Here is a 57,671-nt window from a genome sequence, read left to right on the forward strand (position 1 = left end):
TTCTCGACCAATTCAACCACCATGTCTTCGTCTGCTCCGGTCTTGGTTGTCCTCGGAATGATGAGATAAGACGAGCCCTTGAGCGAGCTGTACAAACGCAACACCTGCAGGACGCCGTCCTCATCCGCAAGGTTGGTTGCATGGGGTTGTGTTCTGCCGGCCCGCTTGTTCTGATCCAGCCTCAGGAACTGATGTACCAGGGTGTGCAGCCGGAAGACGCAGAAGAAATCATTGCCTCTCTTGGTAAAAGTCCGATACAGCGGCTGCTGCTGCCGGCAGACCTGGCTTTTTTTACCCGGCAGCATAAGAATGTCCTCCGCCTTTCCGGCCGTATTGATCCTGAAAGCCTGCCCGATTATCTGGTTGCCGGCGGCTATCAGGCACTGCTGAAAACCCTTGCCACGCTGCAGCCGCCGGATATTCTTCGCTCTATCCAGGACAGCGGACTGCGCGGCCGCGGTGGTGCCGGCTATCCCACCGGTCTGAAATGGGCCACTGTTGCCAAGGCACAGGGTTCGCCGAAGTACCTGATCTGTAACGCCGATGAGGGTGACCCCGGCGCGTTCATGGATCGTTCACTTCTGGAGAGTACACCGCATGCCATCCTGGAAGGGATGATCATGGCAGCCTATGCTGTTGGTGCCAGCCAGGGATTTATCTATATCCGGGCCGAATATCCGCTGGCTGTCCAACGGTTGAAACGGGTCATCCGTGATGCCGAGCAAAACAACCTCCTGGGGCATTCCATCTGCGGTTCAAACCTCAACTTCCACATACAGATCCGTCTTGGAGCAGGTGCCTTTGTCTGTGGTGAGGAAACCGCTCTGATCCGGTCGATTGAAGGGAAACGCGGCCTGCCCCGGCCCCGGCCGCCCTACCCTGCTGAAAAAGGGCTATGGGGGTGTCCGACCCTGATCAACAATGTGGAAACCTATGCCAACATACCACCGCTTATCACCCATGGACCTGAATGGTGCGCCAACCTCGGTACCGACAAAAGCAGGGGAACCAAAGTGTTTGCCCTCACCGGCAGAGTCCGGCACACCGGTCTTATTGAAGTGCCGATGGGTATGCGGTTGCGGGAGATTGTCGACGATATCGGTGGCGGTCTGACGGAAGGTCACACCTTGAAAGCCGTGCAGACCGGTGGACCGTCGGGCGGCTGTATCCCCGCCGCATTACTCGACACACCGGTCAGCTATGAGAGCTTAAACGAGCTGGGATCGATCATGGGTTCCGGCGGCATGATCGTTATTGACGAAACATCCAGCATGGTTGATATCGTCACCTACTTCATGGCCTTCTGCCGGGATGAATCCTGCGGCAAATGTACGCCGTGCCGCGTGGGTACGGCCCAAATCCACAACCTGCTCATCAAATTTCAAAACCACCGGGCCACCATGGCGGATCTGGAGATGTTGGAATGGTTGTGCGATCTGCTCAAGAATACCAGTCTCTGCGGCCTTGGTCAGTCAGCTCCAAACCCGGTGCTCAGCGCCCTGCGCTTTTTCCGCCGGGAGTTTCTCGATTGCATCGCAACCGAACAGGCCCATGAAGAGGTGAAACCATGACCACGCCGATTCTTACCCTGACCATCGACGGAAAAGAGGTCAGCGGCCTTGCCACCGAAACCATCCTGCAGGTCGCCCGGGAAAATGGTTTTTCCATCCCGACCCTCTGCTGGCTGGAGGGACTGACCAGTGTCGGTTCCTGTCGTCTCTGCATGGTTGAGCTCCGTGGCAGCACAGCATTGCACCCGGCCTGTATCACACTGATCCAGGAGGGTATGACGGTGACCACCTCTTCGGAACGGTTGCTGCGGTATCGCCGTGCCATTATCGAGCTGCTTTTCTCCGAGCGCAACCATGCCTGCGCCGTCTGTGTGGTCAACGGCCACTGCGAACTGCAGAGTCTGGCTCAACAGCTGGGGCTTGATCATATCAGCTTTCCCGGTCTGTATCCCGCGCTTCCCGTCGACGCATCACACAGCCGGTTTGTCATGGACCACAACCGTTGCATCCTGTGCACGCGCTGTGTCCGTGTTTGCAGCGAAATTGAAGGTGCCCATACCTGGGATGTAAAAGATCGAGGTATTCGCAGTCGAATCGTTGCCGACCTTGATACTCCCTGGGGTGACTCAACCACATGCACCGGCTGTGGCAAGTGTGTACATGTGTGCCCCACCGGCGCCCTGTTTGAAAAGGGGAAATCAGTGGCGGAAATGTTCAAAAAACCACCTGCCCTCCCCTATCTCAAGGCAACCCGAGCCCAGGAGGTGTGATGAAAAAACTGCGACTTGCCACCCTCTGGCTTGATGGCTGTTCAGGCTGTCACATGTCACTGCTGGATGCGGATGAACGACTGCTTGAACTGACTGCTTTTTTTGATATCGTGTACAGTCCGCTTGTTGATGTAAAGCAGTTTCCCGAAAAGGTGGACATCACCTGTATTGAGGGGCCCATCAGCTCACCGGAGGATGAACGTTTGCTTGCCGAGGTGCGAAAACGTACCCGCCTGTTGGTTGCCATGGGTGACTGTGCGGTCACCGGGAACATCCCGGCCATGCGCAACATCGAGGGCGCACCTGCCATGCTGCAAAACATCTACACCGGCCAAGAGCTCCTGCAGCCGCAGGTTCCGGGGACCGATATACCAATCTTAAACGACAAGGCATTACCGATCCATCACTTTGTTCCGGTTGACCTGTTTATCCCCGGCTGCCCGCCGAGTGCCGACACGCTGTTCACCACTCTGACAGCTCTGGTAAAAGGGGAAACCGATCAGATCCCTCTGCCGGCCTGTTTTGGTGCGTAGGAGGCGCCATGCAACAGATTACCATTGCTCCGGTCACCCGCATTGAAGGTCATGCATGCATCCGTCTGTTTGTAGATGACAACGGTGGTGTGTGTGATGCCCGGTTTCAGGTGACCCAGATCCGGGGCTTTGAACGATTTATCACGGGCCGTCCTTTTTTTGAAATGCCTTCGCTTACAGCCCGTATCTGCGGCATCTGCCCGGTCAGTCATCAACTGGCATCAGCCAAGGCCTGTGACCAACTGCTGGCTGTAACCATCCCGGCCACCGCTGCCCGGTTACGTGCCATTCTCAACTTTGGACAACTGATACAGTCCCATGCCCTCAGTTTCTTTTACCTCTCTGCACCGGACCTGCTTTTAGGCATGGACCACCCGGTTGCCACCCGTAACTTCTTTGGTGTAGCGGAAAAAGATCCGCAATTCGCCCGCGATGGTATCGAATTGCGCAAGTTCGGCCAACAGGTGATTGAACGTCTGGCCGGTCGACGCATCCATCCGACCTGGGCTGTTCCCGGCGGAGTACGTTCCCCACTGGAACATTCAGCCCGCGACGCCATACTCAGCGATCTGCCGGCCATGCAGACGCTCGTTCGCAACCACCTGCAACGCTTCCGGGATTCACTGAGCCGCTATCAGGAGTATGCCGACAACTTCGGTAGTTTCCCCAGCCTTTTTCTCAGCCTGGTGGGTGATCAGGATCAGCTGGAACATTACCACGGCAACCTGCGCTTCATTGATGCCCACGGCACAACGATTATCAACGACCTTTCCCCGGCAAACTATCAGGAGTATATCGGCGAAGCGGTCGAACCCTGGACGTACCTCAAGTTCCCCTACTACCTCCCCCAGGGATATCCTGACGGCATGTACCGGGTCGGCCCCCTGGCCCGTTTAAATGTCAGCCGGTGCTGCGGCACCCGGCATGCCGACTCTGAACTCAACCTGTTTAAACAGCTGGCCGCAGGCAAACCCGTGCTGAACTCCTTCCATGCCCACTATGCCCGACTGATCGAAGTGCTCTACGCCCTTGAGATGATGGAGCAGCTGCTGGCCGATTCTTCAATCCTCGACCCCCATGTCCGGGCCGTTGCCGGTGTCAACCAGTTTGAGGGCATTGGTGCAATTGAGGCCCCCCGCGGCACCTTAATCCACCACTACAGGGTTGATGCAGATGGCCTCATTGTCCGGGCCAACCTGATCATTGCCACAGGGCATAACAACCTGGCCATGAATAAGGCGATTCTTCAGGCAGCACGCCGATATATTGTCAGCAATCGTCTTGAAGAGGGAATGCTCAACCGGGTTGAAGCAGTGATCCGCACCTTTGATCCCTGCCTGTCCTGCTCTACCCATGCAGTGGGGAGCATGCCTTTTGTGATTGAACTCATTGCCCCTGACGGGCAGTGTATTGATCGGATCCGGCGCTGATCAGAGAAAAGACCACCTGCTGCAAGAGGTTCTCGCCGATTTTTCTTTACAGTGATGTGTTTGTTTTCGTCCAGGCAGGGCAACCGTCCGGCGGCAGCGATTTTCTGAAGGCCATGGCAAAATCGTCAACCACCGGCCTTTCTTCAGGTCTTCCCCTGATCAATGGTCACTGTAAAATCCTCCAGCTGCACTAAACCGTCCTTTCCCTCACCAACGAGGAAAAAGGACACGGATTGTCGCTGTTTCGGATTATAGAAGGAAAACTCCACACGCCCCTCCTCACCGGTATGGAGCACGGGAAAGTTGTCAAAGGGAAAGGCCTGACTATCCTCATTCCATTCCTTGACAAGCAGGTTCAGGGTAACTCCCCTGGTCGGTGCCTTGACGGCCTTCACCCGCACCGAAACGTGTACCGTTGATTTGGCCGGAAAATCAAGGTACTGGGCCCCAACCAGATTTTCATACCACTCATTGGCCATCTTTTCCGGAAGTTTGAGCACTTCACCTCTGGCAAACCGAAGGACCCGCGGCCCTGCCTGTGTTTGCAGTTTGTTATCAAGGAGGCGGGCAATGGCAAGGATCTTTGCTCCCTGACCGCTGGTATCCCGCTGAAACTCCGCAGGCGGATCACCAAGAATGCTCGTTGCCTTTCCCACCCGGCAACTCCCGCTGCCGGTGGTGCACTCATAACGCAGATTGTCCTCGGTCAACCAGCGCAGCTTGGAGGCCGTGTACGACACCATGTCGCGCGGCCGCTCATAGTCACGAAAAAAACTGCGTCCTATAAGAGAGGACGGCACAGGCAGCTGCAGATAATCCAGCACAGAGACAGTGATATCAACCAAACCATAGCCACCGGTTTTGATGCGCGGCAGCTGCTTTTGTTCGGGGGCCAACACAATACCCAGGCCCCAGCTGCTGATCCAGTCCGCCACTGCTGAACCATGAGATTCATCGGACGTGAACACGACCAGCGTATCTTTAAACACCCCATCCTGGCGCAGCTCTCTGATGAACCGCCCCACTGCCCGGTCAAGGGCGACAACACTGGCCATCCGCCGCGAGCCGTACCGCTCTGCCGCCTCATCGGTCACCCCATAGGGCTGGTGGGTGCCCACTGTCAGCAGGGTCAGCATCCAGGGAGCCTTCTTGTTGCGTAGTTCACGGATATAGGTACGGGCACCACGGAAAAACACGTCATCAATCGGGCCCCATTCAAAGGCAAAGGGATTGGGCTCGGTGAACCACTCACTGCCATGGACCTGCTGAAACCCGATCACCTCCATAACCTTGTCCTTTGCCATGAACTGCAGTCCGGCAGCCTGGAGATAATGGGTTGACCACCCATTGTCTGCCAGCTGGGCAGGCAGACATTCACCTGCCCGGGCAGGGTCGAGCAACAGTTCAAAGGCCTTTGGGGTATCAAAGGAGAGCTTACTGTAATCGCCGCACAGGATCGAATAAAGACCGCGGATTGTCTGGTGACTGTGCACCGAAAAGTCGGGGATAAGCATGGCCTGGGTCGTATTTTTCGCCAGGTTTTCCATGGTTAACGTATCAGACTCCACTGCCATGGCATGGCGTAATTCGGGATAATAGTAGTTAGAAACCCCTTCAAGCACCACAATGAGCACATTTTTGGCCTGCCCCTTTTCACTGAGCAAAGCCGTACCCATCAGATCAGATCGCTGCAATGTTTCAGGTAAGGTTGCCTCTTCCGAACCTTGGGTCAAATAAAATATCATCGAAGATACAGCATCTTCAGCAAACCACTGCAACCCGTTATACCGGTCGGCCACCGGCTGTTCATCATATCGACCGCCTGCCACGCCCTGGGCAAGAAACAGGCATAAGGCTGCAGCACCGACCAGGATCCCCCCCTTGAGGCGGGAACGCGGCGCAGGCCGTACAGCAACCAAAATCGGTAAAACGACCAGCGCCCCCACAACCCAGGGAGCAGAGAGCTTGAAACCGGCAACACTGGCGCCGACAAAGTCAGCATCTGTCAGATAATGCAGGTCCTGCCAGGTGGGCAACCGCTGCAGCGCTGCAAACAACTCGATGCTTGTCGCCTGAAACACACCCCACAAGATGACCAGCGGGACCCGCAACCAGGCAGGACTGCAGCGGGCAATCGCATACAGCAAAACCCCGACAGCGATGTCGGAAAGCAGACCAATGGGCCGGCTCAGACCGCTTGTTGAAAGACGGAAGAGCGCCGGTAACATACACACCGCTGTCAGAGCGACCGGTGAAAGAAATCGTACGGCTTTTTTTAACGCATTCATCATAGAAAAAGTTGATCATAAAAAAGAGGAAAACATTGAAAAGACAACAGAATAAAACCGTTGCACGAAAGACACAGGTACCATCCGGAGGTGGTTATCGTATCTCACCAATATACTGTATAATTGTAAAATAATATAGATACGGGGAGCAATAAAGCCAGACAAAAGCGAAGAACCATTGTTGTGTCAGGAGACGTTCTCACACATCAGGATATTTTTTTGCAAACGCTTTTTCAGAAAAGATTGTGCCGATCATCAGCAGTTCATCCTCAGCAGAGAGTATCATGCCGGGGTCGGGATTGATATGTAACTCGCCATCATGAAAAACAGCGATCACACTGCAACCCGTGCTCTCACGGATACCGCTGTTCAGAATACTTTTACCGACCAGCTGCGGATGGACCGGACACCGAAAGATATTCAACCCTTCAGTCACCATCAGTACTTTACCGGGTGTCAGGATATTGATGATGGTGTTGACAACGATGGAGGCATGCGACATGACCAGATCAGCGCCGGCAGCATGCAGCCCGGTGATGTTGCGGTCCGGTGTTGCCCGGCTGATGATCTGAATATCCGGCCGCAGATGTCGACAGTAGATGGTGAGATAGATGTTGACATCATCGTTGTGAGTGGTGATGAAGACGGACGGTGCGGATTCAATACCTGCCTTGATCAGGGTCTGATAATCAGCAGCACTGCCGACAATGCAGTTCTCCATATCCTCACAGATACGGGGATTCTTCTCAACCACCCGATGGGCCACCCCCTGTTCCCGCAATGTATCGGCAGCGGCCCGTCCCACCCTGCCCCCGCCGAGAATAAGAATAGGCGCTGAATTCGGGGGTTGCGACTCACCGACAAACGCACCGTAGGCGTCCAGCTGTTCGGTGGTACCAACCAGCACCAGGACTGTACTCGATTCAATTTTGGTCTCAGGATGGGGCAGAGAAAAATATCCCCGACTCCACAACCCGACAATGTTCAGACCAGTGGCCTGCCGCAGGCCGATCTCACGGATAGTGCGACCAACCAGGTGAGTGCGCATGGCCAGGGCCTCGGCAATGACCAGTTCTTCAAAACGACCGATGATGTTGGAATGGGTGCGGGCTCCCAGCGTACGACGGGCCAGTGAATGGCCGAGCATATTCATAAACTGAAAGACATGACTGCATCCGGCCAGTCGGAGAATGGCGACGGAATCGTCCATGTCGGCATTGGCAATAATCGGAACGTGCGGCGAGATCTCCCGGACCGTGTACACGATGCTGGTGTTCTTCATATCATCGTTGAGCACCACCACCATGGCGGCCCGATCGACACGGGCACGGAGATAGGTATCAGCATCATCAAGCTCGCCCACCAGCACACGATATCCCTGATCAACAAGATCAATGGCCTGCTGCACCTCTGTAACGAGAAACACATAACTGTGCCCATACTGTTTCAGGCGTTGTACAAGCGCGATGCCGATGGGATCGAAACAGGTGATGATAACGTGTTTCGTGATCTCCGCAGGTAACTGTCGGGGTATCCGCGATTTCCTCTGCGCCTCAAGCCAGGGGGCATAGAAGTACTTGATAAAGGTAAAAGGCAGCACTATCAAAAACAGGATAATGCCGGACAGCAGCACAACGATCGAAAAACATTTGCCCAAATCACTGTTAAACGTGATATCGCCGAACCCCAGGGTCGACATCACGGTCAGGGCCCAGTAAAGACCGGTAATCGCTGAGTAGTCACGCCCCTCGTGGAGCATGATGACATGAAACAGGTAGCTGTAGATGGACACCAAAACAATCAGGAAAACGGTGAACTTCACCAGCGAGAGGGCGTTGCGGCGGACCACATGGTTCCGGACGAAAAAAAACATAAGCGAAGGGAGAAATTTCATGGCAAAATCATTAGACTAAAAAGAGATTCGCAGAACAGTACATCATGGTTTCCCTGACAACAAGACCTCTCTGCCAATGAATCTCCCGACTCAGAAACAGGTACTCTTCCAAAAATCCTGGTATAGACGTGGTTGCAACAAAAACAGCCGCAGCGAATATCCTGTGCGCAAAACGTTCATCAACCCATCTGAAATCGGACCGGCAACTCTTGCTTTTTACAAAGAGAACTGTATGTTGGCAACAGCTGTTCAACTGTATCGTGACAATGCGCACCGAAACACATCACAGGGATGAACATGCACACTGCTCTCTGCCTGTCACTCCTTTGACATGCACAGCCATGACACGGCAAGATCAATGAAAAACACGCTCCCCAGTCAGGCGGAAAGAGGAGTATTCCTTTCTGTGCTGCAACCGGGTCTGTACAGCATTCGTCTGAAAAATCAGCCGGCACTCCATCAAACCACCCACCCTGGAGGAACATGATCTCCGTCAACACCATTATCTTAATGACCGGCATTCTCCTGCTGCTCGGCATCGGTTCAAGTAAGTTCTCAACCCGAATCGGTATGCCGATGCTCGTTCTCTTCCTGGGCGTCGGTATGCTGGCAGGGTCAGAGGGTATTGGTCGGATTGCCTTTGAAGACTATCATTTTGCCAACATCATCGGCAGTATAGCCCTGGCGGTGATCCTCTTTGATGGTGGTCTGCATACCACACTCCAGGCGGTACAGACATCGTGGCGAGCCGCTCTTCCCCTTGCCACCGTGGGTGTACTGCTGACCTCGGTACTCACCGGTGCTGCTGCAGCCTGGATCCTCGGCATCCCTCTTCTGCACGGTATGCTGCTTGGTTCCATCGTCGGTTCCACAGATGCGGCCGCTGTTTTTTCAACGCTGCGCACCAGCGGACTGCGGCTTTCGCCACGCGTTACCGCGATCCTTGAGGTGGAGAGCGGCTCCAACGACCCCATGGCTATTTTTCTCACTGTTGCTCTTATCAGCCTGATCATGGGCACGGCCAACTCGTTCTCGGAAATGATCCTCTTTTTCATCCTCCAGTTCGGTGTCGGCAGCATAGTGGGTATTGGCGGCGGTTTCGCGGCTGTCTGGCTGGCCAATCGAATCAATCTTGACTATCCCGGTCTTTATCCGATTCTGGTGCTTGCCTGCGGCCTGCTTATCTTTGGAGTGGCTGCTGTTTTTGAGGGCAGCAGCTTTCTTGCCGTTTACCTTGCCGGGATTGTCCTGGCCAACAAGTCCCTGGTGTACCGCAACGGAATCCTTCAGTTTCACGATGCTGCAGCCTGGCTCAGCCAGATCGTGCTGTTTGTTATGCTTGGCCTGCTCAGCTTCCCCAGCCGCCTGACAACGGTTGCCCTGGATGGGCTGATCGTGGCCCTGGTGCTCATCTTCATCGCCAGACCGGTGGCAGTGTGGCTTTCTATTTTTCCCCTGCGTCTCAATCTCCGGGAACTCACCTTTCTCTCCTGGGTCGGTCTTAAAGGCGCTGTCCCGGTCACCCTGGCCACCTTTCCCCTCCTCGCGGGGGTACCGCACAGCCAGCTGATCTTCAACGTTGTGTTTTTTGTAGTGTTGATCTCCGCCATTACCCAGGGATGGTCGCTGGCTCCGGTTGCCCGCTGGCTCCGTCTGGGCATACCAGCGGACACCACCCCGCCGATCACTATGGAAATCAACGCGCTGCGCCATGTGGACGGTGAAATTGTCGAGTACCGGGTTGCGGCCAATTCACTGGTTGCCGACAAAACTCTCCGTGACCTCGCCCTTCCCTACGACATGACCGTCACCCTGGTGGTTCGGGATGATGAGGTGATCATGCCGCGGGGCAGCACAGTGCTTAAACCGGGTGATAAGGTGTTCGTGGCCATGCGTAAAAAAATCAAACCGCTCCTGGATTGCCTGTTTGATACCTGTGCAGAACCGTTGATCCTGCATCCCGGCGAACGTATCATCTTTCGTGCCGACCACACTGTCCGTCAACTCTGCACCCTCTTCTCCCTCGGCTGTCAGCAGGAAGTGCAGGATACCCTGGGTTCGCTGATCAAAGACACGCAGCTCAGTGCTCCGTACCGGCTCGGCCCCTTTCTCGTCACCCCCGGAACAGATGCCAAACTCGTCACCCTGGTGTATTCTCCACTTGAAATCAGCACGTTAAACATCAGTAATCAACCGATACCTCAAATCACGCCGGAAACTGATCAGGCGCACAATCTATCATGAGGCAGGTCTACAGCCGAAATTTACCCGGCAACCGGCCCCTTGTCGGCTTGATTTGACAGGAGCATGTCATGCGTAATTTTCAGAATATCCTCTATGTCAGCACCGGCCTGAGCGATGAAACCGAAGGTCTTAAGCATGCCCTGGCCCTGGCCCATACCAACGATCTTCCACTGACCTTTTTCCTGACGTTCCCGAGACTGGGCACAGCTGAGCAGGCGTATCAGGAAAAATTTCAGGCGTTTCTCGTCCAGCAGGCAGAGACCGCCCTTGAAAATGCCCGGGCAGCTCTCCAGCTGGCCGACAATGTCCCTCTTGTTCGCCTGGTTGTTGAAGACGATCAAAAATCACCGATCAGCAGCATTGTCCGTCGTGTGCAGCAGCATGAGCATGACCTGCTGATTAAAGAGGCCGAGCCACAGGAAGAGCCCGGCTTCAAGACCATGGACATGACACTGCTGCGACAGTGTCCCTGCTCTATCTGGCTGGCTCATCCGATCACCCGGTCTCACCGGGATATCCGGGTGGCAGCGGCGGTCAATCCGGAAAACCGCGATCAGCTCCACCGCGATCTGTCACTGTGGATACTGGAGATCAGCCGGACCCTGGCCGGTTACTGCAACGGCCGGCTGGATATCTGTTCCTGCTGGGATTTTGAATTTGAACGATACCTGCGGGGCAGCAGCCTGGCCGACATGCCGGATCGCAACATCCTCGGCGCTGTTGACTATGCAGAGGCTGCACATTTTGCCGAACTCAACGACCTCATCCATGAGGCAGGTATTGATGAGCCCTTTCATGTTCACCGATTAAAAGGCCGGCCGGAAGACCGGATCCCCGCCTTTGTCCGCGGCAGAGGCATTGATATCCTGGTCATGGGCTCCATGTCCAGAACCGGTATTGCCGGATTTTTCATAGGCAATACGGCTGAAGACATCATCAACCAGCTCAACTGCACCCTGGTGGCCCTCAAGCCGGTCACACTCATCGAGTCGGCCGGTATTTAAGCCACAGGTACACCGGCTCTGTGCCCTGAACCACGGCCATGGACAGTCTTCCTGTCCATGGCCATCGGTTGCAGCGCAGCGGTTCAATCAGCGAATAAAATTCATCGCTATCTTGTTTTCACGTTCCGGCGGGGGGACAGCTCCCTTACCGTGTTCAATCAGGCGTAACAGCCAGGCCATATTCTTGGCAAGGACCCGCATAATCTGCCGACCTTCCTCATCTTTCATCACCTCGCCCGGCCGCGTCCCGTGAACAACGTTCCAGTAGTTGGACGTCGGTATCAGCATCTCGGCATAACAGAGAAAATTGTTCAGCTGATTAAAGGCGGGTAAGCCGCCGGAACGGCGAACAGCCACCACCGATGCACCCACCTTATGCCGCAGCATACTGTCATTGGCACCGGTTACATAAAACGCCCGGTCAAGAAAGGACTTCATGGTCCCGGCCACAGCCGAATAGTGCACCGGTGTTCCCAGCAGGATACCGTCCGCCCCCTTCATCAGCTGAATCCACTCATTAACCGGATCGTCGGTCTGGATACACTGTTCATTCTTCATCTTAAAGCACTGGCCGCAGGCAAGGCAGCCCCGAACCGGCTTGTTGCCGACATGAACGATCTCTGTGGCAATGTTCTGCTTTTCCAGCTCCTCTGTGACCATGGACAACGCATGCCAAGTGTTGCCCTTTGCATTCGGGCTACCGTTGAAGGCGACAATTTTCATGTGGACTCTCCTTGACTAATCATGATGCATTTCTTTTCTTTTCCCAGTAAAGTGACTACCTTGTACCATACTTTACTCCACGTGAACAATGTACTTTTCCAAACAGGGGGTAACTTGGCATGGCAGCATCACCTCAATCAGCATCAGCGCAATCCGCTTTTAACGGTTTAACCCCGGAGCGCATCCTACAGACGGTTGAAACCAGTCTCAACACCACCTGTACCAACCTCTGTCGCCCATACAACAGTTATATCAACCGCGTGTATGAGATAGAAACCAGTGATGGCGTCGGCCTGGTGGTCAAATTTTATCGTCCCGGCCGATGGTCGCAGCAGGCAGTCCAGGAGGAGCATGATTTTCTGTTGGAACTGGCAGCCGAAGAGATCCCTGTGATCGCACCGTGTGCCTTGCGTCAGGGCGGCACCCTCGGTGTTGATGACAACCTCCTGTATGCCGTGTTTCCACGCAAAGGCGGCAGAGGTGTTGACGAGCTCAATGAGGAACAGTGGTTAGCCATTGGTCGTCTGCTCGGTCGTGTCCATATGGTGGGAGCACGGTCGACGGCCCAGCATCGCAACCGGATGCACCCTGCCGTGACCACCGCGGCCCAGGTGGACTATATCCTCGCCAGCGGGCTCATTCCCAAGGATCTTAAGCAGGCCTATCAACACATAAGTCAGCAGATCATCGCTGTGATTGAGCCGCTTTTTGCCGATCAGGCCTATAGCCGCATCCATGGTGACTGCCACCGTGGCAACCTGATTGATCGCCCCGGGGAATCGCTCTATCTGATAGATTTCGACGACATGGTCCTCGGTCCACCGGTGCAGGATATCTGGATGCTGCTCCCCGGCCCTCTTGAGGAAGGTACCGTTGAAATCGACCTGTTCATTGAAGGATACGAGACCTTCCGCCCCTTTGATCGCTCCAGCCTTCGTCTGATAGAACCGTTACGAGCCATGCGATTTATCCATTATACCGCCTGGTGTGCCCTGCAGGTGGTTGAGGATGGGAAGACCTGCGTGTATCCTGACTTTGGATCCCGTCAATACTGGGAGGATGAAATTGCAGACCTGCACGATCAGTGGGAGCGCATCAGGTCTGCCATACACGCCCCTGACAACCGGCTTGAGCATGCCTGGTGAAGCAGTGCATCCGCTTTCCGGCGTGATGGAACTGCTCAAATAAGAATCAGGCTCGTTTTGTCGCCCACAGGGTACAGGCTAAAAAATACTTCCACAGATCCCCGATTCCCTGTATAGTTGCCGGCGGATGGAAGCATTTCAAAGTCCAACCTGGCGGGTTGTGCAGAAGTACAGCTGTACGATTGTCACTTGCCAAGGAACACAAAAGTATTTTCGGAGGTTTTTCATGAAACGGATATGCAGGCTTGCAGTTTTCGCAATCGCCGCCCTTGCTCTGGCCGGATGCGGTGCTGCCACTATTGCCCCAAACTATCACTCCACTGATCCTGAGCTCATGCGCGTCGGTGGTGATATGCCTGGTCAGAAAGAACCAGAAATCATCAACATGGGTTCCTACTGTCTCAAAGTGGTTGATACGTGGAAAAGTGAAGGCCAAACACCGGACGGACAACCGATCTGGACAAAAGACAGCTTTCGTAACGTTGTCCCCTGCCGTTAACCATCTCATCTGTCCGGCGTCCGAATCTTCGGGCGCCGGAACACTGCCATACCTCCTCTCTCCCTCTCCCACCCCACACAACGCGTCTTCCCGGCACACAGTATCTGCTGAGGGTACAGCCGCCTTCCGACAACCTGTACGCTGCACACTGTATTGCGATTGGTGCCCGACCATACATTGATACAAGCAGATGGCCCGGTGTTGTCAATAAAAGGTATTTTGTAGCCGTTATGACGGAAAATACGTAGAAAAAGGGATTTTTTTAAGTATGATATGTATAAACCCTTTTCCTTTACCGTGCCGTGGCTGCCGATCCTACTTCAGAACTCATCCAGCACCTTCGTCGCCCCGACTTAAGCATACTGGGCAATGCCATCCGTTCTCTGCCGCCTGCTCAATGGCAAACCCGTATGTTTTTTATGGGAGTGGCGGACAAAGAACTCAAACACCACACCAACGAATCCTTTCCCAGAACACTGCGTAAAACGCAGAACACCCATCCGGTGTTTGTCCTCCGGCAGGGCACCACCGGCCACCAGCTCTGCCCCTGTTCTTCAAAAGGAAATCTGCGAAAACACCGTTACATCACCAAAGGTTGTCAGCTCGACATGACCTCGCAGGTTATGGACAGGAACTCCTTTTTGATCGAACAGTACGTGTTCATCCTTCCTCTGGATCACTGCTTCCAAAAACGTCCCTTCTTTTTTGGACGCGTTCCAGACTGCTGTATCCGTGATCAGCGGGATATGTGGACATGACGCAATCGACATCATCCCTGCTCGACAGCTTTCATCAGTGGCTGGCCTCATTACAGACAACCACTTCAATCATAAGGTTTGTCACAGCTGAATATCGCAAACCGAGCAACAGCAATCTATTCAGCGGGTATGAGGTGGAAGATCTCCATCAGGAGTTTCTCCTCTTCATCCTCGACACCTTTCTGACACCCGCAAAGCTGACCGCCGAAACAGTTCCTCTGCTTCGTACAGCCCAGTATCCACGCATCATTCAACTGGCCTGGAACAAGTTCCTCTGGCAGTGTCGGGAAACCGCCCGCAGTAAACGACATAACCCGCGCGGTTACCTGTATCGGCGGCTGCGGGAGACCATCCAACAGGCTAAAAAACGTTTTACTGTTTCCCGTTCTCAACAGGGCTACCCGCTCTACATCCCTGCGGGACACGCTGTTCAACAGGCACATCCCTTTTGTCTCCCTGACAACGAACAGATCAACGGGTATGGACTCTGGCCTGCACCTCCGCCGGCAGAAGGGAAGATTCCGGAAAAGTATCTGTTTGAGCGTGACTGGCTCCTGGATACTGCCGACTTTTTCTGGCTGCTGGTCGTACAGCGTACAGCCGGCCCCCTCACCGTTCCCATCCGGGAACTCAGCCGCTATATCGCTGACCATCACCCCTGGCTGAACATACCGCAGCGCTATGAAAAAGAGGGTTCAGACATTACACAACACCTCCGCGCACAAGAACGGTCACCGGAAAAACAGCTGCTGTACAACAGTGCCCTGCACTCTGTCGCCCAGCTGGCAAAACAACTCGTTGCCACCTGGCCCATTGAGCAGCAACAGGTTTTTGCACTGCGGTTTGCCGACCCGCCGGTAACGGGGAAAGCCATTACCCGCAATCTCGGCTTTACCAGTCAGAGCCGGGCCTATGGACTGGAACAAAAGGCTAAAGAGTCGATCACACAGTTTACACGCAGCTGGCCGGGTATTCCACTTTCTGAGCTGCCCGAGGAGGTGGCAGTGATCTTTATCGAAGAAATAAAACGACTGTGCAAAAAAAGCCTCTCCTGACCGTAATAACAGGTACAAACCTTTTTTATATTCTGTCTACACACCATGGAAATATACTCTTCCGACCTCATCGATCATCCAGCCTGGCAACAGGCATGGCGGCTTCGGTGCTGCCCGCCTGACCACCTGCTGACCCAGCCGCCCAATGCCCTGCTCACCGAACATCTCAACATCTGTCCCTGGTGTCAGGAAAACCTGACCATGCCCCCCTGGCCAACACCTGCACCTGAGGAACTGATCATTAAAAGGGCCAAACCATCTCCCGGGCAACTCTATACCCTTGATCCTCAGCTGGCCGGCTGGGGACCCAAGGCACGCTACTACAACCCGCCGGTGGTACTTATCCTGGCCTGCCCGGATGAGCACTCGGTCCTTGTCAGTCAGACCTATGGCGACCCGGCCATGGCCGGGCCCGGGGATATTGAACTGGGATCCACATTCACCGGTTTTGCTCAACCCTGGAACTGCTACACCCTGCAGCAGACGGACCTGGATCTCTGCCTCGGCACTGTTGACAAACAGGTTGCCCCCCATGTGCAGCACCAACACAAAGCCCCCTGGTTTGATCCCAAGCCGGGATCTCTTCTGTGGTTTTTTCGCCATATGGAGGTCGAAACCGGCTATTTTTTCAGTAGCCGGGCAGTCAGCGAATTGATCACTGCACATGACAACAGGCTGCTTACAGGTATAACCAGCATAAATAAAAAACGTATGCTCGAAGATTTACACGGCCTGCCGGTTCGGCTTCCATCTTCTGCTACTGCCACAACCTCCCCGCTTGAGCTGCTTTTCCGGGCAGAGTCGGACCTGCAACAGCTCCCCTTGGCTGCAGCAGACACAAAAACCCAACCCGCTCTTATCTTTACTGTTAAGAACAATCAGCTCACCACAGCACACACCGCAGACATTGTGCTATCAGGAACTGACTATGCTAACGGCCTGCTGACCATCACCGGCACAATTGCCTCCCTGCCGCCCGGCAACCATGCCTGGCTCTTTCGCTGGCATGTTGATGGTCAACTCATCGAACCCGCGGCTGAACATACCGGATACGATAACCAGCTGTTCTGGGTCACCTTCATGCTTACACCGGCACAGACCCGGCCTCCGGCCCGTCTGGTTGTTCGTCTCCTTTGCGAGCCGTCCGGATGAACGGTTCAACACACCATTGGTCCGAACTCGTAGTCCTTCTGCGCAGCAGCAGTCTTGTCAGTAGCCGACGTCTGTATCGCCCCTGCCCGATACCTCTGCCACCAGAATCCATGCTTAACAGTCTGTACGAGCTGGCCGAGCACCAGGGGCTTCTTCCTCTTTTTAAACGCCATCTGCTCACCAGTCTGGTCCTGCCGGCCACGTCACCGTCACACAACAATCAGCTGGCCTCTATCCTTGCCGACACCTTTCCCGATTATCCAATGGATAGTCTTTTGCAGGCAAACTGGTGCTGTGTCCCCATCCTCACCTGTCAACAGACGAGCGGCTCGGTTGTCTGGTTGCTCCTGGGTCGCCTTCCCGGTACGGCAACAGTCACCTTTCATGGCCATCCACAACCTGCAATCAGCAGCAGTGAAGCTGCATCTGCGGCACGGTCGGCTGTTCAACGGTTTGTACACTCAGCACAGTACGAGTTTCTCGGCCTTTTTCTCCAGCATCCGGATGACCCGCCGATCACCGGTGGTTCACTCGGCCTGCCCCTGGCTCTGGGCATGCTGCTTCTTGACCGGCACAAACAGTGGCCACCAGGTGTTTTTGCCAGTGGCGGTATCACCGCAGATGGCAGTATACAGCCTGTTACCGGTGAAGAATGCAAGTACGAGGCCGTGGTCACAGACCTCAACCTGTTGCTCTACCCGGAGACCGGCTTGCCGGCAGCTTTCCCGGAGGATACCAGGGTGGTGCGCTGCAGAACCCTGGCCGATGCAATCCTTGCCCTTGATCTTCTTGCAGTTGACACTGACCCCCAACAGATTGCCCACTACCGTACCTGTCTGTCACGTCCTGAACTCTTTTTAAAGGAGTTTGCCACCCTGCCAATCACGTTACTTGCTCTTCCAGAAGGTCGTCGGCTCCTTACCCGCATACAAAACAAACGAAAACACCTCTTCCCAGAGCTGACCAGCTGCCTGAACGCCTGCCAGAACGCCCCGGAACGGGCAAAAACAATCGCCCGACTTCTGAGCCCGGATGATGTGGCCCTGCTGAGCCAACAGGGAGACGATGCAGCGGTTACTGCCCTTGACTGGTGTATTGCCTGCATTGCCATAACCAACCGCCGCGGCCTGGTAACTGAAAGTACCGGTTGGATCAACCTGGCCCGCAATATAGGTAGACAGCTTTCCACCAAAAAGAAGGCTGACTACACCAACCACCTGTTTGTCACCACCCGGTTCAACTGTTATTGGTTTGCTCCCGACCCACCGGCAGAATTTTCCCGTTATCTGCAGACGGAAGAGCAGATCTATCAGCTCGATCAGTGCGACAACCGTCGCCTTGGCGCTATGTACGGCACCCTGGCACAGAACTACGGATTCTGCGGACCACAGTACAGAAAAGAGTTTATCGACTGTATCTCCAAGACGGAACAAACCTTTGGCCGATCGTATCACCACCAGAAAATGCGGCTTTTTGCCTATCAGATCTACAGCCTTTTAGACTGTTCCCAACTCCAGGAGGCAACAACACTGCTCCACCACTACCTGCAACTGCCCGAAAAGAGCACACCTGGGCAATGGATAGATCGGGCAGTCACACTCAACAACACCCCCACAGAACACACTGCCTTTCAGATCGCGGTTGTCTGTCGTCTACTGGTAGAACTCGCCAACACTGACCAGCTGTTGATCCAGCCTTCTCGGGTCGATCAACTGGCCGCTCTTCTGCCCGCACACCTTATTCACCCCTGGCAGCTGATCGCCTATAATCTTGGCCGACTTGCCCTGATAACCAAACAGCAACAGCGGGCAACTTTCCTGTTTCAGCGTTCTGTCATGGCCTGCACAACAGCAAAGGGCACCATGCTGCCCATGGCTCTGCTGCCTCTGGCCCAGCTCAGCACCATGAACAACTGCAAAGAACAGGCTCTGTCAACCTGCATCAACGTTCTTCAGGATATACGGAACAACGAGCATTTTCATGCCCAGCACTTTGCGCCGCTTATCACAGCAACATCCCCTGCTCAGGCACTGAAAAAGGTGCTGGCCGAACCGGGACGGTTTTTTCCTTTCAGTTATCGATAAAAAAAATGCAGGGTGCAGCAAAAAATACGATCTGTGCCCGTACAATAGGAGCAGAGACAACAACCGTTAACACTGTTTGCAATGAACCAGATCAGGACAAACCACCATGCATCAACTCTTTTTGATATTCAACCACAGTTTCACCCCGGACCAGGAGACCAGTGCCCGCACCGAACTCGGAGTTGCCGCGATCGTTGAGATGCCGCCGGAGCTGCAAGAGCTGTGGGCCAATGTACCGCCGGAGTTGCCAGGCCTTGATACCTGGCTGCAGCCCTTTTACCAGTGGATCACCAAGCACTGTCAACCAGGGGACTACATCCTCATCCAGGGCGACTTTGGTGCCTCATACCTGTTGGTTGGTTTTGCAACTGGCCGGCAGCTCATTCCTGTGTACGCCACCACCAGGCGTCAGGCTCGGGAAGAACACTTAAACAACGGCCGCATCCGCATGGAGCACACCTTCAAGCATGTACGATTTCGCCGATATGGTCAGTAAGAAGATATACAGACAACAAGAAAGTATCCGTACCCTGGAAAGCAGCACAACATGTAAAGGAACAGAACATGAGTGAAAACAAGCGCAACATCTTTATCGGTTTTCTTGGTACAAACCAGTATGTGCCCTGTAATTACCGTTTTAACAGTGCAGACACACCAATACCAAATATCCGCTTTATCCAGGAGGCCTGTATCAGACACTGGTGCACAGACTGGACAGCCTAAGCAGAAAAATCTGCACACTTATATAAAAAACATGAAACATCGTGTGGCAGAGATCACCCACCCTCAACAATCTGAAAAATGAGTGCCTCAATGACCATCTCCATCCACCAACTCACCTTTCACTGCCGCTGGCTGAGCGAGGCGCGTTTACCCGGCTACCTGGGCTCAACGCTCCGCGGTGCCTTTGGCTGGGCACTGAAAAGAAGCTGCTGTGCTCTAAAAACACAAGAGTGCGCAAACTGTATGCTGCGTCAACGGTGCGGTTATGCCTGGATCTTTGAAACCGAGCGCTTCACAGAACCAGACGGACAGCGGGTGAACGCCCGCCCCCACCCCTTTGTGTTACAGCCCGGACAAAACAGTGCTGGAGAGAGAAAGGCCGGGGAAACATGGGATTTCTCACTGCTGCTCATCGGTCGCGCCATCGACTACCTGCCCCACATTGTCTACAGCATTCAGCAGATGGGGCGTTCGGGTATCGGGGCTGCTGTCCGACATGGGTTTGGCCGATTCGAGCTTGAAACCATTAAAAGCAAAGACACTGTTCTCTACGAGAACACGGCCAAAGAGCTCCACAACACGCCGGTTGCCACCGAACTGCGCCCCGACTGCAGCACAGTGTCTCCGGTACACAGCCTGCTCTGCACTCTGGAAACCCCGCTACGCCTGAAACACAACAACACATTATTCAGGGAGTTGCCCTTTCATGTACTTATTCGTGTAGCACTCCGCCGGATAACAGCCCTGGAATCAGCCTATGGCCAGGGTGAGCCCGCCTTAGACTACAGCGACCTGGTTCATCAGGCCACACAGATTAAAGCCGTCAACTCCACCCTGTGCTGGCAGGAAACACTACGCTACAGTAATCGACAACAACAGAAGGTGTCTTTAAGTGGCCTGGTCGGTTCAGCAGAGTACCAGGGCAACCTTACGCCCTTTGTTCCCCTGCTCGAATACGGCAGCCGGGTTCACCTGGGCAAACAGACTGTCTTTGGTCTGGGTAAGATAGCCCTGCAATGGGACCCTCCCAACACCTGACTGAAAAATTTCACCATCAGTAAAGGAGTAATGTATGGCAAAAATATTTGTAAGTTTTCTGGGCATAGGCAACTACAGTAAAAAACCAGGTTACGAAACTGCCACCTACTTCTGGCCAGAAAAAGGAAACACAGAAATAACCGTTCGATTTGTGCAAACTGCAATTCTTACAGTTCTTGAACAGGAGAGTCCTGTTGATACGTTCCTTCTCCTGTGCACCGAAGATTCAAAAGAGAAGCATCTGCATCTGCTGCAAAAAGAGCTTCAGGAACATCTGCCCACCGGCCCCATGCCCACTGTTCCACAACAGCTGGTCCCCACGGATATGCAACCAGCCAACCAGTGGAAATGGTTTGAGCAGTTGCTTGAACGTATTCAGCCCGGTGACCGCCTGACCATTGACTTTACCCATGGCATGCGGGCGATACCGATTGTCTTTTCCAGTGCCATCGGCTTTCTGCAACGGGCTAAAGGGGTGCAGTTGGAGCATGCACTCTACGGGTGGTACGATCCGGCCAAAAAAGACGAACCACATCCCATCGTTGATATGCGTGACTTCTATATAATCAACGACTGGACCGAAGCCGTGGCCAGGCTTGCCGACGATGCCGATGCCAGGAAGCTGGGCGAACTGGCAAAGACCACCCGGATCGACACCCTGCGACCGCTGGCCGATCCTTCCCTGATCAGTGCGTTTACAGAGATGACCGACTGTATCCGTAATGTGGATGTGAACAACATCAGCAACAAGGTGGGTGGCGCCCTGAACAAGGTCGAACAGGCAAGAAAAGGGGCCACAGGTTCTGCACAGGTGATGCTCGACCTGGTGCGTGATAAGTTCACAGGCCTGGCCTCAAATCATCCGGCCAGCGGCAGATACGACCTCCCCTATTTCCAGACGCAGCTGGAAATCATCAGCCTGTTGCTCGAACACCGCCTGTTCATGCAGGCCTTCACAGCCATGCGTGAGTTTGTGGGATCAATCGGTATGGCTGGGTTGACAGGAAAATATGCCAACAAAAAGATGTCAAGTTCCGACGGGAGAAGATACAGAAGAAGGTTTGCCGAGGTCTTTGTCAACATGATGCAGGTACCTCAAGAAAAATGGAAATTTTTCAATAAAAACGAAACAGATAAAGAAACCCTCATGCCCTGGTACGAAAAACTGCAAAATACCGGTGTGGAACAGCAGCTCAGGAGTTTTGTCAAAGACTTAGTGGACACACGAAACGGTTTTGACCACGCTTGGACATCCAAGGCAGAAGCATATGGTACAGTTGAACAGGATGGGCGGCGCTATTTTGAAAAGTTAAAAAACATTCTTGAACAATTAAAAGAGAAAGGATGGATATAATGGCTTTCCCCAGATGAAGGGCCACCGAAGAAGAGGAGACATATATGGATAAAGAGTTACTTCAGGCAATTTCCTTAGCCGGAATGTTGCATGATATCGGTAAATTCGCCGAACGTGCTGACGCTGTCGAATCCGGCGACCAAGACATGATTCGACAAGAATATCGGTATAGTCACGCTTTTCATACCGAACAGGCGTTAAAACTGCTTTTCCCTGAAGAGCAGTTGAACAAGAGCTTTGGTGATCTGACCGAATGTACGGTAATGAATCTGGCCGCCCGTCACCATAAGCCCCGCAACGTCTTTGAGCTGATGATTACCGAATCAGACCGCATTGCAGCCGGACATGAACGTGCAAAAGGTGACGCAGATTCCGACTATGATACCGGCGGTCGAGAACGCAAAAGTAAAACTCCCATGCTCAGCATCATGGCCAGAATTCGTCTGAAAAAACACGCTGACGAGCAAGGAAGTTCCGATGACTGGCGCTACCGGATAAATAACGAGGGCCTGGCATACTCATCTGATGAGTACCACCGTCTTTTTCCGGTATCATCACAAACGTATAAAGCCGAGCAGGTCCGCCGCGACTATCAGGCTCATTGGCAGGCATTTCGTCGAACTATCGCTGACAACAGCATCGGGCTTGATCTCTTTGGCCATGCCGATACCATTATTGACGTCTGCCGAGCGCATCTCTGGTGTCTTCCTGCATCAACGAGAAAGGAAGAGATGCCCGATGTCTCACTGTACGACCATCAGAAAGCCACCGCCGCCCTGGCTGCATCGATGTACTGGTATCACGCCGAACACTCGACCTTGCAGGAATCGGCAATCACGAATCGTCAACAAACCAAATTTCTCCTTTTTTGTGGAGATATCAGCGGTATTCAACAGTTTATCTATAAACTCTCTTCAAAAGGTGCATACAAGACCCTGAAAGGACGATCTTTCTTTGTTCAATTCCTCTCAGAACTGCTGGCTGACAGGTTCATTCAAACACTGGGATTAACCAAGGCGAATATCCTCTATTCAAGCGGCGGTAAGTTTTATCTTCTCCTGCCAAACACAGAAGGAGTCCAGACACTGCTTTCCGACCTGCAGGAAGAAGTAAACACCGAGCTGTTGAAAAAATTTTCAGGGGATCTTTATGTACGTTTCAGTCGTATTTCTCTTTCCGGTGACGATCTCACCCGGCAAAGCGGCAGAACACTCTGCCAGATATGGGATGAGTTGACAAGACGTCTGGTTGCCGAAGACACCCAACGATACGCTGCAACGGTTTCTAAAGATTACGCTATCCTTTTTGGCACCGGCAGCGGCGATCAACAGAGCTGTGTTGTCTGCCATCGGTCAACAACAAAAGACAACGACACCTGCCCCACCTGCCGTGATATGAAAACACTAGGCACCTCGTTGCCACGTTCGACCTGCATAGTTGTTACCACTGAACCACTGGCAACAGTTTCCCGCCCCAATTTTAAACTCTTCAACCGCTTCGTCTATCTCTCAGAAAAAATACCTGCTGACCTACGCTCAGGAAAGGCTCGGCTGTATGCCCTCAACAATGCAGATTTTTCAACCCTGGCACTTGACTGTGCCACACGAGGAGAACTCATCGACTGCACGCCTTTTCTGGCAGGCTCCATGCATACCTTTGCAGACACCTTTGATGAAATAGCCGATCAGGCTCAGGGGGTAAAACGTCTTGGTATCCTGCGCATGGATGTTGATTCCCTCGGCAAAATTTTCAGTGAAGGACTCCAGAACTACAGTCACGAAACAATTCACGATAAACGGTTTCACTCCCTTGGCAGAATCACAACTTTGAGCTGGCAACTCACGCTGTTTTTCAGCGGTATACTCCCACAGCTCATTGCCGAAAATGCTGAGTGGCGCGATCGGGTAACTGTGGTGTACTCCGGTGGTGACGACCTTTTCCTCATCGGTGCATGGGATGCACTCCCAGAAATTGCCCTTACAATTCAGCAACGTTTTGCTGCATTTACCTGTAACAATCCGTCCTGTACGCTGTCCGGTGGACTGGTAATTACTCCCGGTAAATTTCCAATCTACAAAAGCGCTGATATGGCTGGCGAGGCTGAACATCGGGCCAAAAAACACGAAACTACTTTTAAAAATGGTCGCCTGACAGATAAGGCATCGATAACATTTCTGGAAACTCCCATGCACTGGCAAGAGTTTGAAATACTCAGCCGGCTGTATACCAAAGTGCTGATCATAGCACAAAATCCGCAACACGCTTCATTGGTACGACGTCTACGCGATATCGCCGCCTCTTGGCGGGAAAGCTGCGCCTATCTGCAGCAGCAAGACCGTCTTTCCATAGACGCAATCAAAAATCAGTTACAGGCAGAAAAGTGGCGTTGGCGCATGGTATACACCCTGGCTCGTTACGCTGCAGGAAAACCATCCTTATCGCAGACTATTCAGGAACTACAGCAGTTTATCACATCAGAAGTGGGCACAACAGATCGTCAGGGTATCGAACTCCTTGGCGTGCTGGCACGATGGTGTGAGTTAAGACTTCGTAATGAAAAAATAAAGGAGACAGTATGAACCAACAAAACGTAAGGCAATGGGTGAACCATGGGCCTGACCTCGGACTACTGAAGATGACCGAACAACTCGGTAGCGAATTAGCTAAAGGATCAGGTGGTAAACTGACCACATCGCAGATACGGCAAGTCTTTACAAAACTAAAAGCTATAGAGGCAAAGGGATTTGACCTGTCTGAGCAGCGGCTGGCATTTATGATGCTCAAGCCTTTTCTTGCCTATGCCTCGGGCCGAGACAGTAGAAACGAAGCCCTAAAAACCTTCAAAAACACAATGACATGGGGCATTGATGCCGTCCTTGAAGGGGACAGCGAAACTGAAACACAACGGTTTAACCACTTCTGTAAACTGTTCGAGGCCGTACTGGCATACCACAGAGCCCATGGCGGAAAATAAAGGAGCACACAATGAGCGAAACACGATTACAGTTAACAAAAAAAATATTCATCAAAGGCCAGATTGAACTTCTCACCGGTATGCACATTGGCGGTTCCTCACTGGGGCTGTCGATCGGCGGTGCTGATAAAGTTGTGGTGCGAAACCCCTTAACAAACCTTCCCTATATTCCTGGTTCCTCACTCAAGGGGAAGATGCGCTCTTTACTGGAAAAAAGTCACGGCCTGATTGTTCCCAAACAAAATGATAATAAGGAGTGGGTGGGTAAACTCTGCGAAAATCCGGACGAAGATATCGTCCAGCTTTTCGGCTTTGCTGCAGACGTTGCAAAAAGTCGTGCAACTTACGCCCCCACCCGCTTAACCGTCCGCGACTGTATCCTCGTCAACATCGATGAGCTCGCCGAATCGGACCACACCGACATGTACTGCACAGAGGTCAAAACCGAAGTTTCCATCGACAGGCTGACCTCAGCGGCTAATCCGCGTAACTTTGAAAGGGTACCGGCAGGTGCCAGATTCAAGCTCGACCTGGTGCTCGATATCTATAATGTCGATGAAGATACCGACGATACCGATGCAACAAATGGTGATCCCCGCGCCAGACGTTTTGTCAAGCTGCTTCGAGAGGGGTTGCAACTTATTGAAGACGACTATCTCGGTGGTCAGGGAAGCCGCGGTTACGGGCAGGTTCGTTTTGTCATTGACTCCGTCAGTAAGCGCACCGCTGAAGACTACCGTAACGACAACATGGAAAAAACACCATCACAATACAAAGGCCTCTTCTCACCATTTACTCGCGAGGGTAGCCAATGAACCAAGTCTATCACCTGAACTTCACCACACCGGTGCACTTCGGGCTTGAAGGGATAGGCCAGGAACAGATTGATCATATTGTCCATTCCGACACCCTGTGGGGAGCAATCATTGATAAGTGGCTGCTCCTCCATGCGGATGATCCTGAAGAAGTATGCACATCCACCTCGTTTAACGTAAGTTCAACCTTTCCGCTCATCAACGGTACCCGTTTTTATCCGGTACCTCTGGGCGCTCTGAACAAGGTAATGGACGATGTTGCCCTCCTGGATGCTGGCATCAGCCCCCTTGAGCTCAAGGATATTAAAAAAATCCGCTACATCGAAGAAAACCTTTTTAAACGGATCCTGGCCGGAGAAGAACCGATACTAGCAGACCTGACCTCCGGCTCGGTCTATCCCTTTCCTTTTTCAACAAAAAAAGAGCAAAATCCAACCAGATGCTTTGCGCTTGAGATACAGCGTCCCCGGGTTATGGTAGATCAGCTAAACGGCGGTGTGCAGGCTGGAGCCTTTTTTTACAGCACAGACCAGTACTTCAACCAAAACTCAGGGCTGTTCTTTGTAGCCTCCTTTACCTCCCGGGCAGTTCGCGACAAATTTGAAGCTGCCCTGCGATTGCTGGGCGATGACGGCTTAGGGGCAGATCGCAGTGTTGGCCGGGGAACCTTTACCTTCACCGTATCGAACTGGCCCCTTACAACAGCGGACAATGCTGATGCGCATGTACTGCTCTCACTCTACTTCCCCACCGCCGAAGAGGTGAAAGACGGTGTGCTGTCCAGCCCGATAAGTGCCTACAAGCTTACCCGCCGCAGCGGCCACACCGGTGGTCATCGCGTCAGTCGATTTCGCCGTGCTGACTGCTGGATGCTGACCGAGGGTTCTGTACTTCCTTTTGCACCAGCAGGTCATGTCCCTTGCGTGTTGCCACAATCGGGAATAATCCCGCACAATGTCTACCGGTATGGACGGGCCTTTTGTGTGCCCTTTGTGCGCAGGAGGAAACAATGAAACAGGACCGATCAATACGTGAAACCTATCAACTCAACGTGCAGCTATTAACACCCGTGCATATTGGTTGCGGGAAGAACTACGTTCAAGATATCGATTACATTAAAAGCGGTCAGAAAGTATCTGTTTTCGATCAGAATAAACTGTTCGCAGAGGTTGCCGCCCTTGGGGAAACCGCTGTAAATGAGTTCACAGCTGCTGTAGAGGAGCAGCAAGTACACTCCTTTCTTAGAGAGAAAAAAATCAACCTGAACTCAATCACACTCTACTCCTTTTCCTGGTCAACAGAAAACAGGCTGGCCAGGATGCCAAGGGACATCAGGCGGTATATACGTGATGGTCTGGGTCGCCCGCTTATCCCCGGCTCTTCACTCAAGGGGCTGTTTCGTTCCGCTATTCTCTCTCGTCTGAATGAGGAAAATAAAAATCGAGAGGTAAAAAAACTGGTTGAGAAGATTAAAGTATCGTCTCAGAGCAAAAAACGATCAGACCTCAACCCCAAATATGCAGCTGATCCTGTACTACATGCCCTTCTTGGCAAAGATGCAAAATACAACCTCATGCGTTCACTCACTGTTTCCGACTGTGTGTTACCATCAAACGCCGTGCAGGTGGATGAGGCTTACGTAACGAGCTTAGAAACAGGTGCAACACGTTTTAAACGAAAAAAATGGAGCATGCTTATCGAACAGGTACGCCCGGGTGAATGTGCCATCGGTCAAATTTCTTTTGACCGGTTTTTGCAGGAACAGGCACAGGGTAAAGCAGTGTTCAACTTTCAAACTACCCTTAACCGTGACTGGCTGGTACAGGCTCTTCGGCAAAGAACCAGCAGATTTCTCGATGCTGAGCGTAAGTTTCTCCACGACAAGAATGGCGATGGTGTTAAGCAGTTGCAACAGTTTTACAACCAACTACAACGACAGATTGAACAACTAAAAGACAATGAAGCTATTGCTCAGTTTGCCTGGGGCAGCGGCTGGCAGGGAATGACCGGTGCATTACTGGCACCGGATGACCTGACCAGAGATGTGCGCACCGCGCTGCAATTGGCAAAACACCGTCTGAACTTTCCGTTTCCCAAAAGCCGAAGACTGAGCGGTGGTGATGAAGCAGCAAAGCCGATCGGGTGGGTCAAGCTCTCATTTATAAGCTCGGAGAACAATGATCCTCCGCAAGAAGAAGATCCAACCGCCACCGTTCGGAAATCTCTTGAAAAAATGAACATCATTCAAAACTGGGATCAGTTGAAAAGAGCTGCATCTGACTTGAATAAAGAAAACAACGAAAAGGAAGATGCCGTTGCCAAAGCTTTTAAGGAAGCTGCTTTACGAGTAAAAGCCAACTACCCTGACAAATGGACACCAGAGCGGGATAGTCAGGTCAAAGCCTGGCTTGCGCCCGCCGGCCTGACCTGGACAGACTCCACCACTGCCGATCCTGTAGAGGAAGAGCCTTCCGGCAGCCCCAACAGGATCACAGAGGCTGCCTTTAAAGACTATGGCGACTGGTTAAACCGTCACCAGGACTTTCAAATAAACGAACTGAACCAGGCAGAAGCAACAGCACTGCTCACTCTGTTTAAAGACTGGAATCTTGATAACAACAAGTCGTGGAGAAAAACACCGGCCAAAAAAGAGTGGTGGCAAGAGGTAAGAAAGAGGATACAACAGCTGAAGAAAACCGGCTGATCTCTTTAACCAGATGCGGTCCAGGGGCTGTTTCTGACGATCCCCCCTGGACCAACCGCACAACCACCTTGTGTAATGGTATGGTTTATCAGGATAAACTGCGATAGGATGGCACAAACAGACCACCTGTACAGACCGATTGGGGGACCACCACATGCCCGCACTCAAAGTTTCTATGATATTTCAAAATGTTACGATGATTTTCTCACTGTTTTATCACCGTTGCAAAACCCCGGACCCTCTTTTTAGGGGACATGCCCGAATTTGGCCGTGGGACCTGTTGATATCATGATCAAATTCAGGGTAAGAGTTGGAAGGAATGCCCCGATCAGAGGGGATTAAGACGGAAGGCTGTCCAGGGCTGGAGCCTCTTTTTAAGCTGTTGGAAGGAATGCCCCGATCAGAGGGGATTAAGACGATCAAAATTCATTGCGTTGAGCTGCGATGTGTTCAGTTGGAAGGAATGCCCCGATCAGAGGGGATTAAGACTCTCAGATAAGACAGCTGAGAAGAGACGTTTCTATGTTGGAAGGAATGCCCCGATCAGAGGGGATTAAGACTGACCGTTGAGCTGACTGTAATTAATTTCAAAATTCAGTTGGAAGGAATGCCCCGATCAGAGGGGATTAAGACTAGGTAAACAATTTTAGCGTCAGTAATGTAAACCTGGTTGGAAGGAATGCCCCGATCAGAGGGGATTAAGACACTGAGATTATTCTTAACCTCAATAACGCCGTCTTCGGTTGGAAGGAATGCCCCGATCAGAGGGGATTAAGACTTGCCGTCGGTTGTAATTGTGGTTGCGAATCCGTTCGTTGGAAGGAATGCCCCGATCAGAGGGGATTAAGACCCCTTCACAGATCTCTGGCGTTTGACCAATACCTGTGTTGGAAGGAATGCCCCGATCAGAGGGGATTAAGACCAGCTGTATCAGCGTGACCGATACAGCTACTTGGGATAGTTGGAAGGAATGCCCCGATCAGAGGGGATTAAGACATAACAAACCGCCACGTGGGGTACCGTCACCACGTGTTGGAAGGAATGCCCCGATCAGAGGGGATTAAGACACTTCGGCCCCTGCTGCAATCATAATCTCTCGAACGTGCGTTGGAAGGAATGCCCCGATCAGAGGGGATTAAGACTGGATTAACTTTCCGCTGGCAATGGCTTCTTTTAATGGTTGGAAGGAATGCCCCGATCAGAGGGGATTAAGACTTTTTGCAAATATTGAATTAGTATGACAGATACAACTGTTGGAAGGAATGCCCCGATCAGAGGGGATTAAGACGGTTTGTCCGCGGACTTACCGGAAGTTTCATTTGTTACGTTGGAAGGAATGCCCCGATCAGAGGGGATTAAGACTTGCGGACCGACCCGTGTCTGGATCGCGGCTGATGGGTTGGAAGGAATGCCCCGATCAGAGGGGATTAAGACCGGCAACCGTCTCCGTTTCATGATGTACATTAGTCGTTGGAAGGAATGCCCCGATCAGAGGGGATTAAGACCAATAGTTCTTGCAGTCGAGCGAAGGATTCCGAACGTTGGAAGGAATGCCCCGATCAGAGGGGATTAAGACCATTTGCTGTTTTGCCTCCTTGAAAAAGGGTTAATTGGGTTGGAAGGAATGCCCCGATCAGAGGGGATTAAGACTGAATTTTGTAGAATCTCTACATCCCCGCCTATATGAGTTGGAAGGAATGCCCCGATCAGAGGGGATTAAGACACTGTCTCGTGAGACAGTGGATGCTCCTGTGGGTTAGAGTTGGAAGGAATGCCCCGATTAGAGGGGATTAAGACATATTATCAATTCTATAAGATTATCAAATGATCTTGCGTTGGAAGGAATGCCCCGATTAGAGGGGATTAAGACGTGGCTGGGGCGGCCTTAATGATTTGTCGTGCCCTAGGTTGGAAGGAATGCCCCGATCAGAGGGGATTAAGACTTAAATTTTGCCCTGCAATCGATCAGGCCTTTTTGCAAGTTGGAAGGAATGCCCCGATCGGAGGGGATTAAGACTCGGCAATATACCGTTCGTTTCTCGAACCATTAGAATTAAACGTTGGAAGGAATGCCCCGATCAGAGGGGATTAAGACATGTAGCGGTAAGCGGTAAACATGAGTCCGATACCGATGTTGGAACAATTGCCCCGACCAGAGGGGATTGACTCTTTTTTCCACTTCTGCAACAGGTAACCGGTGCCGGTACATTATCATCCTGTACCAGCTGGTTGACGTCCCTTGGCAACCCTACTGTGCTTTTTTAGTCTTTTTTAACCTCCCTGCCGAAAAATCGCTTTTCTGCCCGTATTTCAAAATAAAGCCGCCGAACAGTCATCTACCTGCGGAGGTGTTATGGAAAATACAGCCAGAAAAATCGATACCCATGAACAGGCCAAAGTTGTCGGCCACATTCAACTCGACACCATCAAAACGACACAGGTGCCCCTTCCGGCTCAGACCGATACGTCGCCGACCGCCGGATCGTTTCTGACCCAGTGGACCAGCACTGCTGATGATGCCGATACCCTGCGCCGCGAACACCAGCGGGTGGTAACGGAAATTTCACTGTTACAGGCCGAAAATCGGTGGCAGGCCATTGTTGACCTCTTTCATCCGGTGGATGATAAGGTGCCGGAGCTTGTTGCTGCCGGGATGGAGACGGAAATCCGCAGCAAGGTGGCCTTTGCCCTTACGCGTCTGCAGCGCAATGACGAGGCCATACAGACATTGCAGCAGGCAATCAAACAGGAGCCGAACAGTGCGCTGCTCCACTACAACCTGGGCTATGCCGCCCTGAACGAACTGTTCACCGCCAAAACCGAGCGCCGCATTATTCCGGGCAAACGTAAAAAAGAGCTGATCGAACTGGCGCACACCAACTTTGCCACCGCACGTGCCCTGCGCCCGCAGTCGGTCACCTTCTGTTACCGGCAGGCCATCTTGTGTAAAGAGATCGAAGGCAAACCAAAGACAGCCATCCCTCTTTTTGAACAGGCCATAACCAACTGGGAACAGTACAGCACTGATGAACAGCAGCGCCTGCATCAGCAACGGCCCAAATATGTAAAAAGCCTCTACCATCTGGCCTCCTGCCTGCTTGAAGAAGGCAAGGCCGATCGCAGCCTGCAGTTGCTGAACCAGGTGGAGCGCGAAGATCAGGGACGAAACTTTTTGCATCCCCTGTTTCGTCACTTTGCCTTTGGCAAGGTGCTGTACGCCCTGAACCGGCATAAAGAGGCTCTGGATCACCTGGAAACCGCCGGTCAGATGGCGGATCGCCATCAGCCGACCGATTTTGTGTGGGAGCTGGCGGCCCGGTGTGCGCTGCGTTTGCAGCAGGTTGACAAGGCTGCTGCCTGCATCAACAGGGTACCGGTACAGCGAAGACGGCCCTATGTGCGCTGGACCGAGGCCGACGTGCTTGCCACCCTTGGCAAGACAGCTGAAGCAATGCAGGTGCTGCAGCAGTGCAGCGAACGGGACAGACGCTCGCGGCATGTTGCGCTTATCCGGCTGAGTCGGCTGCACCTGAATATGCACCAGTACCAGCAGGGGCTGGATGCTGCTGAGCAGGCTGTGCGGTTTTGCGAAGAGACCTACGGTAACCCGTCGAAAGAGGCCCAATTCTGGCAGGCGGCCGGTCTGCATCTGCTGGGGAAGAACACAGCGGCACTGCAGATTCTGTGTATGCTGGAAGAGGGACGGTTTCAGTACCCGCATTTTCGGCGGCTCACCGACCTGGTTCGGGCCGCGATATCCACCGCTCCCAGGGCGTAACCGCCGAAAGACATCATCGACCATAGAGAGAGGAAAGGCCATGAATCAGCAGTTGGTTGTTCAGGAGATACACAGTACAGCTGCCGCAAACCACCGGCTGCTGCTTGACCGCATCGGCAAGGCCGGCTTTGATGAGGCAGGGAGGGAATTTGTTGTCCGGGCCTTTGCCGGTGGGGTGTTCTGGGCGGCATGTTCTGCACAGGAGTGCATGGAGCTTGCGATTGTGGCGCAGCAGCATGGCCTGTTTGCCGAGGCCCTGACTGTGTTTCAGTGGCTTAATCAGCAGCAGCCGCAGTTTGCCCGGGGTTGGCAGGCGCATATCGAACTTCTTGACACCCTGGGCAGATCCTCCGAGGCAGCACAGGCAAAGGCGCAGGCACAGCGCTTTGTACCGGTAGACACCGTGGCCTCATGGCAATCCGGTGGCACGACGGTTCCGGCACAGACAGAGGCTGACCGCTTTTTAGACCCCTTTATCGCGTTGCGACGCCAGGAAGAGGATCTGCAAACCTATATGACCCTGTTCCGCGGCCGGGAAGAGGCCTTTGCCCGTCAGTGGGCCGACCGCAATGAAGAAAAGCAGGGGTATGTGCCGGTACAACGGCAGTTACTGCCGGAAGATGTGTGGGACCATATTCAGGGCCGCAAAACTTACGGCATCTATCTGCTGACCAGACCCAGCCGGGTGTGGATCGGGGTGATTGATGTTGACCTGGTGCCACAGCTGCGCGACCGGCAGACGGTACTTGCCCGCAAGGCCGATATCCGGCGGGAATCGGTGTACCTGTACACCCGGCTGCTTGAAAAGGCAACCCATGCCGGGCTGACCTGCATTCCGGAAATAAGCGGCGGCAAGGGGTATCATTTCTGGTTTCCCCTGGCCGGGTCCATACCGGCTGCTGATATGCGCAGAGCTCTGAACGCCCTGATCGGGAACCTGGCAGCAGACCTGCGTTGTTTTGCCCTGGAGATCTTCCCCAAACAGGATCATCTCACCGGCAGGGGATACGGCAACCTGGTGAAACTGCCACTGGGCATCCACCGCGGTACCGGCAGAAAATCCTCTTTTGTCGGTCCCGGTGGACAGACGGTTGCAGAGCAGTTAAGCTGGCTGCGCACTCAACAGCCGGCAGCGCCTGAGCACATGCTGCAGCTGGCCAGAGAACAGCAGAATGCCAAGGTGATGGTTCATCCGCGACAGGCCGCCTGGGCTGCCGAGTATCCGGAGCTGGCCGAACTGGAGCTGCACTGTCCGCTGCTTGGGCAGCTGATGGCCATGGCCCGTGCCGGCAAGGCGCTTTCCATCCGGGAAGAGAAGGTGCTTTTTGCAACCATCGGGCATCTGGAACGGGGACGGCTGCTGCTGCACAGTCTGTTTGCAAAGATGCCGGAGTACAACCGGCCGCTGCTTGACTACAAGATCTCCAAGATCCGGGGAACACCACTGGGATGCAAACGTATTCACAAGATACTGGATCAGCCCGATGCGCATGATCTTCCCTGTCGGTTTGATCAGGGTGGATATCCACACCCTCTTCTGCATCTCAAAAGGTATGCACAACCATCGGCAAAACAGGAAAAGGTGATCAACCTGCAGGATGCGCTGCTCTCATTGAAAACCGCCATCGTCCAGATCGAACGTTTTTTATAGGCAGGCAACCATGCAACATCTGTACGTTATAGAACCCGGCAGTCATCTGCGCAAAGAGGGGGAGACCCTGGTGATCTGCAAAGGAAAACAACGCCTGGACACCATCCCGGCAACCGGGTTGAAGCAGCTGGCCCTGGCCGGTCGCGCTTCGATCAGCGGTGCAGTGCTCGATTTTCTGATCAGGCACAGTATTGACACTGTCTTTATGACCATGGACGGCCGCTTCAGAGCCAGGCTGCTGCTGGACGACTCCAGCCATACGGCTCTGCGGCAGCAGCAGTATCTGCGGTTGCATGAGTCTGCCTACAAACAACAGCTGGCCGCCGTGATTGTCCGTGAAAAACTGGCCAATCAGTCCCGGTTACTGTTGCGTCGTGCCTCCCAGTACGATCAGCCCATGCTGCGCACCGTGGGCGCACAGATCAAGGCATTGCGTCATAAAAGCACCGATGCCGCTGATCTTGATGCGCTGCGTGGTATTGAAGGGTATGGTTCGCGGCTGTACTTCAGTGTCTTTGGCCTGCTGATACGCAACAAAGACTTTTCGTTTAACGGCCGCAATCGCCGCCCACCCCGGGACCCGATCAATGCCCTGCTCTCCTTTGTGTATACCCTGTTCACCAACGAGGTGCTCAATGCCATTAAGAGTGTCGGACTTGACCCCTACTGTGGGGCTCTTCACGAGATAGCGGCGGGACGGCCGTCGTTGGCCTGTGATCTGGTGGAAGAGTGGCGCCCCTTTGCCGAACGGCTGGTACTGGCGCTGGTGAACCGCAAGGTCATCCGACCTGAAGACTTTGTCCATCGAAGTGAACAGGAACAGACAGACGACCTGCTGCCGGTCTCCATGAAACCCAATGCAGCCCGGGCACTGATTGCAGCCTATCATCGCCAGCTGGACGAACAGCTGCTCTATCCGCCGACCGGTCAGCAAACAACGGTGCGCTGGATTATTCACAGCCAGTGCCGGCGTTTTGCCGACATGCTGCAAACAGACGGGATGTATGTTCCCTTTCAGATCTCCAGGTAAAGGCAACCGTTGTACAAGGCTGCAGACCTTGTATCAGGAGCAGAACAGATGGTGTATGTGGTGTGCTTTGATATCAGTGACGACCGTGTCCGTTATCGGGCGGTTAAACTGCTGAAGGGACTGGGTCGGCGGGTGCAGAAGTCGGTCTTTGAATGTACTGATCTCAGCGAACATCAGCTCCTGGTGCTGCAGAACAGGATGGAGGCACTTATTGACCATGGTTCAGATTCGGTGCGCTACTACCGGTTGTGCAAGGCCTGTGTGCAGGAGGTGGAATGGACTGGACAGGGAGAGATGCCCCGACAGGATCGCTTTATGGTGGTATGAGGTACCTTTCGACCGTATCAGAAGTGCAATGCGTATGCAGCGCTGACAGCGCAACTACACCATGCTGTTCAGCACCAGCGATGGGTAGAGGCCGCGAATAAACGATACGGTCTCCTTGCCCAGATGAAGAAAGGCAAGACCGGTGAGGTTGCCGATGTCGTGTGGACGGACATGACAGACCCGCGCCTTAGTGATCACCTTACGTTGACCGAGAAAAAAACCAACCGTCACAACCAGGTCGTCGGGCAGAGCGACCGGCAGACTCACTGCCATGCCTCCCTCGCTCAGGTTACAGATCGGTATGGTGTAGGTCTGCCCTTTGGCAGCTATCCGTGCCGGTACCTCTTTGGCACCAAACAACCGGCCCAGAGCAGAAGAGGATATCCGCAGAGCAACGCGCTTGTCCCTGGCCGCCTCTGAGGTATAGTCCCAATCCACACTGATCCCTTCAAGGGAAGGAATATCATCCCAGCTTTTCTTTTTCATACCGTCGCCCTTCTGCAATAAGACACACCTGGTGGACCGGCACCAGCGCCCTGCTTTACCGGACAGCCATTGTACCCTGTTTTTTTCATTCAGCCAATCACAGGTGAAAATGGGGTACAATAAAACCCAACACCAACCTGCGGTAAAAAAAGCGCTTGCCGACACGCTGCTCGGTTATTATCAGGAAGAGAACACGGCCAACCTTGCAGTTCCCGTCCACGCAGCACCAAGCCGCCACCTTTACCCGGAACCTGGCATGCATCCTCCATACCTGCTGACTGATCTTTACGAACTCACCATGCAGGCCGGCTATCTTGAACACGACATGGCCGGCAAACCTGCGGTGTTTGACCTGTACTTCCGCACCAACCCCTTTGCCGGCGGTTACGCTGTTTTTGCCGGTCTGGAACCGGCGCTGGCCTATCTTAAAGACCTGCGCTGCAGCCCTGCCGAGATCGACTACCTGCAGGGGCTTGGTCTGTTTAACGATCGATTTTTTGACTATCTGCGTTCGTTTCGCTTTCGCGGCACTGTTGTTGCCCCGCCTGAAGGCACCGTGGTCTTTGCCAACGAACCCCTGCTCACCGCCACCGGCACCCTGGCTGAAGTGCAGCTGGTGGAAACAGTGCTGCTCAACATCATCAACTTCCAGACCCTGGTGGCTACCAAGGCCGCCCGTATCTGCCATGCCGCCGGTGACGGCGAGGTGATCGAGTTCGGACTGCGTCGCGCCCAGGGGCCGGATGGCGGCCTGTCCGCCTCCCGCGCCGCCTGCATTGGTGGTGCCAAGGGGACAAGCAATGTGCTGGCCGGAATGCGTTTTGACCTGCCGGTACGGGGTACCCATGCTCACAGCTGGGTGCAGTCTTTTCCCGACGAGCTGACCGCTTTCCGCGCCTATGCCGGGGTTTTCCCGGACAGCAGTGTACTGCTGGTCGACACCTATGATACCCTGAAGAGCGGCCTGCCCAATGCCATTACCGTGGCCCGCGAACTGCGTGAACAGGGGCATGAGCTGCGTGCCATCCGTCTTGATTCCGGCGACCTGGCCTACCTCTCGCGACAGGCACGGCAGATGCTTGATGCAGCCGGGTTTGCCAACGTCCGTATCCTGGCTTCCAACGAACTTGACGAACAGGTGATTGCCTCCATCCGTGAGGAGGGCGGTCGGATCGATATCTACGGCGTGGGCACCAAACTGGCCACTGCCGCCGGTGTCGGCGGTGTAGCCCTGGGCGGTGTCTACAAGCTGGTGGCCATTGATGGCCGACCGAAGATGAAGGTGACCAGTGACCCGGCCAAGGCCACTCTGCCCGGATACAAGCAGCTGCTGCGCGCTGTTGCCCCGGATGGCGGGTATGTACAGGATGTGGTCTGTCTGCAGGAAGACACGCTTTCTGCCGGTGCCACGGTCTTTGACCCGTTCAACCCCATGCGGCAGACAAGGCTTCCTGCTGACATCCGCCTGGTTGACCTGCGACAGACGGTTCTGCAGGACGGTCAGCGCACCATGGAGCCGGAGCCGCTTGCGGCCATGGCCGAGCGCTGCCGCCGCGACCTGGCCCTCCTGCCCCAGGGGTGCCGGCGTTTTATCAACCCGCACCATTACAAGGTTTCAATATCATCCCGACTCAAGGAGTTGCGTTGTCAGCTGATTGAAAAAGTTACCTCGGAAAAGGAAAAACAATGAAGAACAGTGCCCTCTTGATCATTGACGTTCAAAATGATTTCTGCCCCGGCGGATCCCTGGCTGTGACCGGAGGCGACCGGGTCATTGCCCCTTTAAACCGGGTGGCCGCAGCCTTTGCAGCTGCCGGCCTGCCTGTCTTTGCCACCCGTGACTGGCATCCGCCCGAGACCAGTCATTTTCAGGCCCAGGGCGGACCGTGGCCCGTCCACTGCGTCCGGGACAGTGCCGGTGCCGCCTATCATCCTGATCTTCGCCTGCCTGAGGGGACGGTGCATCTGTACAAGGGGGTTGATGAACAGCGCGACGGCTACTCTGCCTTTGACGGAGCTGATCAGACCGGCACCCTGCTGGAGAGCCTGCTGGCGGATCGCAGCGTTGACCACCTCTCTATCGGCGGCCTGGCCACTGACTACTGCGTGCGCTCCTCAGTGCTTGATGCCCTCACCCGTGGCCTGACGGTCACCGTGCTGACAGACGCGGTGGCCGGGGTTGAACTCCGGCCCGGTGACAGCGAACGCTCGCTCAACGACATGCGCGTGGCCGGAGCTCGTCTGCTGACTGTGGAGCAGGCTGTGCAGGCACACGGCCTGCAACGGTAAAAGCGTGTGAGGTACCTGTAACATGTCCCGTCTCTTCATCACCGATACTTTAAGCATAGGGATGCATGAGATTGAGCTGACAGCAGTACGCGCCCAGGGAGCCGGCGGTCAGCACGTCAACAAGGTCAGCAGCGCGGTTCACCTGCGGTTTGATATCCACGCCTCTTCCCTGCCCGAAAAGTACAAGAAAAGACTGCTGGCCCGGCCTGATCAGCGACTGAGCCGGGATGGTGTTCTCATTATCAAGGCCCAGGAGTTCCGCAGTCAGGAAAAAAACCGTGAGGCGGCCATAGAACGCCTGGCAGCCATAATCCGGGCGGCAACTGTGGTTCGCAAGGTGCGTCGTCCCACCAAACCGGGCCAGGCAGCCAGGCAACGACGGCTCGATGCCAAACGCCGCCGGGGTCACACCAAACTGCTGCGTCGCAAACCGGAACTGTAGCGACTTTCCCCTGGGACGCACCGCAGCAGGGGCAGGTGTGCCCTTCTCCCTTCACCCGCTCTGCAGCAGCATACGCGCCCAGCGGCCCCGCCCGGTTATCCGCAAGGTGCTGCTCCTCCACCTCACTGCACAGATACCGGATTGCCCGGCACATCCGGTTGCCATGGCTTGTCATGACGGCAGGTTGCAGCAGTAACCCGGGCACCGTCTTCTTCCACCCACCAGTGCTGACCGGTCTTTAATGAACAGATAGGAGCGTTCACGATGTTGGCGGTCTGTAGCTCCCGGGCCAGGTCTGCCAACGGCATCTCATAGCCGTTATCAGCCAGCTGAAAGGTACCGTCGTAATGAACGGGCAGCAGCGGCGGCCTGCCGAGATCAACCCAGGCCTGCAGCGCCTCTGCCGGGTTCATGTGGTTGTAGGCCATGAACCAGCGCGGTTCGTACGAGCCTATAGGCAGGACGGCAAGACGCAGTGCCCCGTGTCTGGCGGCAATATGGCGAAAGTTGTCACCCCCGCCGTACCCGCTGTCCCCCACAAAACAGATCTTACCGCCGGGGGTGGCAAGGACAAAGGTTGCCCAGAGGGCCTGATTACGATCCCGGAGACTGCGGGCCGACCAATGGTGCATTGGTTCCAGATAAACGGTCAGATCCGGTGAGACCATCACCTGCTGGCCCCAGTCACGGGCATCTATCCGGGCATCGGGAAGACGTTCGTGGATGATGGCGTCATTACCCAGCGGCGTGATGATACGCATCCGGTGCCGCTGCCAGAGTTGTTCCAGGGTGGCTAAATCGAGGTGATCATAGTGGTTGTGACTGATCAGCACCAGGTCAATGGGCGGAAGATCGGCCAGACGAATACCGGGCGGATGCACCCGTTTCGGTCCGATCCAGGAAAAGGGACTGACCCGTTCGGACCAGACCGGATCGGTGAGGATGTTCAATCCCTGGGTTTGGATCAGCAAGGTCACATGCCCGACAAAGGAGACTCGCAACTGGTTGCCATCCACCCTGCGGGGCGGTATATCAACAGTCTGGAGGTCGCTGAACTCCGGCCACGGCTGGCGCTTGCGGGTTGCATACCAGCGCAGCGTATCCAGAAAAGAGGTGGGGGCAGGTTTCCCGGGATTGTAAAACCGTTTACCATCAAAATGGTCGGACACCGGCCCCTGATAGTACTGCGGAGGAACAACAAAAAACATAGTGACACCCATAAGCCCTAAAACAACGAGGGCAACAGAAAGATATTTTCTCTTCATTGCCACATACCATGTGCAACACCGGAGCAACGGCACCGACCGCATTGCCTGCTGTTTATGACATGTACTTCCATCTTCAACACCTCATCCACTGTTGCCTGCTACCATATATTGCTCTCAACCAGTACAGATTCAATGATTTTATTCTTTTTGCAGGCTATAGATAAGTAACATTCTTCTTGAATAGACCACCCGACCTGCTACAATTTCACAGAGGCAATCAGCGACTTTCTCCTGCTGAAACATGAAAATATGCCTGCACAAGATGTTTATGAGGCAGACAGGCCTGGTGCATGCCCATCCGGACAGCCTGCTGGTCGCAGTGTATTGGTCCTTCTTTAATAAGCATCTTCTCTGTAGAGGCTCTACTTTTAACCAGCGCGATGACCCTTTGATGGACGAACAGGGATAACCGCCATACACGACAACAAACGGCATGTACTCATCCCTTCTCCCCAATCTCTCCTCTCCCCACCCGTTCCGGCCATGCCGACTCTGCGTTTAAACCATCTGGCCACCTCCTTTGTCCTCCTCATGCTTGTCGCACTGGCTGTGAACGGGTGGATTTTACTGCATGTGTTCCAGTTGCACACAAGCTCTCTCCAGGCACAGGAAAACCGGCAGCAGGCCCTGCAAACCACCTACGATATTCAGCAGGAAATTGCAGCCCTGTCAAGAATGGTGCGTGCCTACACAGCTTCGGCCAACACCAAATACCTGACGTACTACTATGATATTATTGATATCAGGTTAGGGAAAAAAACCGCACCGGATCACTATGGACCAACCTACTGGTCGGAAGTGATGGCAGGTAAACGCAAGCATGCCATGCCCACAGAGGCCGTTGCCGAAGCACTCCTGTCAAAGATGCAGCGCCAGGGATTCAGCAAGGAAGAGTTCGCCACCATGAATCGGGGTCTTGCCTACTCCGAGGAGCTCTACAAACTCGACCAGATCGCCTTTGCCGCCACCCAGGGGTTGTACGACCCCGGCACAAACAGTTTTGTTGATGACGGCAGGCCTCAGCTCAAGTTTGCCAACGAATTTCTCTACAATCAACAGTATCTCCGGATGGAGGATCTGATCAACCAGGAGGTACAGACCTTTGTCCGACTGGTGGATGAACGGACCAAACAGGAGGTGCAGGAGGTGACCAGCCGGTTGCGACAGAGCATTCTTACGGCAGTGTACCTGCTGGTCGGCACGGTGGTTGCCGCATTCGTGGCAGTCTTCATCATCCGCAGAATGGTCCTGGCTCCGATGAGCAACCTGATGGACAAGGCCCTGGCCATCGGTAACGGCGACTATTCGGTCCGGCCGGATATCACACGTGGTGTCGGCGAGCTCCAGGCGCTGAGCCAGACAATCAGCATCATGGCGCGTAACATCGAAGAAGACATGCAGCAGCGCGAACAGATCACCCATGAGCTGGAAATAGCCACTGCCAGGGCTGAAGAGTCCACCCGTGCCAAGTCACTGTTTCTGGCCAACATGAGCCATGAGATCCGCACCCCCATGAACGCCATCATCGGCATGACCAGCCTTACCCTGAATACCCGTCTCGATGACAGGCAGCGCGACTATATCGGCAAGGTAAAGAATGCATCGGAATCTCTGCTGAGCATCATCAACGACATCCTGGATTTCTCCAAAATTGAGGCCGGTAAACTGACCCTGGATATTGTGTCGTTTCAGATGGAGGATGTGCTCAGTAATGCAACAGTTCTGGTGCGTCAACTTGCCCTGGAAAAGGAGATTGAACTGCTGCTTGATATCCGCAGCAACCGGCTGCTCAGCCCTGCAGGAACGTTCCGCGGCGACCCCTTGCGAATCGGTCAGATTCTGACAAACCTGCTGTCCAATGCCGTCAAGTTTACCAGTCAGGGATCGGTCAGGCTCGAGGTCGAAGGGCATGACCAGCAGGATGAAACCCTGGCACTGTACTTTCTTGTGGAAGATACAGGAATCGGCATGTCGGAAGAACAGCTGGCACTGCTGTTTCATGAATTTTCCCAGGTAGACGGCTCCACCACCCGTCAGTTCGGAGGAACCGGGCTGGGTTTGAGTATTTCCAAACGGCTTGCCAACCTTATGGGAGGTGACATCACTGTCTCCAGTCAGCCCGGTGTCGGTTCCCGGTTCACACTGCATGTGAGACTGCCGTATTCGGCATCCTCCTCGTGCAGCTTTTCACCGCAGCCGTCGGAAAAATCGTTCAAAGCCCTGGTGGTCGATGATCATGACCAGGCCCGGGAGGTGCTGCAGGGCCTGCTTGAGCTGTTTGATATCGAAGCAGTGAGTGTGGCCTCTGGGGAGGATGCCCTGGCCCTGCTTGCCCGGACCGACCACACGTTTGATCTGCTCTTCCTCGACTGGGTGATGCCGGGTATGGATGGCGCGGCTGTACTGGCCGAACTCAAAACATTGTCGTTGGAAAAGCCGCCACTGACCGTTATCATCTCCTCCTATGATGTGGATATGCCTCCGGTACAGCAGGACGAACTGTCTCCTGCTGTGCAACTGCTCCATAAACCGATTCTGCCCGGTGACATACGGATCCTGCTTGATACGCTCAGGAACACTCCCCGGCACAGACAAGAGCAGCCGTCACTGCCCGGCAGAGTACACCTGCAGGGAATGCGGGTCCTCCTGGTTGAAGACAATGCCATTAACCAGCACGTTGCCCAGCAACTTATGCAGTTTCAAGGTGTTGAAGTCGATGTGGCCGACAACGGACAAAAAGCTGTGGATATGGTTAACGCCCATCCTGCCGACTATTACGATGTTGTGCTCATGGATATACAGATGCCGGTTATGGACGGCTTTGAAGCAACCAAAATTCTGCGTCATCAGCCGCAGTATCAGAGGTTACCCATAATCGCGCTGACCGCGCACGTCATGACCGAACAACAGGAGTACTGCCGGGCCATAGGCATGAACGGTCACATCGCCAAACCCATTGATCCGGAGATTTTGTACAAAGCGCTGGCCGATCACTCGCAACAACCAAAAACCACGTTAACTCCGGCAACGCAGCCCGCGGAGCAGACCACTGCAATCCTGCCGGCTGTGACTGCAATCGACACCCTGAGCGGGTTGACCTACTGTGCCAACAATCCGACACTCTATACCAAAACTCTGCATCATTACATACAGCTCTACACCGATTTTGCCGACCAGCTCGCCTCTTTACATGAACAGGACGAATGGGATGAACTGCTGCGTCAAACCCACTCATTCAAGGGATTAAGCGCCACCATCGGTGCCGGGGATCTCAGTGGACTTGGCATGCGCCTGGAAACAGCAACCCGGGAACGCTCGGAAGACCTGATCCCGTTAATTGAGGAATTGAGCCGCGAACTGCCGTCTGTCCTCGACGAGCTGCACGGGTATCTGTCCCGACAAGGCCCATTGTGAGACAACAACATCAAGAAAAGAGCGGCACTGTCTGCTCTCAGATACAGATCTGTCCAGGTGTTCACATGACAACCTGTTCATACAATGCCATCAGAGAAAACTCTTTATATCAACATGACTAAGGAGCTATACAGTTTATCATGAACAGATCCCAAACTCTCATCCTGGTAGTGCTCTTGTTTGCCGGCCTTGTCATCAGTCCCACAGCCCGGGCCGTTGACTTCAGTTACTCTGCTTTCGGCACCATCGGGGCGGCAATTTCCGATGAACCCATCCGGTACCAGCGGGACATTGATGACAGCGGTACCTTTATGCGGGACTCTCTGCTGGGGGGTCGATTGGATGCCAAGTTTAACGAACAGTGGGCAGCAAGCAGCCAGGTTACACTGGCGGCCAGTGATAAAGAAGATGACAGGATCAGGCCGCAGCTCAAGTGGACCATGGTGTCGTACCGGCCTGCCAATGACTGGTTGATCCGGGTGGGACGGCTCAGTTTGGGCGGACTGCTGCACCAGCAGAATCTGGATGTGGGAGTCACCTATGATATGGCACGATTGCCCCGGGAAGTGTATCTTCTCTCCTCAGACTATGACTTTGACGGCGTGAGTGTCACCAAAACCTGGAATATCGGTGACTATGAACTGGCGCTGGACGGCTCCTTCGGCATGCAGAAACGCTACTATCGCGTCTTTCAAGAGGGAACCGACAGACCATCATATTACAGTGCTGATGTCACCGGCGGCGGTCTGGTGGCCACTTTGAAAGATTACGATCACACCACCTTCCGTTTCGGGTGGCACATAACAGACATTGATCCCAATACAACCGAAGGTATGCTCGCCAGATACAACTTCATGCCCCTGGGAGGCGGACAGTACACCTTAAACCCTGTGAATCCCTTTGGCTACAGATCGACCTTCACAGTCAACACCTTGTTTCTCGGCGTGGAATTCCCGCTGGGCGACTTTCTGGTAACCTGTGAGGGGACTGCTGTCCTGCCAAACAGTGTGGAATCAGCCCCCGAAAACTACGCCGGTTACGTCTCCCTGTCACGAAAGTTCGACAAATGGACCCCTTACATTACCTACGCTAAAATATGGAGCAACGGTCTTGACACCTGGCGCCGGGTCAAAGGAGCGACCAATCCGTACCTGCCGGGCAGTCCACAGGCCCTTATTGCCGACGCCTACCTTGCAGATGTGGCCAGTGTTATCGCTGTTTTTGACCAGAGCTCTGTTATGCTCGGCACCTCGTACGCCATCACTCCCCAGCAAAAAATCAAGGCAGAGGTCATGACCACCCATATTGGTGAACGTTCCGCCATGTTTGACGGTACCCTTACCCATGAAAACGTTACAACGTTCTCACTGTCGTATAACTTTGCCTTTTAAAGATCAGAGCCCTGCTCCTCCACGGCTGTGCAAACAGACATGACCAGAGACACACAACATACCTTGCAAAGATCAATCTGATGCGTTGCGTTGTTTACCGTATACTCCAGGCAGTTGTGGTGGCACTGACCCTGATGACCGCTCCGGTACAGGCCGAAGTGGTCGTTGTGTGCAACGCCTCGCTGTCTGTTGCCGACAGGCTGAACCCAGCCATCCTTGCCCGGATCTATACAGGAAGAACCATTCAGATTGACGGCATCAGTGTTTTACCGGTCAACCTCGCTCCAGGCACTCCGGAACGTTCTCTCTTTCTTCAGCACATCATGGGACAAAACGATGATGAGTATATCGGCTACTGGCTGGTACGCAAGTCCATCGGCCGGGGTACTCCGCCTCAGGAATTTAAAAATGCAGCGGAACTGCAGAACTATATCCGATCGACTCCGGGTTCGATCGGATATATCGATAAACAGCACCTCGAATCCGGGGTGCGGTCCCTTTTCAGAATCCCCTGACCATCCATCCGGTCGCCTGCATCCTGTTATCGATCCAACTTTTCAGATTCATTGAACTCTTTCCCTGCTGCTGTATTTGCCAGGCATGAGACAATCAATGAGCGATGCACCACCAGGCTGTCTCCGGCCGACTGGTTGCACAACCGAACCGGTGGATGTGTGCGCCGGCAGTGGACCAACCGTTATCAGCCGCCTCTTTCCAGGTATCAAAAAGAGGGCAGATCCCCACCATGTCTGATCGTACCAATAAACACGCGCTATTTACTATCCGGGTGTTGTCGCAGGTCAGGAAGGAGCACCGCTGTCAAACCCAGCAGGGGTAACCAGGCGCACAGCTGATAGACCGCTTCAATACCCATCTGATCGGCCAAACGACCAAAAAAAGCCGCACCCAAACCGGCCAGTCCAAAGGCCAGCCCAAAGAAAAGACCGGAGACCATTCCGACTTTGCCGGGAAACAACTCCTGGGCGTAGACCACCATTGCCGGAAAGGCTGAGGCAATCAACAGGCCGATGGTAAAGGTCAGAGGGCCTGTCCAGAACAGGGTGGCATGCGGGAGAGCCAGTGCAAAGGGGGCTGTGCCGAAAATCGACCACCAGATCACCTGCTTGCGACCGATGCGATCACCAATGGGGCCGCCGAGTAATGTCCCGGCAGCCACACCGAAAAGAAAGACGAACAGGTGCAGTTGCGCCGCCTGCACTGGAACCTGAAATTTGTGCATGAGGTAAAAGGTGAGATAACTGTGCAGACTGGTTGTGTAAAAAAATTTGGAAAACATCAGAAGAAGCAGGATGACCACAGGTCGGACAGCAGAGCGTTGTCCGGTCTTTCCGGTTATGTGCGCAGCTCGCCGCTCCAGCCGTTTTTTTGCCTGCTGCTGCTTGTACCATCCGCCAATCCACCAGAGAAGCACAATGGCTGCCAGGGCCACCAGGGCAAACCAGGCCAGACTTGATCTGCCCGCAGGGATGATAATCAACGCTGCCAGCAGCGGACCGGCAGCTGTACCGGCATTCCCGCCGACCTGAAAGATTGACTGGGCAAGTCCGTACTGACCGGCTGAAGCCAGACGGGCAACCCGGGATGATTCCGGATGTAAAACCGCTGATCCGGAACCGACCAGGGCAACAGCCAGCAGCAGCAGCCCATAGCTCGGGACCCACGCCAGGGCAAGGAGCCCCAGCAGAGTACACCCCATACCCCAGGCAAGAAAGTACGGCTGCGGTCGATAATCGGTGTACAGACCGACCAGAGGCTGTAACAGCGAAGCCGAGATCTGAAAAGTCAGGGTGATCAGGCCGATCTGTGTGAAACTGAGTTGAAACCCCTCCTTCAACAGGGGGTATATCGCTGGAATAAGTGATTGAATAAGATCATTGAGAAAATGTGAACAACTGATGGCAATCAGTATCTTGAGGCCGATCTTTTTTGATGCCGGCAATGAAGAAAGATGTGCTTGGCTGCGCTGGATCATAGGGTGAACTCAACAACGATGAGGCGATAGTTGATGCAGGACCGGAGTACCCTCTCCCCGGCAGGACCGGGCCCGTAGCAGGCGCGACGCAGTACCTGTGCCGGGGCCTGTCGGCTCCATATCCACGGGAGTTTTCCGGTATACGATGCAGTGTAAAAAAAACTGATGGTAAAGAAAGAAAAAGGGTAAGAACGCCGGTGTCAACACAGACAGCAGTTACAAGACGTTCTCTTTTCGATCGGGCTCCTCTTCACTCCGGCTGCCCACCGGGAGCGGTAACGTGACAATGAAAACCGTTCCCGGCCGATCCGGATACGCGTGAGCAGCGTCTTCGGGGAGCATTGTCCTGGGAACAGGACTGAGTGCGGAGATCGTACCGCCATGTTCTTTAATGATCCCGAAGGAAACCGACAGACCCAGCCCGGTCCCCTTGCCAACCTGCTTGGTGGTGAAAAATGGATCAAAGATATTGGCGATATGTTCAGAACTTACGCCGGTTCCGGTATCAGCGACACTGACTTCAATCCGCCCTTGAGACGGATGTCGGGTCCGAATAAAGATAACGCCGTCCTGACCGATTGCATCGGCGGCATTGTTTAACAGATTCAACCAGACCTGTTTGAGTCGTTCCCGGTCTCCGATCATGGTGGGTAACGATTCCCCCGGTGTGAAAACCACCTGAATCCGGTTCAGAAAGAAGGCGTGTTCCACCAGTTGAATCACCTCCTGCAAAGAGGTATTGAGATCCAGGGCACCGCGCACCGAATGCGAATGGCGGGAGAATCCCAACAGGTCAGCCACGATTTTGCGACAGACCTTGGTCTGTTTTTCGATAATACGCAAACTCTCCAGTGATTCTTCATCAGTGACATCATCCATCAGTAACTGTGCATAACCGAGAATAATCCCAAGCGGGGTATTGATCTCATGGGCCACACCACCGGCAAGACGCCCCAGACCTTCCATTTTCTGCGATCGGATCAACTGTTCCTGGAACTTCTTGAGCATGGTGGTGTCCCGTGCCGTCAGGAGAAGGCCCATGATATTGCCGTCCTGCTCATAAATCGGTACTTTGACCACATGGAACCACTTCTGATCATCAGACCTCTTAAAGGTAATCTCTTTGGATAACGGCTGACCGGTCAACAGGATCTGTCTGTCCTCATGATAGTTCAGATCCGCCTGCCGGGGAGAAAAGATATCAAAATCGGTCCTGCCGATAACAGCCTCTTCCTGAAGACCGAAATAGTCACAGAAGGCTTTGCTGACAAACCTGTACACCAGATCCTTGTCCTGCAGGGTAATAAAGTCCGGCGTCACGTTCATGATGGTTTTGAGCAGCCCCTGCTGCTGGGCAATAGTCTTCTCCCGTTCGGTCAGTTCCTGAATATGGTTTCTGATCGTCACGGCCATCACGTCAAAGGCCTCGGCCAGGTCCTGCAGCTCGTCACCGAAGTTGTGTCTGAACACGGAGCAGTGACGACAGCTCTCCATCTTCAGCGGATACTCTTTTCCCTGGCAGTTCGGGCACAGGGTACCGGCCAGGTACCAGCAGCGCCGCAGCGGATCGCCATAGGCGGGACAGTCAACCTTGTCGCAGGCCATGATGTCCCAGCAGTTTTTCTCCAATGTGAACCCGGCCTGTACATCGAGGTTGCCTTTGACAATCTGCTCGGCCGACTCCCGCAAACGGTTGAGACGAAGGGTCACGGTCCGTGCAAACCACAGGGCCAGCACAACACCGAGACTGACGCCCCCCAGGGTGACAAACAGGCTGATCCAGCGTTGCTGGGCAATCTGTGCATCGATCTCACTTCGGGCCAGCCCCATCCTGATACTGCCGAGACTTTTGTCACCCACCACAATCCTGACGTTAAAATCGTAGATCTGTCCCCGTTCAGTGGTCAGCTGCCTGGGCTGCGGTTTCTCGCTGGCCTGATTGACCGTCAGAAGATCAGTGGGAAAACCGCCGCTGAAGGTGTGCGTTAAGATGTTACCGGTGGTGTCGGTTAAAAAGATGTAGATGATGTCGTCGTACTGTCCATGGAGGTTGTCGATGAGATTTTTCATCTGCAGAAAATCCATGGCCAGGAGAGGCTCGGTCAGTCTGAATGCCAGCCCGGATGCCAACGCCATACCCCGCTTCTTCCCCTCTTCCAGGAGGGCCTTTGATGACATGGCAGAAAGGATAAGACCGATGCTGAGACCACACAGCACCAGCATCATGGTCACCCCCAGGGTGATCTTGCTTCTGAAACGTAAACGATGAAAGATTTTGCTCAACGGGTTAGTCAAGATCCATCCCCACCTTTTTTTTCAGTTCCCGGATGGGATCAAAATCACTGTCGTCGGAGGGGACAAAGCCAATGAATCTGGCTGCCTCAAGGATAACATGATGTCGTGGATTTCCCTCATAGTCAAGTTTTAGCAGGGCTTTTTTAATCTTATCGGCAGCCTCCTGTGAAAGGCGCGGGCTGCTGGCGTACACCCAGCCCGGATAGGAACGGGAGGCGGCAACAACCCTGATCTGGCTGATATCGATCTTCTTTTCCACCACTTTCAGCGACCCTTCCCGAATTGATCCCAGGTCATGCAACCCGGCATAGACACTGAGGATGACATTCTCCTGCCGGCCGCCTGCAAAGACCACTTCCTTAAAATCATGGATATGTACTCCGTGGTCGACAAAGTGGCCAAGAGAAAAAAGATAGCCCCCTGCAGAGGCGGGATCCACCGCAATCCATGACTTGCCCCGGCAGTCATCAAGTGATTGGATAGCCTCGTTGTCCTTGCGGGCGATGATCTGCCCACGAAATTCAGCCCGCCCGTCCAGCTCGATGATACGGGCCATGGCCTTGGCACCAAACTGATTGGCCAGCTTAACGTAGACAAATGGATTGGTGAAAGAGATGTCAATTTTGCCCTGACCGAACATCCGGATATGATCGGAAAAGGAGTCAGGGAAAACCTGCCGGACCGGCATACCGGTTTCTTCGATCAGGTACTCCACTAAACGATGATGACGCTGAAAGGATTCAGTATGTGAATACTGGGGCAGATACGCATAGGTGACAGCGGGCTGCTGCGGTCTGGCTGTTATCTCCTGACGCTTGTTCAGAGACACCTTCACGCTCTCCTCACCGTCCCCGCAGGAGCAGAGAAACATGCTTGCAAACAGCATCACCGCCAAGAACAATCCATTGAGTCTGGGCACCATACCGGTTATCCCTCTTTGGTTACAGCCTGTCTGTTACACTGACCACATCCTGTTTATCCATACAGCAAATCCGTTGTTCCTGCAACGAACGCTGTGTATGTTTGGCACAAACAGATCCCGGATTACTTGAAACAGTGTGAGCAAACATGATTATATGGGAGAAGGGTCTGTAGGGTACTGAACACCGCCAGACCTTTGCCTGCCCTGCTCCGGGCAAGTCGCAGCGCATGAAGAGACGTTGCCAGTCACAGCCGACCGCACTGCAAAGAGCACCGGTCCACAGTGGAGGGATCGGCCGGGATCCGCATCAAAGCGGCTTCAATATCAACCACTGCTACCAGGAGAAGTATACATGCAGACAAAAAAGATCAGACCTGCAGATACCTACGCACCCCTTTATTTTCTTGTCTCTCTGGGCACCGGCGGCCTGGTGGTCACCTTTTTCATGTGGCTGATGCACTGGGTGCCTCACCCGGGCCGTTCAGTCCCACTTTTTGAAGACATTGTCGCCGCATTCAGCTCAGGCGATCTGATGATGCGGAGCATGATCGTGATCGCTCTCATCGGCATTGCCTGGTTCAGTTTCCAAAACCTTCGTTATCTTGCCTGGAATCTGCGCCGCTATCACAGGTGGAAGCAGACGGAGGCCTACACCCGACTTCGTTCCACCAACGCTGAAACACAGCTCCTGGCCATGCCGCTGGCCATGGCAATGAGCGTTAACGTCTGTTTCATGCTCGGCATGGTCTTTGTTCCCGGACTCTGGAACGTGGTGGAGTACCTCTTTCCTCTGGCTCTTCTGGCGTTTCTGGGCATCGGCGTTCTTGCGTTGCAGCTGCTGGGTCAATTTTTAGGCCGCGTCCTGGTGACCGGCGGTTTCAGTTGCACGGACAACAACTCCTTTGCCCAGGCCATGCCTGCCTTTGCGCTCGCCATGATCGGGGTGGGACTTGCCGCACCGGCCGGCCTTTCTGCCAATCGAATCGTGGCCGGGGCCGGACTGGTATTTTCCACCTTTTTTCTGATTGCAGCAGCCCTTATCGGTGGCATTGCGCTCATACTCGGGCTCCGTTCTCTCCTTGAAAACGGTGCCAACATCGAGACCGCACCCACGTTCTCAGTCTTTATTCCGCTGTTGACCATCCTCGGCATCCTGTCCCTGCGACAGAGTCATGGCCTTGACGAACACTTTGCCCTTGCCGGAAGCGCGGCTGACCGTCTGATGCTGCTGAGTCAGTATCTGTCGGCACAACTGCTGTGCCTCCTGCTTGCTGCACTCGTCCTCGTCCGTTTACACTATTTTGCCCGTTTTCTTGTCGGCAGGGAGATCTCTGCCGGCAGTTACGCCCTGGTGTGTCCGGGAGTCGCCCTGGCCGTCATGCTCCACTTCTGGCTCAACCGCGGTCTGGTGGACGCCGGTCTGATCGGCAAGTTTTCAGTTTCCTACTGGATCATCTCAGGACTGGCCATGCTCTTCCAGTTTGCCACCATCTGGCTGGTTGCCACCCTTAACCGTCGACACTTCGGTACAACCGACCAGTAACACCCCCTACCACCGGCAAACCTTCTCTGCTCCGGGAATGATGACAGAGACCATACCCTGTCATCTCCCGGCAGCATGAAAGGGCCTGTTCTGCCGACGCACAGCACCGGCCGTTGTCGGTCTGTTGCTGCAGTTTCGTCTCAACTGATTCAGCAACCGGGTTATCCCTCTGCCCTCACTGCAAAAGACTTGTCAAGCGAAGCAAGAAAGTGTAGGTGAGGATTGCTGTTATCTACCGCTAAGAGGTCTCTTTGTCCCGAGACGTTTCGATCCATCTGTATAAGGCATTCTCAAAAATATGGAACAATTTTTCAGTCCCAGAAGCATTGCCGTTATCGGTGCCAATGATCGCCCCGTCTCCATCGGGGCCGCACTCATCGACAACCTCCTTCTCGGCGGTTATACCGGTCCCATTTATCCGGTTAATCCAAAATATACGACTGTCCGGGGCCTTCAGACATACCCTGCCGTCACGGCCATTGAAGAACCGCCGGACCTGGTGATCATTGCCACCCCCATTGCCATTGCCCCGGAACTGGTCCGGCAGTGTGTACGGACAGGAGCTCAGGGCGTGATCATCATCTCTGCCGGAGGCAAGGAGTCGGGGGAAGAAGGTGCTTTTATAGAAGAACAGATTGCAGGTGCGGCAGAGGGATCCGGCATGCGCATCCTCGGTCCGAACTCCATGGGAGTTATCCGGCCGGGCAAGCATCTCAACGCCACCTTTGCCGGAGGCATGCCGGTCAAAGGCAATCTGGCGGTCATCTCCCAAAGCGGTGCAATCTGCGCAGCCATCCTCGATCGGGCGGCTGAAGAAAACATGGGGTTCAGCCACTTTGTCTCCACCGGCTCCATGCTCGATGTGGATTTTGGTGATCTGATCGACTATCTGGGAAACGATGGTTCGGTCAAGGCAATCCTTCTCTACATGGAAAACCTGAGTAATCCCCGCAAGTTCATGAGTGCCGCGCGCTCGGTCTCACGGATTAAACCGATCATCGTGCTGAAAACCGGGAAAAGTAAAGCCGGCGCCCGGGCGGCCTCAACGCACATCGGGGCCATGGCCGGTGAAGACGACGTGTATGATGCCGCCTTTAAACGAGCCGGCATTGTCCGCGTGCCCTCATTGGGGCGTCTGTTTGACTGTGCTGAACTCATGGCCAAACAGCCCCGGCCCCAGGGCACCCGGTTGGCGATAGTCACCAACGGCGGCGGCCCCGGGGTCATGGCCACCGACACCCTGGCTGAATACGGACTGGAACCGACACCGCTCAGCGAGACCATCATGGCCAAACTCAATGACCTGCTCCCCCATTTCTGGAGCCGGGGCAATCCGATCGATATCCTTGGGAACGCCACGGTAGAACGGTTTGCCTCTGTCATTGAACTGTGCATGTCCAGCCGGGAATTTGACGGTATCCTGATCATCATGGTCCCTCAAAATCTGACGGCCCCGGAAGAGGTGGCCACTGCCCTTGTCAAACTCGCAAAAAACAAACGGATACCGGTCTTTGCCTCCTGGATGGGCGGCATGCGGATAGCTGAGGCTGTGAGCATCCTCAACAAGGCGGATATCCCCACGTACGAAACACCGGAACGGGCCGTCCGTGCCTTCCTGTACATGGTTGAATACACGCGAAACCTGGAGATCCTCTCCCAGGCACCGCCCAAACTTGCCGTTGAACTCTACTTCAACCGGGACCAGGTGTTCCGCACAATTTATGAATGCTTTGAGCAGGAAACCGAAATGCTCTCGGAAATGCAGAGCAAAGAGATCCTGGCCGCCTATGGTATTCCGGTAAACCCCACCGTGCTGGCCACCTCGGCGGATGAAGCGGTGGCCCTTGCCGACGCGATGGGTATGCCGGTGGTCATGAAAGTTGTTTCACCGGACATCACCCACAAGTCGGATGCGGGCGGTGTGCAGCTCGACCTGCGGAACGAGTCGGATATCCGCCAGGCCTATGAACGCATCATGACCTCAGCAAAGGCGTTCAAAGCCGATGCCGGCATAACCGGAGTCTCACTGCAGCCCTACATTGTCAAGCCGGAGTTTGAACTTCTTTTCGGCAGCAACACCGACGACAAATTCGGCCCGGTTCTCTGTTTTGGCTCAGGTGGAATTTTTGCGGAAGCACTTGATGATAAGGCCCTGGGGCTGCCGCCGCTCAATCGCCTGCTGGCCAGACGCATGATGGAAGAGACCCGCATCCTGCCTCTTCTGCAGGGCTACCGGAATGCACCACCGGCAGACCTGGAAAAGCTGGAAGAGCTGCTCCTGCGACTTTCTCAGCTTGTCGTCGATTTTCCGGAAATCGTGGAACTTGACATCAACCCCGTGCTGATCAAGGACGGTCAGCCCTGTGCAGTTGATGCACGCATTCGCCTGAAGCGCACCGAAGGGAATGCCAACAACCTGCACCTGGTGATCAGCCCTTATCCGCAACACCTGGAACGGCATGACTTTACAGACATGCAGATGCCGCTTTTCATTCGGCCGATAAAACCGGAAGATGCCGAGCTCTTTGTTGAACTCTTCAACGCACTCACCCCGACCAGCATCTATTACCGTTTTTTCAGTGTGGTCAAGACCCTTTCTCCGGAGACCCTCGCCCGCTTCACCCAGGTTGACTATGATCGGGAAATTTCCTTTGTGGCGCTGGATGACGACAGTGAAGAAGGAGAACGGATGCTCGGTGTGGCCAACATTGTCGGCGAACCGGACGGCAGACGCGGCGAGTTCTCCGTCCTCATCGGCGACCCCTGGCAGGGGAAAGGTATCGGTGCCACACTGTTGCTCCAGTGTCTGCGTATCGCTCAGGAACGCGGCATGCAGACTGTCTGGGGAACCGTACTGGCGGAAAACCGATACATGATTGCCCTTGGTAAAAAACTGGGCTTTACCATCAGACGAGGCGAAGATCATGCAGAATATAAACTGACCATTGATCTGACAACCGCAAAGCTGTGATCCCCTTTATCAGCACCCGCAATATCCGCGACACAGGCGCAGGGTCGTCCTGCCCATGTACCCGCCTGTAACCTGTAACCGGTATCTCTTAGCGGAGATCACCACTGTTTTTATCTTTGCACGAGGAATGAAATGTCTCAACAAGTTGCAATCGATCAGGAAGAATGCCTAGGATGTGAAGCCTGTGTGGAGCTCTGCCCGGATATCTTCGGCTTTGATATCGATCTGGGCAAGGCCTATGTTATTCTGGAAGAAGGCGGTGATGAAGACTGTATTGATGAGGCCGTCGGCTCCTGCCCGGCGGGGTGCATCACCTACGAGTAAACCCGCCGTTGGTTTATGGATGACCGGATCGCTTATACCAGGCTGTCCGGTTTTCTTTACTGAATGCGCCTTTGATACTTTTGGAGCGCACAACAAAAAGGACAGTCATGGTTACATCCATTATTTTAATCAATACCGATCGCAACAAGGTCAATGAGGTTGCCGAACAGCTGCAGAGCATAACCGGGGTCTCTGAAGTGTATTCCGTCAGCGGCAAGTATGATCTGGTGGCCATTATCCGGGTCAGAAGCAATGACGACCTGGCTGATCTGGTCACCAAAAAGATGCGGGTCCTGGACGGCATTACCAAAACCGAGACCATGCTTGCCTTTCAGGCCTACTCCCGTCATGATCTCGAAGCCATGTTCAATGTCGGGATGTGAACTCTCCTGAAGCTTGAACCACCCGGCTGTTGCGACACTGTTCCGGTGCACCCTTGTCGGTTCGTCCTCGGAGTATGCTCCTGTTGCTCCTCACCGGTGCTGTTTGTGCCACATAAGGGAGCGAACCCATTTTTCCAGAGAAATCAGGGGAAAGATGACAAAACCTGCCGCAGCGGTCAAACCAAGATCGGCAACCGACAGCGGTACGGTCTGAAACACCTGCTGAAAAAAAGGCAGGTAAATGAACAGGGCCTGCAGAGCGAGGATAACGCCGACGCCCAGAAAAATTGTGGGGTTGCTGAACCAGCCTATTTTGAGGATGCTGTCTCTTAAGGAGCGACAGTGGATCAGATAGAAGATCTGGAAAAAAATCACAAAGGTGACGGCAATCGTCTGCGCCTTGACCAGAGCATCGACCGAAGTCAGGCCCGCGGCCTGTCCCCAGCGGTACTCCAGCACAAACAGGAGAATGGTTCCGGCAGTCATGAGCACGGAGACGCTGACTATCCGGAAGACCACAAAACCGGAAAACAGGCGCGCCTCCGGATCACGCGGCGGTCGATGCATGATATCGGGTTCTTTTACCTCAAAGGCCAGCGGCAGGGCAAGAGTCACCGCGGCCACCAGGTTGATCCACAGTAACTGGGTCGGCAACATCGGTAAGAGCAGGACCCTGGTGATGGGATCAAACGGAAAAAACATGATGCCGTATACCAGGATCAGGGCAAGTCCCAGATTAGTGGGTAAAAGAAAGGCCAGTGATTTTATAAGATTATCATACACGCGTCTCCCCTCTTCCACGGCTGCGCCGATGGTGGCAAAGTTGTCATCGGCAAGGACAATATCCGCAGCCTCTTTGGAGACAGCTGTGCCCGCAACACCCATGGCCACACCGATATTCGCCTGCTTGAGTGCAGGTGCATCGTTAACGCCGTCACCGGTCATGGCCACAACATGATGGCGCTGCTGCAGAGCACGGACCAGTTGCAGCTTATGTTCCGGTGCCACACGAACAAAGATGTTCGTGTCATTGGCCGCTGTTGCCAGATCTTCCTCCTCCATGACCGCCAGTTCAGCTCCGCTCATCACCTTGTCACCGGTGGACAGATTCAGGTCGGTACCAATGGCAAGGGCTGTGGCCCGATGGTCGCCGGTGATCATCTTCACCACAATTCCTGCCTGATGACAGGTCTGAACAGCCTCAATGGCTTCGCGACGCGGCGGATCAATCATGCCGATTAAACCGAGAAAAACAAAACCATCCGCCACAGCAGCTTCGGACAGTTGCCCGCCGGCCATGGTCCAAGGTTTAGAAGCAAGCGCCAGCACCCGCATGCCTTTTGCTCCCATCTGCGATATGGCCGCGGTTATCATCTGCTGCTGTGCAGCATCCACTGCCTGCCGGCAGCGTTTCCACACCACCTCCGGTGCACCCTTGATCACCACCATCGGCACTGTACCGCCGTGCAGTGTTGCCATGTACTGCAGTTCCGAGGCAAAAGGGAGCTCATCCAATCGCGGATAACGGGTGTTGAGCTCCTCAGCCGTCAGATTCGCCTTGGCTGCCGCCACCAGCAAAGCGGCCTCTGTGGGATCGCCCGTGATGGACCACCCCCCCTGTTCATGACGCAGCGTAGCATCATTACACAGCACCGACATGAGCAACAGCTCCCTGATCGATGCCGGCAACGGCACATCCCTGCGCCCGTCCACCAGAAAACTTCCCTCTGGTTCGTACCCCAGACCGCTCACCTGAACCACGCTGTCACCGGTCATCAGCTCAGTGACGGTCATGGCATTACGGGTCAGGGTACCGGTTTTGTCGGAGCAGATCACCGTGGTCGAACCCAACGTCTCAACAGCGGGCAGATGGCGGATGATGGCATTACGTTTTGCCATCCGCTGCACACCAATGGCCAGGGCAATGGTCACCACTGCGGGCAACCCTTCAGGAATCGCCCCCACAGCCAGGGCAATGGCAAACATAAGGGTTTCTTTTAAGGCTGATCCGAGCGGAACAGCCATGTCCAGGGCTCTCTTCACCCCGATGGCCAGGATCACAGCAGAGATAAGCACGGTGGCAATGGTTATCCAGGTGCTGATCTCAGCCAGCTTTTTAGTCAGCGGTGTATCCAAACTGACCGTGCTGTCCAGCATATCCGAAATCCGGCCGAGTTCGGTCGTCATCCCGATTCCGGTCACCACCGCCGTTGCCGTACCCGCGGTAACCAGGGTTCCGCTATAGGCCATGCAGGTACGGTCTCCAAGCACGGCAGCAGCAGCGGCCGGAAGCACTGTTTTCTGGACCGGTACCGATTCCCCGGTAAGGGCTGCCTCTTCAACCTGCAGATTCTTCAAGGTGACCAGACGCATATCTGCAGGCACACTGTCGCCTGCGGCCAGAAACACCACATCACCCGGGACAAGATCCACTGCCGGGACCATCCTGGTTGTGCCGTCTCGCAG

General features: G+C 54.1%; 44 protein-coding genes and 1 CRISPR repeat array (2 of these 45 running past the window's edge). Of the genes, 35 read left to right on the forward strand and 9 right to left on the reverse strand.

Features of this window, described 5'->3' with window-relative positions; genetic code table 11:
• The 4 genes in view from HP555_RS12185 to HP555_RS12200 are tightly spaced (at most 8 nt apart) and all read left to right on the forward strand, a layout consistent with a single transcriptional unit that may run on beyond the window.
• Window positions 1–1,571, forward strand: partial view of a NuoF family protein gene (locus HP555_RS12185; protein ID WP_199262853.1) — the 3' portion only. It extends 46 nt beyond the left edge of the window; 1,571 of the gene's 1,617 nt are visible here — the last part of the coding sequence; its start codon lies beyond the left edge, outside the window; its stop codon occupies window positions 1,569–1,571.
• Window positions 1,568–2,281 (forward strand): bidirectional hydrogenase complex protein HoxU, encoded by a 714-nt coding sequence (gene hoxU, locus HP555_RS12190; protein WP_199262854.1) that lies wholly within the window; start codon window positions 1,568–1,570, stop codon window positions 2,279–2,281. The genes HP555_RS12185 and hoxU overlap by 4 nt, the downstream gene beginning before the upstream one ends.
• Window positions 2,281–2,814, forward strand: a complete 534-nt coding sequence (locus HP555_RS12195; protein WP_199262855.1) for an NADH-quinone oxidoreductase subunit B family protein — start codon at window positions 2,281–2,283, stop codon at window positions 2,812–2,814. The genes hoxU and HP555_RS12195 overlap by 1 nt, the downstream gene beginning before the upstream one ends.
• A gap of 8 nt (window positions 2,815–2,822) precedes the next feature.
• Entirely contained in the window at window positions 2,823–4,244 is a 1,422-nt protein-coding gene (locus HP555_RS12200; protein ID WP_199262856.1) for a Ni/Fe hydrogenase subunit alpha, read from the forward strand.
• Window positions 4,245–4,387: 143 nt separating this feature from the next.
• Here HP555_RS12200 and HP555_RS12205 read toward each other — a convergent pair whose 3' ends face one another.
• The gene (locus HP555_RS12205; protein ID WP_233249178.1) at window positions 4,388–6,535 is read right to left on the reverse strand and encodes an LTA synthase family protein; all 2,148 of its coding nucleotides are present in this window, start codon (window positions 6,533–6,535) and stop codon (window positions 4,388–4,390) included.
• A gap of 196 nt (window positions 6,536–6,731) precedes the next feature.
• Window positions 6,732–8,426 (reverse strand): potassium channel family protein, encoded by a 1,695-nt coding sequence (locus HP555_RS12210; RefSeq protein ID WP_199262857.1) that lies wholly within the window; start codon window positions 8,424–8,426, stop codon window positions 6,732–6,734.
• Between the two features lie 483 nt (window positions 8,427–8,909).
• Here HP555_RS12210 and HP555_RS12215 point away from each other — a divergent pair, with 483 nt between their 5' ends.
• Both HP555_RS12215 and HP555_RS12220 read left to right on the forward strand, forming a co-directional pair.
• Complete coding sequence (locus tag HP555_RS12215; RefSeq protein WP_199262858.1) at window positions 8,910–10,670, forward strand: potassium/proton antiporter; 1,761 nt, start codon at window positions 8,910–8,912, stop codon at window positions 10,668–10,670.
• Between the two features lie 68 nt (window positions 10,671–10,738).
• The gene (locus HP555_RS12220; RefSeq protein ID WP_199262859.1) at window positions 10,739–11,674 is read left to right on the forward strand and encodes a universal stress protein; all 936 of its coding nucleotides are present in this window, start codon (window positions 10,739–10,741) and stop codon (window positions 11,672–11,674) included.
• Between the two features lie 87 nt (window positions 11,675–11,761).
• Here HP555_RS12220 and HP555_RS12225 read toward each other — a convergent pair whose 3' ends face one another.
• Window positions 11,762–12,397, reverse strand: coding sequence for a flavodoxin family protein (locus HP555_RS12225; RefSeq protein ID WP_199262860.1), 636 nt, complete (start codon window positions 12,395–12,397; stop codon window positions 11,762–11,764).
• 119 nt (window positions 12,398–12,516) lie between these two features.
• Here HP555_RS12225 and HP555_RS12230 point away from each other — a divergent pair, with 119 nt between their 5' ends.
• From HP555_RS12230 to cas2, 19 genes are all read left to right on the forward strand, one after another.
• A complete protein-coding gene (locus HP555_RS12230) occupies window positions 12,517–13,542 on the forward strand; it encodes a serine/threonine protein kinase (RefSeq protein ID WP_199262861.1) in 1,026 nt (341 codons plus the stop codon).
• Between the two features lie 226 nt (window positions 13,543–13,768).
• Complete coding sequence (locus tag HP555_RS12235; RefSeq protein ID WP_199262862.1) at window positions 13,769–14,041, forward strand: hypothetical protein; 273 nt, start codon at window positions 13,769–13,771, stop codon at window positions 14,039–14,041.
• Between the two features lie 302 nt (window positions 14,042–14,343).
• Window positions 14,344–14,799: a hypothetical protein gene (locus tag HP555_RS12240; protein WP_199262863.1), complete on the forward strand. Its 456-nt coding sequence runs from the start codon at window positions 14,344–14,346 to the stop codon at window positions 14,797–14,799.
• Window positions 14,796–15,854, forward strand: a complete 1,059-nt coding sequence (locus HP555_RS12245) for a hypothetical protein (protein WP_199262864.1) — start codon at window positions 14,796–14,798, stop codon at window positions 15,852–15,854. The genes HP555_RS12240 and HP555_RS12245 overlap by 4 nt, the downstream gene beginning before the upstream one ends.
• A 45-nt stretch (window positions 15,855–15,899) precedes the next feature.
• Window positions 15,900–17,006, forward strand: coding sequence for a hypothetical protein (locus HP555_RS12250; protein ID WP_199262865.1), 1,107 nt, complete (start codon window positions 15,900–15,902; stop codon window positions 17,004–17,006).
• Complete coding sequence (locus tag HP555_RS12255) at window positions 17,003–19,090, forward strand: hypothetical protein (RefSeq protein WP_199262866.1); 2,088 nt, start codon at window positions 17,003–17,005, stop codon at window positions 19,088–19,090. Before HP555_RS12250 ends, HP555_RS12255 begins: the two co-directional genes overlap by 4 nt.
• 106 nt (window positions 19,091–19,196) lie before the next feature.
• The gene (gene csx20, locus HP555_RS12260; protein WP_199262867.1) at window positions 19,197–19,586 is read left to right on the forward strand and encodes a CRISPR-associated protein Csx20; all 390 of its coding nucleotides are present in this window, start codon (window positions 19,197–19,199) and stop codon (window positions 19,584–19,586) included.
• A gap of 68 nt (window positions 19,587–19,654) precedes the next feature.
• Entirely contained in the window at window positions 19,655–19,813 is a 159-nt protein-coding gene (locus HP555_RS12265; RefSeq protein WP_199262868.1) for a hypothetical protein, read from the forward strand.
• 90 nt (window positions 19,814–19,903) lie between these two features.
• A complete protein-coding gene (gene cas6 / locus HP555_RS12270; protein WP_199262869.1) occupies window positions 19,904–20,851 on the forward strand; it encodes a CRISPR system precrRNA processing endoribonuclease RAMP protein Cas6 in 948 nt (315 codons plus the stop codon).
• 34 nt (window positions 20,852–20,885) lie between these two features.
• Window positions 20,886–22,205, forward strand: coding sequence for a TIGR02221 family CRISPR-associated protein (csx2, locus tag HP555_RS12275; protein ID WP_199262870.1), 1,320 nt, complete (start codon window positions 20,886–20,888; stop codon window positions 22,203–22,205).
• A gap of 44 nt (window positions 22,206–22,249) precedes the next feature.
• Window positions 22,250–24,784 (forward strand): type III-A CRISPR-associated protein Cas10/Csm1, encoded by a 2,535-nt coding sequence (gene cas10 / locus HP555_RS12280; RefSeq protein WP_199262871.1) that lies wholly within the window; start codon window positions 22,250–22,252, stop codon window positions 24,782–24,784.
• Window positions 24,781–25,179, forward strand: a complete 399-nt coding sequence (gene csm2, locus HP555_RS12285) for a type III-A CRISPR-associated protein Csm2 (protein ID WP_199262872.1) — start codon at window positions 24,781–24,783, stop codon at window positions 25,177–25,179. Before cas10 ends, csm2 begins: the two co-directional genes overlap by 4 nt.
• 11 nt (window positions 25,180–25,190) lie before the next feature.
• Entirely contained in the window at window positions 25,191–25,994 is an 804-nt protein-coding gene (csm3, locus tag HP555_RS12290) for a type III-A CRISPR-associated RAMP protein Csm3 (protein WP_199262873.1), read from the forward strand.
• Entirely contained in the window at window positions 25,991–27,007 is a 1,017-nt protein-coding gene (gene csm4, locus HP555_RS12295; RefSeq protein ID WP_199262874.1) for a type III-A CRISPR-associated RAMP protein Csm4, read from the forward strand. Before csm3 ends, csm4 begins: the two co-directional genes overlap by 4 nt.
• Window positions 27,004–28,698, forward strand: coding sequence for a type III-A CRISPR-associated RAMP protein Csm5 (csm5, locus tag HP555_RS12300; protein ID WP_199262875.1), 1,695 nt, complete (start codon window positions 27,004–27,006; stop codon window positions 28,696–28,698). Before csm4 ends, csm5 begins: the two co-directional genes overlap by 4 nt.
• A 309-nt stretch (window positions 28,699–29,007) precedes the next feature.
• A CRISPR array of direct repeats spans window positions 29,008–30,867; the repeat unit is 36 nt; unit sequence GTTGGAAGGAATGCCCCGATCAGAGGGGATTAAGAC.
• Window positions 30,868–31,051: 184 nt separating this feature from the next.
• On the forward strand, window positions 31,052–32,476 hold the full coding sequence (locus HP555_RS12305; protein ID WP_199262876.1) for a tetratricopeptide repeat protein: 1,425 nt from the start codon (window positions 31,052–31,054) through the stop codon (window positions 32,474–32,476).
• Window positions 32,477–32,516: 40 nt separating this feature from the next.
• Complete coding sequence (locus tag HP555_RS12310; protein WP_199262877.1) at window positions 32,517–34,127, forward strand: CRISPR-associated primase-polymerase type A1; 1,611 nt, start codon at window positions 32,517–32,519, stop codon at window positions 34,125–34,127.
• Window positions 34,128–34,137: 10 nt separating this feature from the next.
• Complete coding sequence (gene cas1 / locus HP555_RS12315; RefSeq protein WP_199262878.1) at window positions 34,138–35,157, forward strand: CRISPR-associated endonuclease Cas1; 1,020 nt, start codon at window positions 34,138–34,140, stop codon at window positions 35,155–35,157.
• Window positions 35,158–35,205: 48 nt separating this feature from the next.
• Window positions 35,206–35,484, forward strand: coding sequence for a CRISPR-associated endonuclease Cas2 (gene cas2, locus HP555_RS12320; RefSeq protein WP_199262879.1), 279 nt, complete (start codon window positions 35,206–35,208; stop codon window positions 35,482–35,484).
• Window positions 35,485–35,538: 54 nt separating this feature from the next.
• On the opposite strand, the gene HP555_RS12325 is transcribed toward cas2, so the two are convergent.
• Window positions 35,539–35,970: a PilZ domain-containing protein gene (locus tag HP555_RS12325; RefSeq protein ID WP_199262880.1), complete on the reverse strand. Its 432-nt coding sequence runs from the start codon at window positions 35,968–35,970 to the stop codon at window positions 35,539–35,541.
• A gap of 256 nt (window positions 35,971–36,226) precedes the next feature.
• On the opposite strand from HP555_RS12325, the gene HP555_RS12330 reads away from it, so the two are divergent.
• From HP555_RS12330 to arfB, 3 genes are read left to right on the forward strand one after another with little or no spacing between them, the layout of a single operon-like run.
• The gene (locus tag HP555_RS12330) at window positions 36,227–37,660 is read left to right on the forward strand and encodes a nicotinate phosphoribosyltransferase (RefSeq protein WP_199264563.1); all 1,434 of its coding nucleotides are present in this window, start codon (window positions 36,227–36,229) and stop codon (window positions 37,658–37,660) included.
• Window positions 37,657–38,259 carry a bifunctional nicotinamidase/pyrazinamidase gene (gene pncA / locus HP555_RS12335; RefSeq protein ID WP_199262881.1) on the forward strand — a complete coding sequence of 201 codons (603 nt, stop codon included), beginning with the start codon at window positions 37,657–37,659 and terminating at the stop codon, window positions 38,257–38,259. Before HP555_RS12330 ends, pncA begins: the two co-directional genes overlap by 4 nt.
• A 22-nt stretch (window positions 38,260–38,281) precedes the next feature.
• Window positions 38,282–38,701, forward strand: a complete 420-nt coding sequence (arfB, locus tag HP555_RS12340; protein WP_199262882.1) for an alternative ribosome rescue aminoacyl-tRNA hydrolase ArfB — start codon at window positions 38,282–38,284, stop codon at window positions 38,699–38,701.
• A 122-nt stretch (window positions 38,702–38,823) separates the two neighbouring features.
• Here the strand turns inward: arfB and HP555_RS12345 are convergent, their stop codons facing one another.
• Complete coding sequence (locus HP555_RS12345) at window positions 38,824–39,966, reverse strand: MBL fold metallo-hydrolase (protein ID WP_233249180.1); 1,143 nt, start codon at window positions 39,964–39,966, stop codon at window positions 38,824–38,826.
• Between the two features lie 486 nt (window positions 39,967–40,452).
• Here HP555_RS12345 and HP555_RS12350 point away from each other — a divergent pair, with 486 nt between their 5' ends.
• The 3 genes from HP555_RS12350 (at window position 40,453) to HP555_RS12360 (ending at window position 45,289) form a co-directional block, all read left to right on the forward strand.
• The gene (locus HP555_RS12350) at window positions 40,453–43,383 is read left to right on the forward strand and encodes a hybrid sensor histidine kinase/response regulator (protein WP_199262883.1); all 2,931 of its coding nucleotides are present in this window, start codon (window positions 40,453–40,455) and stop codon (window positions 43,381–43,383) included.
• Between the two features lie 140 nt (window positions 43,384–43,523).
• A complete protein-coding gene (locus HP555_RS12355; RefSeq protein WP_199262884.1) occupies window positions 43,524–44,774 on the forward strand; it encodes a hypothetical protein in 1,251 nt (416 codons plus the stop codon).
• 80 nt (window positions 44,775–44,854) lie between these two features.
• On the forward strand, window positions 44,855–45,289 hold the full coding sequence (locus HP555_RS12360; protein ID WP_199262885.1) for a hypothetical protein: 435 nt from the start codon (window positions 44,855–44,857) through the stop codon (window positions 45,287–45,289).
• Between the two features lie 257 nt (window positions 45,290–45,546).
• Here the strand turns inward: HP555_RS12360 and HP555_RS12365 are convergent, their stop codons facing one another.
• From HP555_RS12365 to HP555_RS12375, 3 genes are all read right to left on the reverse strand, one after another.
• Complete coding sequence (locus tag HP555_RS12365) at window positions 45,547–46,767, reverse strand: MFS transporter (protein ID WP_199262886.1); 1,221 nt, start codon at window positions 46,765–46,767, stop codon at window positions 45,547–45,549.
• A 216-nt stretch (window positions 46,768–46,983) separates the two neighbouring features.
• Window positions 46,984–49,062, reverse strand: coding sequence for an ATP-binding protein (locus HP555_RS12370; protein ID WP_199262887.1), 2,079 nt, complete (start codon window positions 49,060–49,062; stop codon window positions 46,984–46,986).
• Window positions 49,055–49,984 (reverse strand): phosphate/phosphite/phosphonate ABC transporter substrate-binding protein, encoded by a 930-nt coding sequence (locus HP555_RS12375; RefSeq protein WP_199262888.1) that lies wholly within the window; start codon window positions 49,982–49,984, stop codon window positions 49,055–49,057. The genes HP555_RS12370 and HP555_RS12375 overlap by 8 nt, the downstream gene beginning before the upstream one ends.
• 352 nt (window positions 49,985–50,336) lie before the next feature.
• Between HP555_RS12375 and HP555_RS12380 the strand changes: the two genes are divergently transcribed.
• From HP555_RS12380 to HP555_RS12395, 4 genes are all read left to right on the forward strand, one after another.
• Window positions 50,337–51,527 (forward strand): TsoY family (seleno)protein, encoded by a 1,191-nt coding sequence (locus HP555_RS12380; protein ID WP_199262889.1) that lies wholly within the window; start codon window positions 50,337–50,339, stop codon window positions 51,525–51,527.
• Window positions 51,528–51,825: 298 nt separating this feature from the next.
• Window positions 51,826–54,498 carry a bifunctional acetate--CoA ligase family protein/GNAT family N-acetyltransferase gene (locus HP555_RS12385; protein WP_199262890.1) on the forward strand — a complete coding sequence of 891 codons (2,673 nt, stop codon included), beginning with the start codon at window positions 51,826–51,828 and terminating at the stop codon, window positions 54,496–54,498.
• Between the two features lie 132 nt (window positions 54,499–54,630).
• The gene (locus HP555_RS12390) at window positions 54,631–54,822 is read left to right on the forward strand and encodes a ferredoxin (protein WP_199262891.1); all 192 of its coding nucleotides are present in this window, start codon (window positions 54,631–54,633) and stop codon (window positions 54,820–54,822) included.
• Window positions 54,823–54,929: 107 nt separating this feature from the next.
• Window positions 54,930–55,205 carry an Lrp/AsnC family transcriptional regulator gene (locus tag HP555_RS12395; protein ID WP_199262892.1) on the forward strand — a complete coding sequence of 92 codons (276 nt, stop codon included), beginning with the start codon at window positions 54,930–54,932 and terminating at the stop codon, window positions 55,203–55,205.
• Window positions 55,206–55,295: 90 nt separating this feature from the next.
• On the opposite strand, the gene HP555_RS12400 is transcribed toward HP555_RS12395, so the two are convergent.
• Window positions 55,296–57,671, reverse strand: the 3' portion of a protein-coding gene (locus HP555_RS12400; protein ID WP_199262893.1) for a cation-translocating P-type ATPase. The gene runs 384 nt beyond the window's last position; only the last 2,376 of its 2,760 coding nucleotides appear in the window; its start codon lies off the right edge, out of view — the gene reads right to left on this strand; it ends in the stop codon at window positions 55,296–55,298.

The organism is Desulfobulbus oligotrophicus, from assembly GCF_016446285.1.
Taxonomy (GTDB): Bacteria; Desulfobacterota; Desulfobulbia; order Desulfobulbales; family Desulfobulbaceae; genus Desulfobulbus; species Desulfobulbus oligotrophicus.

Excerpts from the sequence above, each read along its gene's own strand:
- hoxU (WP_199262854.1), top strand. The coding sequence starts at position 1,568 with ATGACCACGCCGATTCTTACCCTGACCATCGACGGAAAAGAGGTCAGC.
- HP555_RS12195 (WP_199262855.1), top strand. The coding sequence starts at position 2,281 with ATGAAAAAACTGCGACTTGCCACCCTCTGGCTTGATGGCTGTTCAGGC.
- HP555_RS12200 (WP_199262856.1), top strand. The coding sequence starts at position 2,823 with ATGCAACAGATTACCATTGCTCCGGTCACCCGCATTGAAGGTCATGCA.
- HP555_RS12205 (WP_233249178.1), bottom strand. The coding sequence starts at position 6,535 with ATGATGAATGCGTTAAAAAAAGCCGTACGATTTCTTTCACCGGTCGCT.
- HP555_RS12210 (WP_199262857.1), bottom strand. The coding sequence starts at position 8,426 with ATGAAATTTCTCCCTTCGCTTATGTTTTTTTTCGTCCGGAACCATGTG.
- HP555_RS12215 (WP_199262858.1), top strand. The coding sequence starts at position 8,910 with ATGATCTCCGTCAACACCATTATCTTAATGACCGGCATTCTCCTGCTG.
- HP555_RS12220 (WP_199262859.1), top strand. The coding sequence starts at position 10,739 with ATGCGTAATTTTCAGAATATCCTCTATGTCAGCACCGGCCTGAGCGAT.
- HP555_RS12225 (WP_199262860.1), bottom strand. The coding sequence starts at position 12,397 with ATGAAAATTGTCGCCTTCAACGGTAGCCCGAATGCAAAGGGCAACACT.
- HP555_RS12230 (WP_199262861.1), top strand. The coding sequence starts at position 12,517 with ATGGCAGCATCACCTCAATCAGCATCAGCGCAATCCGCTTTTAACGGT.
- HP555_RS12235 (WP_199262862.1), top strand. The coding sequence starts at position 13,769 with ATGAAACGGATATGCAGGCTTGCAGTTTTCGCAATCGCCGCCCTTGCT.
- HP555_RS12245 (WP_199262864.1), top strand. The coding sequence starts at position 14,796 with ATGACGCAATCGACATCATCCCTGCTCGACAGCTTTCATCAGTGGCTG.
- HP555_RS12250 (WP_199262865.1), top strand. The coding sequence starts at position 15,900 with ATGGAAATATACTCTTCCGACCTCATCGATCATCCAGCCTGGCAACAG.
- HP555_RS12255 (WP_199262866.1), top strand. The coding sequence starts at position 17,003 with ATGAACGGTTCAACACACCATTGGTCCGAACTCGTAGTCCTTCTGCGC.
- csx20 (WP_199262867.1), top strand. The coding sequence starts at position 19,197 with ATGCATCAACTCTTTTTGATATTCAACCACAGTTTCACCCCGGACCAG.
- HP555_RS12265 (WP_199262868.1), top strand. The coding sequence starts at position 19,655 with ATGAGTGAAAACAAGCGCAACATCTTTATCGGTTTTCTTGGTACAAAC.
- cas6 (WP_199262869.1), top strand. The coding sequence starts at position 19,904 with ATGACCATCTCCATCCACCAACTCACCTTTCACTGCCGCTGGCTGAGC.
- csx2 (WP_199262870.1), top strand. The coding sequence starts at position 20,886 with ATGGCAAAAATATTTGTAAGTTTTCTGGGCATAGGCAACTACAGTAAA.
- cas10 (WP_199262871.1), top strand. The coding sequence starts at position 22,250 with ATGGATAAAGAGTTACTTCAGGCAATTTCCTTAGCCGGAATGTTGCAT.
- csm2 (WP_199262872.1), top strand. The coding sequence starts at position 24,781 with ATGAACCAACAAAACGTAAGGCAATGGGTGAACCATGGGCCTGACCTC.
- csm3 (WP_199262873.1), top strand. The coding sequence starts at position 25,191 with ATGAGCGAAACACGATTACAGTTAACAAAAAAAATATTCATCAAAGGC.
- csm4 (WP_199262874.1), top strand. The coding sequence starts at position 25,991 with ATGAACCAAGTCTATCACCTGAACTTCACCACACCGGTGCACTTCGGG.
- csm5 (WP_199262875.1), top strand. The coding sequence starts at position 27,004 with ATGAAACAGGACCGATCAATACGTGAAACCTATCAACTCAACGTGCAG.
- HP555_RS12305 (WP_199262876.1), top strand. The coding sequence starts at position 31,052 with ATGGAAAATACAGCCAGAAAAATCGATACCCATGAACAGGCCAAAGTT.
- HP555_RS12310 (WP_199262877.1), top strand. The coding sequence starts at position 32,517 with ATGAATCAGCAGTTGGTTGTTCAGGAGATACACAGTACAGCTGCCGCA.
- cas1 (WP_199262878.1), top strand. The coding sequence starts at position 34,138 with ATGCAACATCTGTACGTTATAGAACCCGGCAGTCATCTGCGCAAAGAG.
- cas2 (WP_199262879.1), top strand. The coding sequence starts at position 35,206 with ATGGTGTATGTGGTGTGCTTTGATATCAGTGACGACCGTGTCCGTTAT.
- HP555_RS12325 (WP_199262880.1), bottom strand. The coding sequence starts at position 35,970 with ATGAAAAAGAAAAGCTGGGATGATATTCCTTCCCTTGAAGGGATCAGT.
- HP555_RS12330 (WP_199264563.1), top strand. The coding sequence starts at position 36,227 with ATGCATCCTCCATACCTGCTGACTGATCTTTACGAACTCACCATGCAG.
- pncA (WP_199262881.1), top strand. The coding sequence starts at position 37,657 with ATGAAGAACAGTGCCCTCTTGATCATTGACGTTCAAAATGATTTCTGC.
- arfB (WP_199262882.1), top strand. The coding sequence starts at position 38,282 with ATGTCCCGTCTCTTCATCACCGATACTTTAAGCATAGGGATGCATGAG.
- HP555_RS12345 (WP_233249180.1), bottom strand. The coding sequence starts at position 39,966 with ATGAAGAGAAAATATCTTTCTGTTGCCCTCGTTGTTTTAGGGCTTATG.
- HP555_RS12350 (WP_199262883.1), top strand. The coding sequence starts at position 40,453 with ATGCCGACTCTGCGTTTAAACCATCTGGCCACCTCCTTTGTCCTCCTC.
- HP555_RS12355 (WP_199262884.1), top strand. The coding sequence starts at position 43,524 with ATGAACAGATCCCAAACTCTCATCCTGGTAGTGCTCTTGTTTGCCGGC.
- HP555_RS12360 (WP_199262885.1), top strand. The coding sequence starts at position 44,855 with ATGCGTTGCGTTGTTTACCGTATACTCCAGGCAGTTGTGGTGGCACTG.
- HP555_RS12365 (WP_199262886.1), bottom strand. The coding sequence starts at position 46,767 with ATGATCCAGCGCAGCCAAGCACATCTTTCTTCATTGCCGGCATCAAAA.
- HP555_RS12375 (WP_199262888.1), bottom strand. The coding sequence starts at position 49,984 with ATGGTGCCCAGACTCAATGGATTGTTCTTGGCGGTGATGCTGTTTGCA.
- HP555_RS12380 (WP_199262889.1), top strand. The coding sequence starts at position 50,337 with ATGCAGACAAAAAAGATCAGACCTGCAGATACCTACGCACCCCTTTAT.
- HP555_RS12385 (WP_199262890.1), top strand. The coding sequence starts at position 51,826 with ATGGAACAATTTTTCAGTCCCAGAAGCATTGCCGTTATCGGTGCCAAT.
- HP555_RS12390 (WP_199262891.1), top strand. The coding sequence starts at position 54,631 with ATGTCTCAACAAGTTGCAATCGATCAGGAAGAATGCCTAGGATGTGAA.
- HP555_RS12395 (WP_199262892.1), top strand. The coding sequence starts at position 54,930 with ATGGTTACATCCATTATTTTAATCAATACCGATCGCAACAAGGTCAAT.